This window comes from Paraburkholderia sp. 22098 (assembly GCF_052045935.1).
GTDB classification, from domain to species: domain Bacteria; phylum Pseudomonadota; class Gammaproteobacteria; order Burkholderiales; family Burkholderiaceae; genus Paraburkholderia; species Paraburkholderia caledonica.
Genome location: NZ_JBQEPV010000011.1, coordinates 114,429 through 171,303 on the forward strand (window position 1 = coordinate 114,429; position 56,875 = coordinate 171,303).

The 56,875-nt window shown below is 62.5% G+C and carries 50 protein-coding genes and 1 pseudogene (1 of these 51 running past the window's edge); 28 read left to right on the top strand and 23 right to left on the bottom strand.

Annotated features, from left to right (window positions below; all coding sequences use genetic code 11):
* Both tssB and ACTJLB_RS23005 read right to left on the bottom strand, forming a co-directional pair.
* A protein-coding gene (gene tssB, locus ACTJLB_RS23000; RefSeq protein ID WP_440784554.1) for a type VI secretion system contractile sheath small subunit crosses the window boundary here: on the bottom strand, positions 1-88 show its 5' portion. The gene continues 461 nt to the left of window position 1, outside the view; the window shows 88 of its 549 coding nt (coding positions 1-88); it begins with the start codon at positions 86-88; its stop codon lies off the left edge, out of view.
* Positions 89-124: 36 nt separating this feature from the next.
* Positions 125-817, bottom strand: coding sequence for a tetratricopeptide repeat protein (locus tag ACTJLB_RS23005; protein WP_440784556.1), 693 nt, complete (start codon positions 815-817; stop codon positions 125-127).
* Positions 818-1,189: 372 nt separating this feature from the next.
* On the opposite strand from ACTJLB_RS23005, the gene tssJ reads away from it, so the two are divergent.
* From tssJ to icmH, 3 genes are all read left to right on the top strand, one after another.
* Positions 1,190-1,816: a type VI secretion system lipoprotein TssJ gene (gene tssJ / locus ACTJLB_RS23010; RefSeq protein ID WP_020070377.1), complete on the top strand. Its 627-nt coding sequence runs from the start codon at positions 1,190-1,192 to the stop codon at positions 1,814-1,816.
* A gap of 121 nt (positions 1,817-1,937) precedes the next feature.
* Positions 1,938-3,284, top strand: a complete 1,347-nt coding sequence (gene tssK, locus ACTJLB_RS23015; RefSeq protein ID WP_020070376.1) for a type VI secretion system baseplate subunit TssK — start codon at positions 1,938-1,940, stop codon at positions 3,282-3,284.
* Positions 3,281-4,060, top strand: coding sequence for a type IVB secretion system protein IcmH/DotU (icmH, locus tag ACTJLB_RS23020; protein WP_020070375.1), 780 nt, complete (start codon positions 3,281-3,283; stop codon positions 4,058-4,060). Before tssK ends, icmH begins: the two co-directional genes overlap by 4 nt.
* Before the next feature lie 75 nt (positions 4,061-4,135).
* Here the strand turns inward: icmH and zwf are convergent, their stop codons facing one another.
* From zwf to ACTJLB_RS23045, 5 genes are all read right to left on the bottom strand, one after another.
* Positions 4,136-5,617, bottom strand: a complete 1,482-nt coding sequence (gene zwf, locus ACTJLB_RS23025; protein ID WP_020070374.1) for a glucose-6-phosphate dehydrogenase — start codon at positions 5,615-5,617, stop codon at positions 4,136-4,138.
* 397 nt (positions 5,618-6,014) lie between these two features.
* Complete coding sequence (gene lhpI / locus ACTJLB_RS23030; protein WP_440784558.1) at positions 6,015-6,950, bottom strand: bifunctional Delta(1)-pyrroline-2-carboxylate/Delta(1)-piperideine-2-carboxylate reductase; 936 nt, start codon at positions 6,948-6,950, stop codon at positions 6,015-6,017.
* Between the two features lie 187 nt (positions 6,951-7,137).
* Positions 7,138-7,401, bottom strand: a complete 264-nt coding sequence (locus tag ACTJLB_RS23035) for a hypothetical protein (RefSeq protein ID WP_440784560.1) — start codon at positions 7,399-7,401, stop codon at positions 7,138-7,140.
* Positions 7,402-7,554: 153 nt separating this feature from the next.
* Entirely contained in the window at positions 7,555-8,187 is a 633-nt protein-coding gene (locus ACTJLB_RS23040; protein WP_440784562.1) for a C39 family peptidase, read from the bottom strand.
* Between the two features lie 48 nt (positions 8,188-8,235).
* Positions 8,236-9,576: an NAD(P)/FAD-dependent oxidoreductase gene (locus tag ACTJLB_RS23045; RefSeq protein ID WP_408166082.1), complete on the bottom strand. Its 1,341-nt coding sequence runs from the start codon at positions 9,574-9,576 to the stop codon at positions 8,236-8,238.
* Between the two features lie 260 nt (positions 9,577-9,836).
* On the opposite strand from ACTJLB_RS23045, the gene ACTJLB_RS23050 reads away from it, so the two are divergent.
* The 3 genes from ACTJLB_RS23050 to ACTJLB_RS23060 all read left to right on the top strand — a co-directional run bounded on the left by ACTJLB_RS23050 (position 9,837) and on the right by ACTJLB_RS23060 (position 12,567).
* Positions 9,837-10,091 (top strand): helix-turn-helix domain-containing protein, encoded by a 255-nt coding sequence (locus ACTJLB_RS23050; protein ID WP_440784563.1) that lies wholly within the window; start codon positions 9,837-9,839, stop codon positions 10,089-10,091.
* A 2-nt stretch (positions 10,092-10,093) separates the two neighbouring features.
* Positions 10,094-11,434, top strand: a complete 1,341-nt coding sequence (locus tag ACTJLB_RS23055; protein WP_440784564.1) for a type II toxin-antitoxin system HipA family toxin — start codon at positions 10,094-10,096, stop codon at positions 11,432-11,434.
* Between the two features lie 278 nt (positions 11,435-11,712).
* Positions 11,713-12,567, top strand: coding sequence for a helix-turn-helix domain-containing protein (locus ACTJLB_RS23060; protein ID WP_020070367.1), 855 nt, complete (start codon positions 11,713-11,715; stop codon positions 12,565-12,567).
* A 27-nt stretch (positions 12,568-12,594) separates the two neighbouring features.
* Here ACTJLB_RS23060 and ACTJLB_RS23065 read toward each other — a convergent pair whose 3' ends face one another.
* Positions 12,595-14,445 carry an ATP-binding response regulator gene (locus ACTJLB_RS23065; protein WP_204523461.1) on the bottom strand — a complete coding sequence of 617 codons (1,851 nt, stop codon included), beginning with the start codon at positions 14,443-14,445 and terminating at the stop codon, positions 12,595-12,597.
* Positions 14,415-14,957, bottom strand: coding sequence for a molybdopterin-dependent oxidoreductase (locus ACTJLB_RS23070; RefSeq protein ID WP_440784565.1), 543 nt, complete (start codon positions 14,955-14,957; stop codon positions 14,415-14,417). The genes ACTJLB_RS23065 and ACTJLB_RS23070 overlap by 31 nt, the downstream gene beginning before the upstream one ends.
* 220 nt (positions 14,958-15,177) lie before the next feature.
* On the opposite strand from ACTJLB_RS23070, the gene ACTJLB_RS23075 reads away from it, so the two are divergent.
* Complete coding sequence (locus ACTJLB_RS23075) at positions 15,178-16,131, top strand: phosphoribosyltransferase (RefSeq protein WP_440784566.1); 954 nt, start codon at positions 15,178-15,180, stop codon at positions 16,129-16,131.
* A gap of 13 nt (positions 16,132-16,144) precedes the next feature.
* On the opposite strand, the gene ACTJLB_RS23080 is transcribed toward ACTJLB_RS23075, so the two are convergent.
* Complete coding sequence (locus ACTJLB_RS23080; protein WP_440784567.1) at positions 16,145-17,839, bottom strand: ATP-binding domain-containing protein; 1,695 nt, start codon at positions 17,837-17,839, stop codon at positions 16,145-16,147.
* A gap of 191 nt (positions 17,840-18,030) precedes the next feature.
* On the opposite strand from ACTJLB_RS23080, the gene ACTJLB_RS23085 reads away from it, so the two are divergent.
* Together ACTJLB_RS23085 and ACTJLB_RS23090 are read left to right on the top strand one after the other, a co-directional pair.
* Entirely contained in the window at positions 18,031-18,657 is a 627-nt protein-coding gene (locus ACTJLB_RS23085; protein ID WP_131317578.1) for a glutathione S-transferase family protein, read from the top strand.
* A 156-nt stretch (positions 18,658-18,813) separates the two neighbouring features.
* Complete coding sequence (locus ACTJLB_RS23090; RefSeq protein ID WP_440784615.1) at positions 18,814-19,425, top strand: Fur family transcriptional regulator; 612 nt, start codon at positions 18,814-18,816, stop codon at positions 19,423-19,425.
* A 61-nt stretch (positions 19,426-19,486) separates the two neighbouring features.
* Here ACTJLB_RS23090 and ACTJLB_RS23095 read toward each other — a convergent pair whose 3' ends face one another.
* Together ACTJLB_RS23095 and ACTJLB_RS23100 are read right to left on the bottom strand one after the other, a co-directional pair.
* Positions 19,487-20,008: a response regulator gene (locus tag ACTJLB_RS23095; protein WP_020070360.1), complete on the bottom strand. Its 522-nt coding sequence runs from the start codon at positions 20,006-20,008 to the stop codon at positions 19,487-19,489.
* A gap of 315 nt (positions 20,009-20,323) precedes the next feature.
* On the bottom strand, positions 20,324-21,127 hold the full coding sequence (locus tag ACTJLB_RS23100) for a TetR/AcrR family transcriptional regulator (RefSeq protein ID WP_440784568.1): 804 nt from the start codon (positions 21,125-21,127) through the stop codon (positions 20,324-20,326).
* A gap of 74 nt (positions 21,128-21,201) precedes the next feature.
* Between ACTJLB_RS23100 and ACTJLB_RS23105 the strand changes: the two genes are divergently transcribed.
* The 3 genes from ACTJLB_RS23105 (at position 21,202) to ACTJLB_RS23115 (ending at position 25,318) form a co-directional block, all read left to right on the top strand.
* Positions 21,202-22,785, top strand: coding sequence for an MDR family MFS transporter (locus tag ACTJLB_RS23105; protein WP_440784569.1), 1,584 nt, complete (start codon positions 21,202-21,204; stop codon positions 22,783-22,785).
* 351 nt (positions 22,786-23,136) lie between these two features.
* Positions 23,137-24,186, top strand: a complete 1,050-nt coding sequence (locus ACTJLB_RS23110; protein WP_440784570.1) for a hypothetical protein — start codon at positions 23,137-23,139, stop codon at positions 24,184-24,186.
* 58 nt (positions 24,187-24,244) lie between these two features.
* Positions 24,245-25,318, top strand: coding sequence for a TAXI family TRAP transporter solute-binding subunit (locus tag ACTJLB_RS23115; protein ID WP_020070356.1), 1,074 nt, complete (start codon positions 24,245-24,247; stop codon positions 25,316-25,318).
* Between the two features lie 52 nt (positions 25,319-25,370).
* On the opposite strand, the gene ACTJLB_RS23120 is transcribed toward ACTJLB_RS23115, so the two are convergent.
* On the bottom strand, positions 25,371-26,813 hold the full coding sequence (locus tag ACTJLB_RS23120) for a PLP-dependent aminotransferase family protein (RefSeq protein ID WP_440784571.1): 1,443 nt from the start codon (positions 26,811-26,813) through the stop codon (positions 25,371-25,373).
* Between the two features lie 114 nt (positions 26,814-26,927).
* Between ACTJLB_RS23120 and ACTJLB_RS23125 the strand changes: the two genes are divergently transcribed.
* From ACTJLB_RS23125 to ACTJLB_RS23155, 7 genes are all read left to right on the top strand, one after another.
* Positions 26,928-27,815 carry a DMT family transporter gene (locus ACTJLB_RS23125; protein ID WP_020070354.1) on the top strand — a complete coding sequence of 296 codons (888 nt, stop codon included), beginning with the start codon at positions 26,928-26,930 and terminating at the stop codon, positions 27,813-27,815.
* A gap of 127 nt (positions 27,816-27,942) precedes the next feature.
* Positions 27,943-28,551, top strand: coding sequence for an N-acetyltransferase family protein (locus ACTJLB_RS23130; RefSeq protein WP_440784572.1), 609 nt, complete (start codon positions 27,943-27,945; stop codon positions 28,549-28,551).
* Between the two features lie 59 nt (positions 28,552-28,610).
* Positions 28,611-29,468, top strand: coding sequence for a MerR family transcriptional regulator (locus ACTJLB_RS23135; RefSeq protein ID WP_310071465.1), 858 nt, complete (start codon positions 28,611-28,613; stop codon positions 29,466-29,468).
* A 159-nt stretch (positions 29,469-29,627) separates the two neighbouring features.
* Complete coding sequence (locus ACTJLB_RS23140) at positions 29,628-31,223, top strand: flavin-containing monooxygenase (protein ID WP_440784573.1); 1,596 nt, start codon at positions 29,628-29,630, stop codon at positions 31,221-31,223.
* Between the two features lie 49 nt (positions 31,224-31,272).
* Complete coding sequence (locus ACTJLB_RS23145; protein WP_440784574.1) at positions 31,273-32,181, top strand: SDR family NAD(P)-dependent oxidoreductase; 909 nt, start codon at positions 31,273-31,275, stop codon at positions 32,179-32,181.
* A gap of 70 nt (positions 32,182-32,251) precedes the next feature.
* Positions 32,252-33,133: a metal-dependent hydrolase gene (locus ACTJLB_RS23150; RefSeq protein ID WP_204523449.1), complete on the top strand. Its 882-nt coding sequence runs from the start codon at positions 32,252-32,254 to the stop codon at positions 33,131-33,133.
* The gene (locus ACTJLB_RS23155; protein WP_440784575.1) at positions 33,130-34,068 is read left to right on the top strand and encodes an alpha/beta fold hydrolase; all 939 of its coding nucleotides are present in this window, start codon (positions 33,130-33,132) and stop codon (positions 34,066-34,068) included. Before ACTJLB_RS23150 ends, ACTJLB_RS23155 begins: the two co-directional genes overlap by 4 nt.
* On the opposite strand, the gene ACTJLB_RS23160 is transcribed toward ACTJLB_RS23155, so the two are convergent.
* A complete protein-coding gene (locus ACTJLB_RS23160) occupies positions 34,043-34,597 on the bottom strand; it encodes a putative glycolipid-binding domain-containing protein (protein ID WP_027804992.1) in 555 nt (184 codons plus the stop codon). The two genes, ACTJLB_RS23155 and ACTJLB_RS23160, sit on opposite strands and share 26 nt — an antisense overlap.
* Before the next feature lie 214 nt (positions 34,598-34,811).
* On the opposite strand from ACTJLB_RS23160, the gene ACTJLB_RS23165 reads away from it, so the two are divergent.
* The 3 genes and pseudogenes from ACTJLB_RS23165 to ACTJLB_RS23175 all read left to right on the top strand — a co-directional run.
* Positions 34,812-35,708: an urea transporter gene (locus ACTJLB_RS23165; protein WP_440784576.1), complete on the top strand. Its 897-nt coding sequence runs from the start codon at positions 34,812-34,814 to the stop codon at positions 35,706-35,708.
* Between the two features lie 54 nt (positions 35,709-35,762).
* A complete protein-coding gene (locus ACTJLB_RS23170; RefSeq protein WP_440784577.1) occupies positions 35,763-36,539 on the top strand; it encodes a class II aldolase/adducin family protein in 777 nt (258 codons plus the stop codon).
* Positions 36,540-36,643: 104 nt separating this feature from the next.
* Positions 36,644-36,844: pseudogene (locus ACTJLB_RS23175) on the top strand (4-oxalocrotonate tautomerase); the annotation flags it as partial.
* Positions 36,845-36,954: 110 nt separating this feature from the next.
* Here ACTJLB_RS23175 and ACTJLB_RS23180 read toward each other — a convergent pair.
* The 7 genes from ACTJLB_RS23180 to garD form a co-directional block, all read right to left on the bottom strand.
* Positions 36,955-38,160, bottom strand: coding sequence for a porin (locus tag ACTJLB_RS23180; protein WP_020070343.1), 1,206 nt, complete (start codon positions 38,158-38,160; stop codon positions 36,955-36,957).
* Between the two features lie 79 nt (positions 38,161-38,239).
* Positions 38,240-39,592, bottom strand: a complete 1,353-nt coding sequence (locus tag ACTJLB_RS23185; protein WP_020070342.1) for a TRAP transporter large permease — start codon at positions 39,590-39,592, stop codon at positions 38,240-38,242.
* A gap of 7 nt (positions 39,593-39,599) precedes the next feature.
* Positions 39,600-40,070 (bottom strand): TRAP transporter small permease, encoded by a 471-nt coding sequence (locus ACTJLB_RS23190; RefSeq protein WP_408131178.1) that lies wholly within the window; start codon positions 40,068-40,070, stop codon positions 39,600-39,602.
* A 153-nt stretch (positions 40,071-40,223) separates the two neighbouring features.
* On the bottom strand, positions 40,224-41,216 hold the full coding sequence (locus ACTJLB_RS23195) for a TRAP transporter substrate-binding protein (protein WP_020070340.1): 993 nt from the start codon (positions 41,214-41,216) through the stop codon (positions 40,224-40,226).
* A 647-nt stretch (positions 41,217-41,863) separates the two neighbouring features.
* Complete coding sequence (locus ACTJLB_RS23200) at positions 41,864-42,817, bottom strand: SMP-30/gluconolactonase/LRE family protein (RefSeq protein WP_440784578.1); 954 nt, start codon at positions 42,815-42,817, stop codon at positions 41,864-41,866.
* A complete protein-coding gene (locus ACTJLB_RS23205; RefSeq protein ID WP_440784579.1) occupies positions 42,814-43,656 on the bottom strand; it encodes an NAD-dependent epimerase/dehydratase family protein in 843 nt (280 codons plus the stop codon). Before ACTJLB_RS23205 ends, ACTJLB_RS23200 begins: the two co-directional genes overlap by 4 nt.
* Positions 43,657-43,781: 125 nt before the next feature.
* A complete protein-coding gene (garD, locus tag ACTJLB_RS23210) occupies positions 43,782-45,371 on the bottom strand; it encodes a galactarate dehydratase (RefSeq protein WP_440784580.1) in 1,590 nt (529 codons plus the stop codon).
* Between the two features lie 233 nt (positions 45,372-45,604).
* On the opposite strand from garD, the gene kdgD reads away from it, so the two are divergent.
* The 3 genes from kdgD (at position 45,605) to ACTJLB_RS23225 (ending at position 48,962) form a co-directional block, all read left to right on the top strand.
* Complete coding sequence (gene kdgD / locus ACTJLB_RS23215; protein ID WP_440784581.1) at positions 45,605-46,522, top strand: 5-dehydro-4-deoxyglucarate dehydratase; 918 nt, start codon at positions 45,605-45,607, stop codon at positions 46,520-46,522.
* Positions 46,523-46,705: 183 nt separating this feature from the next.
* Positions 46,706-48,055: an MFS transporter gene (locus ACTJLB_RS23220; RefSeq protein ID WP_408413751.1), complete on the top strand. Its 1,350-nt coding sequence runs from the start codon at positions 46,706-46,708 to the stop codon at positions 48,053-48,055.
* Between the two features lie 163 nt (positions 48,056-48,218).
* Positions 48,219-48,962, top strand: a complete 744-nt coding sequence (locus tag ACTJLB_RS23225; RefSeq protein ID WP_020070333.1) for a FadR/GntR family transcriptional regulator — start codon at positions 48,219-48,221, stop codon at positions 48,960-48,962.
* 118 nt (positions 48,963-49,080) lie between these two features.
* Here the strand turns inward: ACTJLB_RS23225 and ACTJLB_RS23230 are convergent, their stop codons facing one another.
* Entirely contained in the window at positions 49,081-50,688 is a 1,608-nt protein-coding gene (locus ACTJLB_RS23230) for an aldehyde dehydrogenase (NADP(+)) (RefSeq protein ID WP_440784582.1), read from the bottom strand.
* Positions 50,689-50,910: 222 nt separating this feature from the next.
* Between ACTJLB_RS23230 and garL the strand changes: the two genes are divergently transcribed.
* The 3 genes from garL to ACTJLB_RS23245 all read left to right on the top strand — a co-directional run bounded on the left by garL (position 50,911) and on the right by ACTJLB_RS23245 (position 54,895).
* Entirely contained in the window at positions 50,911-51,717 is an 807-nt protein-coding gene (garL, locus tag ACTJLB_RS23235) for a 2-dehydro-3-deoxyglucarate aldolase (protein WP_408193277.1), read from the top strand.
* 46 nt (positions 51,718-51,763) lie between these two features.
* Positions 51,764-52,675, top strand: a complete 912-nt coding sequence (locus ACTJLB_RS23240) for a 2-hydroxy-3-oxopropionate reductase (RefSeq protein WP_408487168.1) — start codon at positions 51,764-51,766, stop codon at positions 52,673-52,675.
* A gap of 306 nt (positions 52,676-52,981) precedes the next feature.
* Positions 52,982-54,895 carry a glycoside hydrolase family 28 protein gene (locus ACTJLB_RS23245; RefSeq protein WP_440784616.1) on the top strand — a complete coding sequence of 638 codons (1,914 nt, stop codon included), beginning with the start codon at positions 52,982-52,984 and terminating at the stop codon, positions 54,893-54,895.
* An 85-nt stretch (positions 54,896-54,980) separates the two neighbouring features.
* On the opposite strand, the gene ilvD is transcribed toward ACTJLB_RS23245, so the two are convergent.
* On the bottom strand, positions 54,981-56,840 hold the full coding sequence (ilvD, locus tag ACTJLB_RS23250; RefSeq protein WP_408487103.1) for a dihydroxy-acid dehydratase: 1,860 nt from the start codon (positions 56,838-56,840) through the stop codon (positions 54,981-54,983).
* Between the last annotated feature and the right edge of the window lie 35 nt (positions 56,841-56,875).

The window sequence follows — 56,875 nt, forward strand, 5'->3', positions numbered from 1 at the left end:
CATCGCCGCGCTCGACCTCATAGGTCAGCTGCACGCGGGGCGGCCGCACTTTTTGCAAGCGTTTTTGTATGCTTTCTTTCTTCGCCATCGTCGGCTCCCGAATGCTGATGGTGAGACGTGGAGATCAGCGCAGCGCGCTGAACGGATCTGACGCGCCGCCGCTTTGCGCGGCCTTGGCGGGCGCTGCGGGTGCCGCGGGGGCAGGCGCCGCCGGAGCCGCCGGCGTGGCAGCCGGAGCCGGAGCCGCAGCCGTGGTGCTCGCATCAGGCGCCTCTACTGTCTTGCTCTTCGCGACGCGGCGAATCACGCGCTTTTTCTTTGCAGTCGTCTTGTCGCTCGGGTCAGGCGGGAACAACGTGGCTTCGCCCAGCGTGTCGCGCAACTGCTTGGCGAGCGCTTGCGCGTCCGACTTGGCGTCGCCCGCGAGCGACGCGTCCTGACGCAATTCACCGAGCGATTGAGTGGCGACGCGAAGACCTGCCACGGCCAGTACGCTCTTTGCCTGACGGTCGGTCTGGTCGCGCTGCAGCGCCTCTTGCGCGGCGACGATAGCCTGACCGTAATGACCTTGCGCAAACTGGATCTGCGCAATGCGCGACCACGGTTCTTCGCGCGTCGGATCTGATTTTGAAAGCTGCTGATAAAGCGCGATAGCACGATCCTGATCGCCGCCTTTCGCTACAGTATCTGCGTCCGCGAGCTGCTTATTAAAAGCCTCCGGTGTAGTCGCCGTGTTGTTGCCTTGTGTCGCGCAACCGGCGATCACGCCGCATGCCAACACTACCCCAGATAGTTTTACTAACAGACGGTCATTCATCGTTTTTCACCGACGTGCGATTTTTTAATTCAAGGAGAAACCGGAGTTTTGCTTTGCTTCAAGTGCGCGGGTATAGTACAGGCCAATTTTCGATAATTCAACTTTCATGTGAAGAAGCATTGCACGAAAAAAATACGCATGGATCCTTAAAACCAGGCACGCAGAAATTGTTTCCTGGTGCAATAGGGGCAGTCGGGTAAACGGGAAATTTTGCCACTCACCGGGCGCAAAGCCAATGTATGCGCGGCATTACATGCAAGCAGCATCGCGAGGCAGTAAACGGCAGAAAGCGGCATTAGTTGGTGAAGTTCTGCAGAAATTATTTTGTTATCGATGTTTAGACGGGGGACGGCGGCCAGCCGGTCGAAGTATATGAATTCGCGTCTTGTTCGCCATGCATCGCTATTGATTGCAAACGCCGCCTTGTGCGCCGCGCTAGGGGGTTGTGCCGCAGGCGTTACCGTGCTGGGAGCCGCTGCCAACGCGGCTTTGCAGGCGAGCGGCCTCGGCAAGCCTGATTTGCCGGACGCGCAAAAACCGCCGCGCAATGTCGGCCTCACGTTATATGCGGCGCCCAATCTGAATGCCGCAAATGACAAGCGGCCATTTGCGCTGGTGGTGCGGCTTTACACATTGAAAGATCCCACTTCATTCCAGCAGGCGCCATTCGACGCATTTACTGACCCAGCGAAGGAAAAGACCATACTCGGCGGCGATCTGCTGGGCGTGCGTGAAGTGACGCTGATCCCGGGCCAACGTTACGTTGTTACCGAAAAGGTATCGCGTGAAGCGCAAGCCTTCGGTATCGTCGCTCTATTCCGCGATCCGGCCATGCAGCGTTGGAAATTCGCCTTCGACCCGGCGAAGTCGGAGAAATCCGGCATAATGATCGGCCTGCATAACTGCGCAATGACGGTGACCAACGGCACGGTGATCCCGCCAGAACAGGGATTGCCCGCGCAGCCGCTGAATATGCTTTCCGCTGTTAGCTGTGGTTAAAACCTGCCGCGAAAGATGCGGAAGCAGTGAGATTTAACATTTTCAAGAGAATTAACAATGCGGCGCCCGAATAGGCTTATTGCGGCCGCGCCGCACGCTGAACCCATATAACAGGTTTGAGATGAGTTATTCCGCAAAAGTGCTCTGGGGGGAAGGCCTGTTTCTGAGGCCGCAGCATTTTCAGCGTCAGGACGCCTATCACGAGGCGCGCCTGTTCGAGTCCATTCAGGCTATCCAGCCGTACAACTGGGGCGTGCGTTCCGCGCGCTTCGACCGTGATGCACTTGGCAGCAACGTGCTGCGTGTCAGCGAGCTTTCGCTGGTGTTCCCCGACGGCGCACTGTATTCGGCGCCGCAAGCGGACGACCTGCCGCCGCCCATCGCGTTGGACACGCTGCCCGACGGTATCAACGAATTTACGTTTTATCTTGCGCTGCATCCGTTGCGCGAGACGGGCGCCAACTATTCGCACGACAACAACGCGGGCTTCGTCGCGCGCTACGTCAGTGAGCAGACTCCCGTCGCCGATCATTTCACCGACGCGGCCGAAGCCGACATCACCTTCCTCAAGACGAGTGTCAAGCTCATCGCGCACAGCGAGCCGCGCGATCAACTGCTTTCGGTGCCGCTCGTGCGCGTGCGCCGCACAGCCACGTCGGGCTTTGAAATCGACGACAGCTTCGTGCCGCCGTGCCTCGCAATCGACGCTTCGCCGGTTCTGCATCAACGGCTGCGTCAGCTGATCGACGCGTTGCAGGCCAAGGTCAACGCGCTATACGGCTTTCACCGCGAACCGACCAAGAACATTATCGAGTTCCGTTCCGGCGACATTGCTTCGTTCTGGCTGCTGCACACGGCGAGCGCGGCGTTCGCGTCGCTCGCTCATCTGTATCAGCATTCGGCGCTGCATCCGGAGCGGCTGTTTCAGGAGTTGCTGCGCCTCGCCGGCCAGTTGATGACGTTTTCGAAGGGCTACGCGCTGTCCGATCTGCCGGCTTATCGTCACGACGATCCGGGCCCCGGCTTTGCCCGGCTCGATATGATCCTGCGCGATCTGCTGGAAACCGTGATCTCCACACGCTACTTCGCGATCGCGCTCGAAGAAGTGCGTCCGTCGTTCCATGCAGGGCGGCTGGACTCGGGCAAGATCGACGACAAGACGCTCTTTTATATTGCGGTATCCGCCGACATGCCCACCGCCGAACTGGTCGAAGCGGTACCGGCACGCTTCAAGGTCGGCGCGCCAGACGACGTCGACAAGCTCGTGCTCTCGGCCATGCCGGGCGTGCGGCTCGTCTACACACCACAGGTGCCGCCCGCTATACCGGTGCGGCCGGGCGCGTGCTATTTCTCCTTCGAGCCGCGCGGCGCACTGTATGAGCGCATGTTGCAAGCGCAATCCGCAATGATCTATGCGCCCTCGGGCATCAACGATCTTCAACTTGAACTGATCGCGGTTACATCATGAGCTACGCGCCTTCACTCTTCGGCGGCAGCACGCCTGCCGCGACGCCCGCCCCGGCGACCGAGCCGAGCTATCAGGTCCGTTCGCTACTCGACCTGCTGTACGACGGCTTCTTCATGCTGTTCCTGTTGAAGAACGGCCGTGAGCCTGGCGAAGCGCACGAATTCAGCCAGCGCATTCAGCAGTTTCTCGGCGACTTCGAGCGCGGCGCGAAAAAGCTCAATGCCTCCGCCGAAGATGTCTACGCGTCGAAGTTTGCGTTCTGTGCGGCGATAGACGAGTCGGTGTTGTCGTCCACGTTCAAGATTCGCACGGAATGGGAGCGGCGGCCGCTGCAGCTCGTGCTGTTCGGCGAGCAGCTCGCGGGCGAAAAATTCTTCCAGTATCTCGAGGAATGCCGCGCGCAAGGCGCGGCTCGTTTGCAATCGCTCGAGGTGTTCCACATGTGCCTGCTGCTCGGCTTTCAAGGCAAGTATCTGCTTGAAGGGCCGGAGAAGCTTGCGTATTTGACCGCGCGTATCGGCGACGAAATCGCGCACATGAAGGGTAAGCGTGCGCCGTTCGCACCGCATTGGCCGTTGCCCGATCAGGTCGCGCACCGTCTGAAGCGCGAAGTGCCGTTGTGGTCGATCGGCGCGGTGTTCGCGCTGGTCGGACTGCTCGCCTATCTCGGGCTGAACACGTATCTGCGCGATCAGACATTGCGCACATTGGCGCCCTATTCGCAGGTGGTCAAGCTGGGGCCGCAATCGGCCACGCTGACTATTTCGTTGCCCTGAAGTCAGTTCGCTACAAGTAAAACGGCCCGCATTGATTCAGCGGGCCGTTTTTCATCGTGCGACAGAAAAGACCGCTTACTGCGACTCCTCCGCCCACACCGCATTCTCGCGCGCCATCAGTGCCGTCGACGCAGCCGGCCCGAACGTACCCGCAGTGTAGTTACGCGGCCGCTCGCCCGACTTGGCCCAGCCTTCGAGAATCGGCTCGGCCCATGCCCACGCAGCTTCCAGTTCGTCGCGGCGCATGAAGTGCGTGAGGCGTCCGCGAATCACGTCGATCAGCAGACGCTCGTAGGCTTCCGCGCGACGCTCAGTGAACGCCTGCTGCAAGTCGAGGTTCAAATTTACCGGCAGCATGTGCATGCCGCTGCCAGGTTCCTTCGCGAGCATTTGCAACTGGATCGACTCTTCGGGCTGCAACTGGATCACGAGACGGTTGCCGTAGTTGCGTCCACCGCTCGGAATAATCGAGAACGGCAGTTCGGAGAATTCAATGACGATCTCCGATACCTTTTTCTGCATGCGTTTGCCGGTACGCAGGAAGAACGGCACGTTGGCCCAGCGCCAGTTGTTGATATGCGCGCGCAAAGCGACGAACGTCTCCGCACGGCTTCCGGCCGGTACGTTGTCTTCCTGCAGATAGCCCTTCACCGCCTCGCCGTCTACCGCACCCGCCGTGTACTGGCCGCGCACGGTATCGCGGGCGATGTCCTCGGGCGTCATGGGCCGCAACGAGCGCAGCACCTTCAGCTTTTCGTCGCGGACCGCGTCCGGGTCGAGCGACACGGGCGGCTCCATTGCGACGATGCACAACAGTTGCAGCAAGTGGTTCTGCACCATGTCGCGCAGCGCGCCGGTTTTGTCGTAGAAGCCTGCGCGGCTGCCCACGCCGACTGTTTCGGCCACCGTGATCTGCACGCGTTTGATGTACGGCGCCTGCCACAGCGGGCCGAAAATCGGATTGCCGAAGCGCAGCACCATCAGGTTCTGCACGGTTTCCTTGCCGAGGTAGTGGTCGATCCGGTAGATCTGCGCTTCGCTGAAATGCTTGCCGACCGCCGTGTTGATCTCCTGCGCGGACGCCAGATCGTGGCCGAGCGGCTTTTCGAGCACGACGCGTGAGTTGCCGTCTACGAGGCCCGCGCCCGAGAGGTTCTCGCAAATGTTCATGAACAGATCGGGCGACGTCGCGAGATAAAACACGCGGCGTACGCCTTCGCGCGACGCTTCCTTCAGCCGCTGATAGTCTTCGGGCGAGTCCACGTCCATGCGCACGTATTCGAATAGCGCGAGAAATTTGTCCCACGCGGCGGCATCGAATGCTTTCTTTTCGATGAAGGGCTTGGCCTTCTGCTCCATGAACTCGTTGATGTACTCATCGCGCGACCACGGCTTGCGCCCGATCGTCAGGATGCGCGTTTCCGGCGGCAGGTTGCAGTGCAGATGCGCCATGTAAAGCGCGGGGAGCAGCTTGCGAAACGACAGATCGCCAGTGCCGCCGAAGATGATCATGTCGAGCGGAAGGTCGGGAGTCGCAGAAGCGTGTTGGGTCGTCATAGCGCGGTCGCAGCGTCGTGAGAAAGAAAGCGTTGCCAGGAGCCAACGGGCCGTTTGGGTCGTTCGAGCCGTTCGAGCCGTTTAAGCCGAGGCCTGGGGCAAAGGCAGAAAAAGTGGACAGGCGGCCTCGCGGCGCGCTGACCGGCACAATTTTCTGGCAGACGCCTATGGTGCAACGTTTTGGGATTGTTTGCACGGCAACATGCGCCGCACATTGGCGCAATATGCCAACGGGGCTCGGCAAGCCACTGTTTTGATGGGATTTCTTAGGCGGGATGCGATTAGCGTTGCCGGGCCTGAGTAGGTTGCGGCGGCAGCTGGTCCGCCTTGGCTACAGGGCAACGGCCGTTCGCGTCCTCTGTGCAGAATGCGCGGCGCCCACCTCGCCGTGCCTGGCTCAGCCGCCGCCCAAAGCCTGGCGCGCGACCCGGCACGCCGCCAGATCCCAAGCGGCACAGCCGACGCTTTTGAAAACGATCGGCGTTCGGGCCGGCAGCGGCATTGAGTTATCCAGCACGGCCGCGATACCCCGAACGTCGCCCCAATCCACGCCTGCCTGGATGAAATCGCCGGCTTCGTGTTTTGCTCCGGCTTCGTCGTCGACAAAAAGTGCGCTGTCCGCGATCGTCCGGGCGCCGATTTCGACCATTTCGGGCGTAAAGGCGCCGACGCCGATCACGAGGCGGCTTGCACGCGGCGCTTCCTGATAGACGGGTTGCCGGCTCGTGGTCAGCGCAATGACCGTGTCGACCGACTCGGGCAGCGCTGCATCCGGATCCGCAAGCGGCTGGACTTCGAATGCCTTGCTGCGATGCGCGGCGCAAAACGCTTCGGCGCGAGCCGGCGCACTGCCCTTCACCCACACACGCGCGTCCGGGTACAGCTCGCCTATCGCTTCCAGATGATTCAGCGCCTGCGTGCCGGTGCCGATCAGCACGAATTCGCGGGGCGCGGCCGCGGCAAATGTCCGGACGCCAAGCATCGACATCGCCGCGGTACGGCGGCCCGTGACCGTGGGGCCGTCGAGGATGAACAGCGTTTCGCCCGTATCGGCGTCGAATGCCATCACCTGGCCGTGGATCGTGGGCAAGCCGCGCGACCCGTTGCCGGGACACACGTTGACGAGCTTGTGGATTGCAAGATCCGGCGAGGTTGCCGGCATCGACAGCAAAATGCCGCCTTGATTCAGCGGCACGACAAGCCGCTCGGGACTCGCTATGCGCTGCTGCGCGTACTCGATGCTCGCGCTCTTCAACGCGTCGACAAGTGCGGCATACGGTGTGAGCCGCGCGGTCGCGGCGGCGTCGAAAATCTGCGTGGTCGGACGGGTCATGAGCGGATGTCTGGTCGCAGTGGAGACAGGCGATTCTACGACGCCGCGCCGCCTTCAGAGCGCGCAATGAGTTCTCTCATGAAGACTATGGCGCTGATGGTAGCCATGACCGCGCCGCAACTCCGCGCGTGCTCCCCCCGCGCGCGTCCCGCGTGTCCCGCTCGCTCACAGCGGACTCACTGCCAACTCACTGAGCAGCGCCCGAATTCCCGCTGCCGTCGCCGGACTTTTTGCCGCCTTTGAACATCGCGCGGCACGGCGGGCTCAGTTCGTCGATGTGCTGCTTCATGCAGGCCGTAATTTTCGCTTTGTTAGGAATGTCCGCGGCGCAAAAGTGCATCGCGTCGCCGCGACAAGCCTTGGCCTGTTCGTCCTGTGTCGCGGCATTTGCGGCGGTAACGGCGCTGATGGCGAAAAAGCTCGCGGCGAGCAAGGCGTGGAGTCTGGTCATAACGGGTCCTGTATCGCAATGTCGATACAACGCGTGGCAGCAGAAAACGGGCCCGATCAACTGTGGGCTGTGCGGTTGCCCCGGTTGTGCACGCTGCGCGTGCCGTTTTGCCTTGCCGCGCTCGCTGTACAGCCTTTGCCTCAAGCCTTCGCCTTAGCCCTCGCTCACACTAAGCACCATCCCGCGGCCGGCGTAAAAGCGCGTCATTGTCGCGAACGGCAGATAAACGTCGGCCTGTTGCGGCCCGATCCCCGAAGGATTGTGGAACCACACGCCGTTCGCGTCGCGTCCGTGCAGCAGAATCAGATGTCCGCCCCGGCGCTCGTTAGGCCGTTCCGGATAGCGGATCTCAGGGCTGACGGAGACAACGGCGAGCGTCCGCGAATTCAGACGCGAGGCGATTTCTTCGAGCGTCGCCTCTGACAGTACGTCGACGCGCACCCCGAACGCCTGCTGCACCCACGCCGCGAACGGGTGATAAATAAGACCGTCGACGCCGCCGTCGTCCCGGAGTCGATACACGCCGCGCGCGAGCGCTTCGTCGAGCAGCGCGGCGCGCGTTGGGTGTTCGATACGCCAATAGTCGAGTGCCGATTCGAGGCACGTCAGACCGCACAGGCGTTTGGCCCAGAAGCGGTAGCGCTCCGGGTCCGAGAAGCCGCTCTTCTGCCAGCGGGGATCGTCGCAAGGATCGCCGTTCTGCTCGACGATATGGCGAACCCATTCGGGGCTGCCCCATTGGGTGTGATACGGCACGCCGGCGTGGCGCAAAGTCGGTTCGTTCATGCTGACGCGATCAATGAAAAGTGTGGGACGCGAAGACGGCAGACGCGCTTACAACATGCTGCGGGGCCGCTGCATGGTGCCGTCGAAAAAACGCTGCAGGCGAAACGCCGACAGATCCAGCGACGCCTGTCCGCCGTCGTTCATTTCCGCAAGCAGCTTGCCGACGATAGGTCCCATCGCGAAACCATGGCCGCAAAAGCCGGTGGCAATCGTAAGACCGCTGACCTGCGGCGGGGCGTCGATCACCGGAATCCCGTCGGGCAGCACGTCGATCAGACCCGCCCACGACTCGACCACCTGCGCGTCCTTCAACGCGGGAAACAGCGCGCGCAGTTTGGCAAGCGCGCGAGGCGCGTGGCTCACGTTAGGCTGCGGATGCGGGTCGCGCGGATGCAGCACGCGCTCGCTCTGCGGCACGCTGCCTGGCAGCCGGTCGCGCAAGTCCCGCAAGCAGGCGCCGTTCAGATGAAAGCTGAACTTCTCGCGCTGACTCCACAGTTCGGGCAGAAACCATTTCAGCGCGCGGAAATGGCCGAGCGTCATGTCGACGTCGACCTGCATGTCGTCGGCGAGATTGATCGCGCCGTTCGCGCGTTGCCGCACGCCCAGACCATGTCCCCAGAACGTGGACGCGGTGACGGGCGGCAACGGATTCGTGCGCATGCAAGTGCCGCGCACCGCCTGCTGCGGCAATTCCAGGCCCAGTGTTTTCAGAAGACGCCAGCTGCTCGCGCCGGCCGCGCAAATGAAACGCGACGTGCGGATGGTTCCGCGCTCTGTGACGACGCCGGCAATCGCGCCGCCCGCGCGCTCCACGCCGAGCACGCCGCAGCCTTCAAAAAATAGCGCGCCCGCTTCCCGCGCCCGCGCCGCGAATGCGGCTGCGGCGCGGCGCGGCTCGGCCTGACCGTCGCTCGGCGTATAGAGACCGCCGAGCGCCGGGCCTTGCATGCCGGTCACCACCGAATCGATCTGCTTCCGATCGAGCGTACGCGTGTCGAGCCCGTGTTCCCGCGCGACGTCCATCCATTGCTGGAAGGAGGTCCAGTCCTCCTCGCTGCTCGCCACATAAAGGCAGCCGCCCTGACGCCATTCGAGGTCGAAGTTCAACTCGCGCTCGAGCGTTTCCCACAACGGTATGCTCGCCATCATCAGCGGGACTTCGGCGGATTCGCGACCCTGCTGGCGCACGAAACCCCAGGCTCGGGACGACTGCTGGCCGGCGATGCGCGACTTGTCGAGTACGGCCACGGACAACCCGCGCCGCGCAAGATAGTAGGCCGCTGCGCAACCCATGATGCCGGCACCGGCAATGACTACGTCGGCGTGCTTGGGAAACGGTTGGTCGGCGACGCTGAAGCCGGCGTGCAGCGGATAAGTCGTGGTCATCGGGCGAGTGGTTTTAAGTGCGAGCGTAATCTTCGCAGGCGAGCCGATTGTCCGCAATGGTGATGGCGCCCGGAGCCCTGCGCGACCCGCTCGTCAATCGCGTGATCCGCGGAGTTCAGTGAGGATGCGGTTTATCTGCGAGACGAATAATTTGCAAATATCCGTCTCACAGATATTTTGCGTTTATTCACCACACGAATATTTGCCAGATATTCGCATGGCGAATAAAATGCGTTTATTCGTTCGACGGATATTTTGCCATGCTCCATCTCATCGCCACACCAGACCAGATTGCCCAACTGCTGGCTGCAAGCCGCCGGCAAGCGGGTCTTACGCAGGCCGAAGCCGCCGCACGAGTGGGCGTGAGCCAAAGCCGCATTTCGGCGTGGGAGACCGACGCGGCCGCGCTGACCGTCGCCCAGCTGCTATCGCTGTGCGGTGCTTATGGGCTGCAGCTACAGCTGCGCGACAAAAAGCAGCCGGCCTCCGCGCCGACGCTTTCCACCGAATGGTAAGCATGGCCCGCCCTACTCATTCACGCGCGCTTTCCGTCTGGGCGAACGGCGAACGCGTCGGCGTGTGGCGCCTTCCGGCCCGCGGTCCGATGGAATTTTCCTACGACGCCACATGGATCGGCTCGCCCGCCGGCCGGCCGCTGTCGCTCTCGCTGCCTTTCATGCCCGGCAACATCGCGCACAAAGGGCCGCGGGTGCTCAACTACTTCGACAACCTGCTGCCCGACAGCGACATCATCAGAAAGCGTATCGCTCAGCGCTACCGGACCGAGACGCTGGACGCGTTCGACCTGCTGCAGGCTATTGGCCGCGACTGCGTGGGCGCCGTCCAGTTGCTGCCCGAAGACGATGCGCCGGTGGGCGTAGACCGCATCGAGGGCACGCCGCTGACCGACGCCGAGATCGAGACCACGCTGACGCGCACCGTCAGCGCACCCGCGCTCGGCGCGACAGACGAAATCGACGATTTCCGCATTTCGCTTGCCGGCGCACAGGAGAAAACTGCGCTGCTGTGGCACGACGAACAATGGAAACGGCCGCACGGCGCGACGCCCACCACCCATATCTTCAAGCTGCCGCTCGGACTCGTCGGCAACAAGCTGGCGGATCTGAGCACGTCGGTCGAAAACGAATGGTTGTGCCTGCGCATACTGCGCGCTTACGGCTTGCCGGTAGCGAACACGGAAATCGTGACGTTCGGCAAGCAACGCGTGCTGAGCGTCGAGCGTTTCGACCGGCAACTGCATTCGAGCGGGCAATGGCTGCTGCGCCTGCCTCAGGAGGACTTTTGCCAGGTCTACGGCGTGCCTTCGCACCTCAAGTACGAGAACGAAGGCGGTCCTGGCGTGCTGGATCTGGCGCGCGTGCTGCAGCAGTCGGTCACGGCCGCGCAAGACATCGAGACGCTGCTCGCGAGCCAGATTCTCTTCTGGATGCTCGCCGCGCCGGACGGCCACGCGAAAAACTTCAGTATTCGCCTGCTGGCGGGCGGCCAATACCGGCTGACGCCGCTCTACGACGTCATGTCCATCTGGCCGGTGGAGGGCAACGGGCCTAACCAATGGTCGTGGTTCAAGGCACGCCTCGCAATGGGCATGTGGTCGCGCAGTAAGCACGACGCTTTTCGCGACGTGCAGCGGCGCCACTTCAACACGATGGCACTCAAGTGCTCGTATGGCGCGAGCGCGGAACCGCTGATCGAGCGCCTGATCGGGCAGACGCCCAACGTGATAGAACAGGTTTCTGCGGAATTGCCCGAACGATTCCCGGGCAAGGTCGCCGAGCGGATCTTCAAAGGCCTGCGGAATTCCGCTACGAAACTTGCGAAGATGCCGGCGGCTTGACGTCGCTTTGCGCTTGGTGGATACGGCCCGGTTTCGCCGGTAAAATGCATTTTATGCGCTACGCATAGCGGGTGCGCGAGTATGACCGTTAAATCTGTCGAATTTCCGGCTTTCCCTGACAGAAACAGCGGCGCCTTTACAAAAACCCTGACCGCGGTGTTTTACGGTACATTTGCTGTCCCCCGCGTACTGCTTTGCCTTGTGTCCATGATGCACGGCCGCGCTACGCCTGCCGTATCGCCCCCACAGCCCTTTAAGACGGCGGATTTTCACGCAGTATGACCAACGAAACACACTCACCAGACTCCATCGCAGTCGCCGAGCGCGTGCGCGAGTTGATGAGCCGGCATGGAATCGGCAAGCGACAGCAAACCACAGAACTTTGCCGCATCCTCGATCTGAGTTTTTCGCAGGGGCACCGCAAGCTGCGCGGCAACAGCCCGTGGACCCTGTCGCAAATCAAGAAGGTCGCCGAGGTGTACGGCGAGCCCGCCGCGCAACTGTTCGGCGCCCAATCGCTCGACCCGGGCATGGTCGGCGCGATTGCGCAGGAGGCTGTGTTCTGCATCGGCGCAATCGAGTTGCCCTGCACCGCCTGGGTCGGCGCCGCGCTCGAACCGGGCAGCCGGCCGGAATTCGTCGCGTACTCCAAGCTCGGCCAGTGGCGCGTCGCGCGTCACGACGGCACGCTCTACCAAAGCGCGTATGAAGTCCACAAGATCGAGATTTATCCGCGCCGTGCGGAAACGGACAAGCCGACCATCGCCGTTGTCGACGACGATCAGGCGAGCGCCGACAATCTGCGAGATTATCTCGAGCGCAGCGGTTTCACCGCAGTGGCGATTTACGGCCTTTCGGCTTTTGCCGAACAGTTGCAAACCCAGGTGTTCGACGGCATCGTGATCGACTGGCTGTTCGGCTCGCAGACATCGGCGGCCGCGATTCGCGCGGTACGCGCGTCGGAAAATCCCGATGCGCCGATCTTCGTGCTGACGGGCGAATTGCTGACCGGCAAGGCGAGCGAATCGGAGATCAGCCAGGTGATCCGCAACTACGACGTCGCCTGCTACGAAAAGCCGGCGCGCATGGCGATTCTGGTAGCCGATCTGTCCAAGCGGCTGAACCGGCCTTGAGCGGGTCGTGAAACGCGCAGCGCTGTCCTAGACGGTATGCCGGGAAGCCAGCGCGCGCTGCAACGCGTTGCGCAGATCACCGTAATGTATCGGCTTTAATAACGCCTCGAAGAACGGCAGCGCGCCGTTCTCTGTCTCACCGCCGTGCTTCGCGCCGGCCTCCGGCGCATAAGCGCTGACCACGATCACCGGCACTTCCGACGACGGCCCGCCGCGCGCGGCCAGATCCGCGAGAAACGCGTAGCCGTCGCGTTCGGGCATGTGCAGATCGAGCAGCACGACATCGCAACGATGCGCATCGAGCCACGCGAGAGCATCGTCCGCATTGGCGACCGCGTGCGCGTCGAACTCCATATGCGCGACCATTTCACCGAGCGACTCGCGCATCAGCCGGTTATCGTCGACGATCAGCACGCTGGGCCGCGCGCCGCCAGGCTCGGCCCGCGCGGTGACGCCGGGCGCCTGAGCAGACGCGACCGGCGTAACAGGAATGGTCACGGTGAACGTGGTGCCCTCGCCCACCATGCTCGACACTTCAACGCTGCCGCCGAACAGCCTCACCAGACCCTGAACGATTGCGAGTCCCATGCCCGCGCCTTCAAAGCGGCGCGTACGCGAACTGTCCAGCTGCGTGAATTCTTCGAAGATCAGTGGAATCTGTGCCTGCGGCACGCCCGGCCCCGTGTCGCTCACTATGAAGCTCAGCAGCGCCGGCCGCTGCATCAGCTTCACGCGCACCGTGCCGGTTTCCGTATAACGGATGGCGTTGGTAACGAGGTTATTGACGATCTGGCGAATCCGGTGCGGGTCCGAATCGACGAGCCCGCTCACGCCGCTCGCCTCGCTCTCGAGCGTGAGGCCGCGCGCGGCGGCGGACATGGCATGTTCGTCGACAATCGACGCCAGCAGCTCGCGCGGCTCGAAATGCTCGTGACGCAGCTCGAGCTTGCCCGCGCCGAGGCGCGCGTAATCGGTCAGGTCCTTCATCTGCGCTTCGAGATGCCGCGCTGCGGTTTCGAGCCGCTGAATCACCTTGCGGTCGGCTTCCGAGTGATAGTTGAAACCAAGCAACTCGATCGACGACACAATCGCGTGCAACGGCGTGCGCAGCTCGTGACTGATCATGCCGAGAAACGCGTCTTTTGCGAGGCTCGCCTCGCGCGCCGCACGGCTCGCCTGGTGCTCGGCTTCGAGCGCCGCGTGCTGCTGATGCATGAGGCGCGTGCGGCGCCGGCCGTTCACCACGAGCAGCAGCGTAGCCGCGGCGGACAGCAGCAGCAGGATCATGCCGCCTGCAAAAAGCAGCCGGCGCTTGTCGATGTAATCGCGGTTCATCGCTTCGCGGTCGGCGACATCGGCGAAACGGCGGCTCAGCGCGAGATCGTTCACTTCGTTCCAGTGCTGGCGCAATTGGGCGACGATCCGGTTGACTCCGCTGCGATCGTTGGGCAGTGACGCGACCTGAGGCGCCAGGTCGGTCAGCATGCGATCGAGCGCATGGATTTCGTCGAGTTGCCGTTGCACCAGTGCGACTTGCGTCGTGAGCCTCAGCGTGGAGCCTTCCATGACGTGCAGTTTCGATTGCAGCAACTGGTAGCGCAACGTGAGCCGCTGATAGTCGTCATCGACGCCGGCCTGGTAGAGCAACAACTGGTTCTCGAAGCGTGCGTAGGCGATTTGCAGTTGCGCCGCGTCCCAATAGAAGCCGTCGTACGAGCCTGTGAGGGACTCGGTCGTGCCCGGATTGAGCAGGTTCGCGTAGAGCAGATAGCCGATCGCGCCGGCCGGCGCGGCGAGCGCAGTGAGCCAGATCAGCACATATAAAACCCGGCGCCACGGACGGCGCGTTACTTGACTATGAGTGCCTTGATCTGCCATACGAATTTCGAATCGCCCGAGGCGCCCGCGAGTTCATCGGGGAACGCGTCGCGCGGATAGATGAGGAACAGGGGCCCGAAGTCGCTGATCTTCAGGCGCCGGCCGTTCATGCTGTACGCCACAACCACGCCGTAGCGGTCGCAATCCGACACTGGGACCGTGTAGGTGTAGTCGTCGAGCGTGCGGATTTCAACCTGCGTGCCGTACGCACCAACCGTCTTCAGAATATCCGCGAGCAGCGGTCCTGTGAAGGTGGAGCGCGGCGTCCACGTCGTGGCGGTGGTGATCGAGTGGGCCGGCAGCGCAAGCAGCTGCGCCTCGGCGAAGCGATATGAACGGTGCGCCGCGTCGTTCGTCTTGCCGATTTTGCCGGAGACGTCGAGCGAGAGCGCCGCCGCGTCGGTCTGTGCCTGCACGCTCCAGGCGGTCAGCGCGAACATCAACACCATCGCCCACCGCACGCGTGCGTGCGCGCCAAACCTGCGTTGCAGTCTTGCAGTTACTTTGGTCATCTGCTCTTTTATTCCGTGGTCTGTTGTTTTTCTTGCGGCGCATCGCCCCGCGTTTGCCGTCACACGCGCCACCCCGACGCGCGATCGCTGAACGGCATGCATAATATCGTCAAAATTCTTTGCAGGAAAAAACGAAGGCCCACCGCCGCGCTATCTGCCGACGCGCGTCGCGCTTCAGGCGGCGGTTTTCCCACACGCGTTGCGCGACCTCACGAGCGTTATGAACAAGCCGGTTTTGCCCCTCACCTATGAGCAACTCGACCACTGGATCGAATCGCTGCAACCCGCGTTGCTCGCCGAAGGTTTTGCGATGGCAATCGGCATTCTGCGAGGCGGCGCTCCACTCGCACTGATGGTTTCGCATTCGGCCGGCGCGCCGGTTGCGTTTCTGCGCTATGACCGCGCGTCGCGCACTGTGGCGTGGGACTCGACGCTGTCCATCCCGCCGGCCGGCTCGAAGGTCCTGCTGTGCGAAGACATTGCGGGCCGCGGCTTTACGCTGGTGGATTGCGTTGCGTTCCTCAAACAGCATGGCCTCGATGTGAAGACGCTGACGGGCGCCGTCGACGACCTGAGCCGCACGCAGCCGGACTATGCAATCGACGCCCGCGGCTACTTCGCGCTATTCCCGTGGGAACGCCAAGCCTACACCGAGCGCTATCGCGACGACTGGGCACGCGTCGAAGCGGGCGATGCGCCGGCAATGGCAGACGATCACCACTACGCGACTTATGCGATCGACCTCGACGGCATTCTGCTGCCCGACGTGCCGCTTGCGCGTTACGACGAAGATCTCGCGGCGGCACTGCTCGAACGCGATGCACTGCTGCCGTTCGAAGTGCTGCCGGGCATCGACCTCAAACGCGTTCGCACGATCATTACGGGCCGGCCTGAAATGGACCGCGCGCGCACGCAGGCGTGGCTGGAGCGGCACGGCTTCGGCCATATGCAACTGGTGATGCGCACGCCCGGCACGCACGACGAGAGCCCGGCCGGTGCAGCCGCTCACAAAGCAGCTGCGGCACTCGCGGGCGGCGTCACGCATTTCGTGGAAAGCGATCCGGTGCAGGCTTTGCTGATTGCGCAGCAGGCGCCGCTATTGCGCGTGATCTGGTGGGACGCCCAGACGCACACTGGCATGCTGGTCGGCGCGCGCGCGTGGACGTCGGAGTGAGGGTGAGCGCGCGTCAGACTTCGCGCGCTTCCTTGTTCTCCTTTCTCTCCTTGCCGTCGCGCAAATGCAGATACTGGGCTGCGCGCTGCGAAGCGACGATGATGAGCTTCATTGTTGCCCGCGTGGCGCCGACAAACAGTTTGCGTGCGATACGTTCGTCGAATGCATTGAAGTCGACTTCAGTAAGAATCACGCAAGGCGCCGCCTGCCCCTTGAAACGGTAGATCGATTCGAACAGAACGTCGCCGTCGCGATATTCTGGATTGCCAAACAAATCGTATTTCCCGGTAAAACTGCGCAGCCGATGCGGGCCGAGATGATCCTGCGCGGTCATCGCCGAGCCTTCGCGTCCGCGAAACGACAGCACCGCGATGTCCTGCTTGCGAAAGCCAAGCGACAGCGCCTGGGTGATCGCGCGCTTGGTTGCCTCGATGCTGCCCTCGGCGGCGTTCGCTTCGTCGTAGACCGACAGCGAAATGTCGGAGCCGTCGAATGGACTACCCGACGCGAGCGCCGCCGCAACAGGCACCGCAGCGCCGACCACGTCACGCACATAGTCGAGAATGTCGCGCGGGCTTCGGTAGTTGGTGGTCTCTTTCAGCGTGGTCCAGCCGGGCAGCGCCACCGGTTCGCGCATATAGAGATTCTGCAGCGGATCTTCGAGCCACCACCACGCGCCGCCCGGGCGTAGCAGGCGTTCGAGTGCGGCGACCCACGGCTCCTGAAAATCCTGGCCTTCGTCGACGATCAGCACGTCGAATTGCCAGCGCGCGTCGATCGGCGTTTCCGCAAACATCGCTTCGAGTTGATCGAACACCTGGCCTGACTCGAAATCGGGCTCGCGGCCCGCATCGCGCGCAATCCAGTCGCACAGTTGATGATAGTTAGCGACCTTCGCCTCGGGCGGCGCCACGAGCGAGATATGGTCGGCCAACGGCCGGTTGAAGCACACATATAACGGACGTTGGCCGCGCGCGACGGCGTCTTTCATTACCTGCACCGCCAGTTGCGTCTTGCCCGAGCCGGCCGTGCCGATCACGCGCAGGCGAAACGGCGAGAATTCGAGCCGCCGCGCCCACGTCGCAAGACCGCCCGCGAGGCGCGTGACGAGCGTGCCCGCCTGGCCGACGAGAGCGCTTGCGTCCGGGGTGAGCGCGAGTTCGTCGGCGAGAAAGTGGTGGATTTTCGACGCGCACGGCAGGCGCGGCTCATCGGCCGGCAGCGCTTCGCGAATCACTGCGGCGAGCCGGTCGCGGCGCGTCGCGTCGACGATCCGTGCGGGATTCACGCCTGCAATCGCGGCGTCCTTCACGATATGGTCGGGGCAATACAGCAATTCTTCGATGAAATAGGTGCCCGCGCCGAACGCGGCGGTAAAGCGCCGGTGCAACCCTTCGATGGTATGCGCGAGCGCAATCGCCACGTTGCGCTCGGTCTGCAGATAAACCTTGACGAGCCCCTTCGGGGTTTCGCGCAGGAAGCCCGTTTTTTGTTCGACGATCATTACGCGCCCGGCCGGACTGACGATCACAAAATCGGCCTCGCCGAAGACAGAAAAGTTCTGGTTGAGCCGCGTCCAGTGCACGCCGTGATAGACCGTGTAATCGTCGGGGAGCGCCTGTTCCAGCAATGCGAGCGTTTCCCGCTCGCGCGACGCCGCGCCGGTGGCGGCGAGGCTCTTCCAGTCGTCGGGGACAATGCGGGCCATGCGGTGCCTCGTCGTATTTCGGTGCGCTCATTGTACGCAACGCATCGAGCAGCCGGCGCTCCGGCGTTCCGTTGAGAGATGGCCGCATCGCCGCGCACGCATCCAAACGTATGCGCATCGTGTATCGTTACTGGTTGAACGCCGAGCGCGATGCACGGCTTGCCAACTGTCGACAAAAAAGGATTAACCGGATGATTACGATCTGGGGACGCACGAATTCAGTCAACGTGCAAAAAGTCTTGTGGTGCTGCGATGAACTGGTGCTGCCGTACGAGCGCATCGACGCGGGCATGCAATTCGGCCGCAACAACGAGCCGGCGTACCTTTCAATGAACCCGACCGGCAAGATTCCCACGCTGGTCGACGACGACTTCGAACTGTGGGAATCGAATTCGATACTGCGTTATCTCGCGCTGCAGTACGGCGCGGGCAGTCCGCTGTATCCCGCCGAACCGCGGCTACGTGCGAGCATCGACCGCTGGCTGGACTGGTCGCTGTCCACCTTGCAACCGGCCGAGCGGCCGGTGTTCTGGACGCTCGTGCGCACGCCACCCGAACAGCGCGACGCGGCCAGACTCGCCGAAGACATCCGCAATGTCACCGCGCTGTGGCAAATGCTCGACACGCATCTGCAGGGACGCTTCTTCCTTGAAAGCGACAAGTTTACGCTCGCCGATATCGTGATCGGCGCGTATGCAAAACGCTGGTTCGGCCTGGACGGCGTGGAGCGTCCGCCGTTGCCCAACCTGGAGCGCTGGTATTCGCGCATTGCGACCCGCCCGGGCTTCAAGAAATACGTCGACTTCCCGCTCACGTGAACCAGGGCGGCCAGCGGTGTGCAATCCGCGGAGCCGTGGGGCCGGTCGCCGTCGCCGGGCATGCGCGGCATAACCGTGTCCGGCGCGGCGACTCACGCCGACGCGGCAACAGGTTGGCAACAGGCGCTGGCCATGGTTGACCTTTATAATCGACGCATGAAGAACGCCAAGCCCGCCGCCGCTACCGCCGCAAACCCAGCCAGTCCAGCGCGCACGGAGAAAACCGCAGCCTCCGCGGATGCCGTTGCGCAAGCGCCGGGGCACACGCACGGCGACTCGCCCGAAGCCGCGCTGACTCTCGCGGAAGAGTATTGCCGCGAACGCGGCGAGAAGCTCACGCCGATTCGCCGCAAAGTGCTCGAATTGCTGCTGAACTCGGGACGCGCGACCAAGGCGTACTCACTGCTCGACGACATGCGCCAGATTCATCCGGGCTCTGCGCCTCCAACGGTTTATCGTGCGCTCGACTTTCTGCTGTCGGCAGGTCTCGTGCATCGGATCGAATCGATTAATGCATTTACGGTGTGCCACGATCTGACGCAATGCCAGCACGGCATTCTGGTGGTTTGTCAGCAGTGCGGCAACGTCACCGAACTGCATCAGCCGAAGCTGCGTCAGGCGCTCGTCGCGCAAATCGAAGATGCGGGTTACCGGATCGCAAGCGACGAAATCGAATTGAAGGGATTGTGCTCCGCATGTCAGGCGGCTGAGGCGGCCGCGGCGGCTGCGCCGAAGACGGGATCGACGGCGCCCGTTGCGGCTAAATAGCGGCAATGTGTTGCGCTTGCGGCGCAAAGCCTTTCACGCTTCGCGCCGCGTTGTGACCTGCTCAACGGGCCCCGCGTGCACCGATGGCGTCGTGCAGCAGAGTCACCAGTTCTTCCGGTAACGCCGGTTTGGTCATGAAGTGCTGGAAGCCTTCGCCGATACTTCGCAAACGGTAGGCGTCGTCGGTATGTCCCGTCAGCGCCACCGCTACCGAAGGCGCGTGATCGCCGCGAATCTCGTGATCACGCAGCCGCTGGATCAGATAGAAGCCGTCCATGGCGGGCAATTCGAGGTCGCATACCACCGCATCCGGCAGCAGCCGGACGGCCGCTTCGACGCCCTCTTCGGCATCCGCCACGGCAACGACGTTTGCCCCTTCCGCTTCCAGCAACAAGGTCAGCGATTCCCGGCTGTCCGGGTCGTCTTCTACGAGCACGATCGTGGCCTGATCGAGTCTCAATGCACCGTTCATTTTATGTTGTTGCTCTAAAAATCCGGTCAGGCCGTCAGGCTTGGCCAATGTGTCGCCCTGCTGGGAGGGTTGCTTGCCGCCGATTTGCGCGGCCGCGAAATTGCTGTTCATGGTTCCGACTCGAATTCATGTGCCGAGTTGCAAAAAAGGCCCACGATTGTAGACATGGCCCCCTGCAACGCGCGCACAGTAACGCGCCAAAATTGCACGCCAATGAAAAAACGGCTCCCGGCGTCCGGGGCCGACACCCGATTCGCCGCGGCGGCATTGGCGATTGATTGCTTTCTTGCCGCCGCGGCGTCTTTTCGTCATTCCTGCCGATTTCTTCTGCGATGCCCGCAGCCCCGTTGCCCGGCGTTCGCATTTACCCCACTGGTAGCACGTTATGTGCCGCGCATCGCAAGACATGCAGCAAGTGTTGCATGGTTAACCAATTTTCCTCGGACTAATGCCCTGCACGAGAAGCGCCACCGCGTGGCAGGCAATCTCGTCGCCGCCAATCAGGCGACGTTTGGGATCGCGGCGCCACAGCTTCGACGTGGCCAGCGGCAATAGTGTCAGCCCGAGCAGCGTGACGAACATCAGCGATGGCTCGAGCGCCGGATTCAAACGCCCTTCCTTCTGCCATCGCTCAATGGTGGCCAGCGACGTCTTCTGATTCGCGTCGCCGAAACGCTCCTGCATGCGCTGACGCAGCAGGCCGCTGTCGCTGATGACTTCGCGCACCCACAGCGATGGAAACCACGGTCGCTCGACCGCAGCCTGCACCATGCGCTGTGCGAGCTGCGTGATCGCCGCGACGGGATCGTCGGCATGCTCCTGGAACGGCACGCCGAGACTCGCGCGCAACGGGCCGAAGCGCTCTTCGATGAGCACGTCGAGCAGTTGCTCACGCGTCTTGAAGTAGTAATGCATCATGGCCGGCGTAAAGCCCGCCTCGCGGGCAATCTCGCCGAGCGTCGTATCGACGATGCCTTGCCGCGCGAAAAGCTCGAGCGCCGCGTCGAGCAGACGAGTGCGCTGCTCCGCTCCGCGCGAAGCGCCCGGCGGTCTGCCAGGCCGTCTTGAAGATGCGCCTTCTGACGCGGTTTTTGCCGGGGCGCCTGTTGCAGGATCTGCGGCAACCGCCGCCGTTTGCCCCGCGCGCTTGCGTAGTTTCGCCGCAGACCCGCTACCGCCGGAAGCCTTCGCGCCGCTCGTCTTCTTACCAACTGATGGAGTTCTTGCCATTGCACTCGTTTGACGGGCGATAGAATGTCGCATATATTAATCTTCGAGTTAATTAATTTCAAGGCGCTAATGCCATGCAACAGCCCACACAACAAGCCGTGCTCGCCCGGCCGCAGCGATTGCTGAACGACGGCCCGCAGGCCGCTGTGACTCGACACGAGCCGGCTTCGGACCATTCGGTTGAACGAGCCGCCGACCATCCGCCGATTCGCCTTCTGTTCCCCGCGCTGTTGCTGGTCATGCTGCTCGCCGCGCTTGATCAGACGATAGTGTCGACCGCCCTCCCGACGATTGTCGGCGAACTGGGTGGACTCAATAACCTGTCGTGGGTCGTCACAGCCTATCTGCTCAGCTCGACGATCGTCGTGCCGCTGTACGGCAAGTTCGGCGATCAGTTCGGCCGCAAGATTGTGCTCCAGACGGCGATCGTGCTCTTTCTCGTCGGTTCCGCGCTGTGCGGCATAGCGCAAGACATGACCCAGTTGATCGTGCTGCGGGCATTGCAAGGGCTCGGCGGCGGCGGTCTGCTCGTCGTGACAATGGCCGCAATCGCCGACGTCATTCCACCCGCGCAACGTGGCCGCTATCAAGGCGTGTTCGGCGGGGTATTCGGTCTCGCGACGGTAGTCGGTCCGCTGCTCGGCGGCTTTCTTGTCGAGCACCTTACGTGGCGCTGGATTTTCTATATCAACCTGCCGCTCGGCATCGTCTCGCTGGCTGTGATCGGCGCGGTCTTCAAGCCGCGTCTCCATCACGTCAAGCACACCATCGACTATATGGGCGCTGCGTTTCTTGCAGGCGCACTCACCTGCATCATTCTGTTCACGAGCCAGGGCGGCACGATCTTGCCGTGGTCGTCGCCGCAATTGTGGATCACGCTCGGCATGGGGCTCGTCGCGATTTGGGGTTTCATCCACGAAGAACGCAGCGCAGCTGAACCGATCATGCCGCTCGAACTTTTCAGGCAGCGCACGTTTTTACTGAGCAGTCTGATCGGCTTCATCGTGGGCGTGTCGATGTTCGGCTCCGTCACGTTTTTGCCTCTCTATCTGCAAGTGGTCAAAGGCTCCACGCCGACGGAAGCCGGCATGCAGATGCTGCCGATGATGGGCGGCCTCTTCGTCATGTCGATGGTGACAGGTCGTCTGATCAGCAAAATTGGCCGTTATCGCATGTTCCCTATTGCGGGCACCTTGCTGGTCGCGATCGCCATGATGCTGCTCGCGCGCCTGCAGATCGACACGCCGATTCATGTGATGTATCTCGACATGGGCGTGCTCGGCTGCGGTCTCGGCATGGTGATGCAAGTGCTCATTCTCGCCGTGCAGAACACCGTCGAATTCAAGCATATGGGTGTGGCCACATCGGGCGCCACGTTGTTTCGCTCGATTGGCGGATCGATCGGTGTGGCCGCGTTCGGTGCCGTGTTCTCCAACGGCCTTGCCGCAAGGCTTGAAAAGCTTATCCCGCCGGACACGGAATTGCCGCACGCACTCGGACCCGCCGCGATCCGCCATTTGCCTGACGCATTGCGCGCCGACTATCTACAGGCATTTGCCGGTGCGTTGCATACCGTGTATCTCTCCGCGGCGTGTGTCGTATTGCTCGCATTCGTGCTCGCGTGGCTGTTGAAGGACCATCCGTTGCGTGAGCATTGAACCATCGCGCATCGGTCGGGCGCGTCATGGAAATATTGATTGCATGCGCCCGAAATTCGTCTGCGAAATGCGCGCCCTACCATAAAAAGAATCGCGCGCGTTCGTCCTCATGATGTGCACGATCATTCGTCCTACCTGGTAATGTGCGGTAGCGCACACAACATAGGGTCGATCGTCCATTGACGTCCGCTTCGAAACGCCACATATTGAAAACGACGGCGCGCAGGCCTCGCTTGCCCGCTCGGACTCTCTGGCGCATGTAGATCGTGGTTTCCGCGGACACTCATACCGCTTCAAGCGCGATCGGAAGCATGCCGTAACGGCATTGTTTTCCTCAGTTGGAGCCATAGCATGTCCACTCAGACCTTAGCCGGCGATCGCTTTCCGACGCCATGCAAACAATGCGGCGGAGCCCTCTACCGGCGAGTGGATCATTGCCCGTATTGCGGCTCGGTTCATCCGCTCGATGCCGACGCACGCGCACCTGTGCGCAGCGCGCTGCACGAGAGTCGAGCCAGCACGCTGAGCATGTCGATGTTGAACGACGGTTTCGGCGCGCCGGCGCTCAACGAGCCCGACTTCCCCGGCGGCGCATTGCATGCCGGCCTCAACCTCGCTCCGGCAGGCGCGCTTCAGGCGTCGTCATCGTCGCTGCTTTCGCCCGAGACGCCGCTGTTGCCCGTTGCCGATCCTGCCGAACTGCCGCATCGCGCGGGTCTGCAAATGCGCCACGCGGTACTCGCGACCGCGACCATTGTCGCCGCGGGCCTGGCGTATGTCGGCTACGCGCTATTCAACGACAGCCGCGACCTGCATTCCGGCAACGGCGAGCAATCCGCAGAAACCGCCCGCGACGCCAGAACGACGACGGGGACCATCGCGCGATACTCGCCCGATCAGGCAGCCGACTCGCGCATCGCTGCGATGCCGGGCAAATCCACTGGCACAGAAGGCGTGCGAAACACCGTACAGGCAATACCGGCCACTGTACCGATCGCAGTGGTTTCAGCGAAAACGGCCACACCGCAATTCCACGACGGCGCGCAAGCACTGCGGGCGGCCCGCACCGCATTGCGCGCCAACGATCTGAGCGCGGCGCAAGCAGCCCTGGTCGCAGCGCAATCGCTGCAACCCGAGAGCGGCGACGCGCAAAGTCTTGCCGCCGAATTGAAGCCGTTGACCGCGCGCCGCGACGCCGCGTTGCTGGCGGCGCAGATGTGCGCCGATCATCAAACATGGCCGTGCGCACGAGAGCATGCGAACGAGGCGCTGGCGCTAGACACCGGAAACGACACGGCAAAGACGATCCTCGAGCGTGTGATTCGCGAAACCGGCTGGGCACCGCTCAGTACCCAGACAACGAGCAATGCCAGGCTGCCGCGGCAGCCGGCCGTCCAATAGTTCGGATACCGAATCTAATGGCTGGGAAATTGCCAACCCGACCCGATAGGTGCAGACCATGCTAAAGAGATTTCTGACGGGATGGCTGGGAGCGATGCTGCTGATCACGTCTTCGCTGCTGAGTGCCGAACCCGCGCACTACAAGATCGTCACGGGCCCCGAACGCGGCACCTACATTCAGATCGGTCAGGACCTGTCGAAATGGGTCGCGCAGCCGGCGGGCATCGACCTCGCCGTGGTCGCGTCGAAGGGGTCTGCCGAGAACGTGCAGCGCATGCGCTTCGAGCCGGGCGTGAAGCTCGCGCTGGTGCAGTCCGACGTGTATCAGGCCTACATCGACATGGCCAACTCGGGCAATCCCGACGCCGGTACCGCGATTCGCCCGCTGCGCCTCATCATGCCGCTCTACGACGAAGAGATCAACGTCGTGGTGCGCGCGGATTCGCCGCTCAAAAGTCTAGGCGACATCAGGGACAAGACCATCAGCGTCGGCCTGCTCGGCAGCGGGACCGCGCAATCGGCGACTACCCTGTATCGCCTTATGTTCGGTCAGCCTATTCCCGAACAGAACATCCAGCACCTGAGCAACGAAGATGCACTGGCCGCATTGATCGTCAAGAAAGTGGACGTTGCGATCATCGTGGTCGGCCAGCCTGCAAAACTGTTCAACGATATGAACCCCGAACTGCTGCAGCAGATCCGTCTGCTGAAAGCCGAGCCCACGGCACCCGAAACCGTGCGTGCGAAGCAGACCTATTTCCCCGCCACGATCCGCGCGAGCAGCTATCCGAACTGGTTGAAAGAAGACGTGCCGACGCTTACGGTCAAGGCCTTCCTCGTCACCTATGACTACGGTCTGCGCGATACCGTCGGCAACCTGAATCATTTTGCCGACTCGCTATGCGCGAACTTCGACAATCTGCAGGAGCATGGGCATCCGAAATGGAAGCAGGTCAAGCTGGAATTGCCCAGCCTCGTGCGCGGTTGGAAATATTACCCGCCTGTAGAGAAGCATTTACGCGCCTGCCTTGCGAACCGGAGTGCAGGCATCAACGCGGCCGCGGCTCAGGTCTCGGAAAAACCGCGTAGCAACTGTACGAATCAGGAGCGCCTGCTTCTGCTGTGCAAGTAGTAATGCATGCGAATGCGGAGCGCCAACGCATCTGTGAGCGCTCCTGCCGCGATTACGCCCGCTTGCGCTCGCCGGATGCGGCAGCGCTCTCCATCGCGCGCTGTAAGGCCTCATACACTTTCGGCCGGTTGCATTGCGAGACGTTAAAGCGCAGGTAACCGGTCGCCGATTGCGAGACGCTGAATACATTGCCCGGGGCGAACACGACATCTGCGCCTAGCGCATGGCGCGCGATGTCGGCGGCGTCGAGCGAATCGGGCAAACGCGCCCACACGAACATGCCTGCACGCGGCTGCGTCCATACGTCGAGGCCCGCGTAGTTGAGGCGGCGCATGGTTTCGCCCATCGCGTCCGCGAGCTTCGCGCGCATCGACTCGAGATGACGCCGGTAAGTACCGTCCACCAGCAACCGATGCACGACGCTCGCCGTGAGTTGCCCATTGCCGAACGACGTGGCGAGCTTCAGGTCGATCAGCGGCTCGATCCATTCGGCGCGCGCGGCGATGTAGCCGCAACGCGCAGCCGCGGAAAGCGTCTTCGAAAAGCTGCCGATCGACACCACGCGCGTGAGCCCGTCGAACGCGGCAAGCCGCGGCGCGGGTTCGTCTTCGAAGTCCGCGAAGATATCGTCCTCGACGACAATCAGTCCGTGTTCGCCGGCGAGCTTGAGCAGCCGATGCGCGACCGCCGGCGCGAGCGTCGCGCCGGTCGGGTTATGAATCGCGGAGTTAGTCACATAGAGCCGCGGACGATGCTCGACCAGCGCCCGCTCGAAGGCCGCGTGGTCCGGACCCGACGGCGTATAAGGCACGCCGACGATGCGCGCGCGATGCGCCCGCAACAGCGCCTGGAAGTTGAAATAGCACGGGTCGTCGATCAGAACCGTGTCCCCCGGTTCGAGCAGAAAACGGCACACCAGGTCGAGCGCGTGCGTGCCGCCGTCGGTGAGGACGATCTGTTCGGGCGGCGCTTCCACGCCGTGCTGCGCAAGTCGCCAGGCAAGCTGCTGACGCAGCGCGGGCAGGCCATACGGGTTCGCATAGTCAGCGAGCGGCGACTGCGGATCGCGCGCTATGGCCCGCAACGCGCGACGCACGCCGTCCTCGGGCAGCCAGGAGGCCGGCATCCAGCCGCAACCCGGCTTCAGCACCTTGGAGCCGGGTTGTAACGACTGGCGAGTGAGCCATAACGGATCGACCTCGCGATCGAGGCGCGGCCCGAGATCGGCGAGCGCGAGCGGCGGCGCATGGCCCGACACGAAAAATCCCGAGCCGCGCCGGGCCACGATCGCGCCTTCGGCAACGAGCCGGTCATACGCCTCCACCACCGTCGACTTCGACACACCGAGCGTTTCGGTCATGACGCGGATCGACGGCACGCGCGCGCCGGGCATCAGCGAGCGACTCGCAATGCGTTCGCGCAGATTGTCCATGACGATGCCTACACGCGTTCCTTGCGATTTCTCAAGTGCTCGCATCTGCCCACCTTGCTCCATCTGTACTGCTCCTTCGTCGGTACAGTTTGCAGGAATTGTACTGATCCGTAGCTTAACCTTTTCGCGATGAAAGCGGATGCTATACGCTTCATTCCAATACGCATGGACCTCTAGATGGACAAGACAACGAATGGCTGGCTGAGCGGGCTCATAGGCGTGCTGATTTTCAGCGGCTCGCTGCCGGCCACGCGCATCGCCGTGCAAGGGCTCGATCCGGTGTTCCTGACGGTGGCGCGCGCGACCATCGCGGGCACGCTCGGTCTGTTGCTGCTGCTCGTGTTCCGCGAGGCGCGTCCCGCGCGGCGCGATATGGTTCCGCTCGTAATCGTCGCGCTCGGCGTGGTGGTCGGTTTTCCGCTTCTGACCGCGCTTGCGCTGCGCCACGTGAGTTCCGCGCACGCGATCGTATTCGTCGGACTGCTGCCGCTTGCAACCGCGATCTTCGGCGTGCTGCGCGGCGGCGAACGTCCGCAAGCAGCCTTCTGGTTCTTCTCGGCGCTCGGCAGCGGCGCGGTGGTCGCGTTTGCGATGCGCCACGGTCTCGATGCGTCTCCGGTGGGCGACGCGTTGATGCTCGCCGCAATCGTCGTGTGCGGGCTGGGCTATGCGGAAGGCGCGCGGCTATCGCGGCATCTCGGCGGCTGGCAGGTTATTTCGTGGGCGCTGGTGCTGTCGCTTCCGCTGATGTTGCCGCTCGCATGGTGGACCCGCCCGGCTTCTTTCGAGGGCGTCAGCCACGCAGCGCTTTGGGGGCTCGCGTATGTGTCGCTGTTCAGCATGCTGATCGGCTTTGTATTCTGGTATCGCGGCCTCGCACTTGGCGGCATCGCAGGAGTCGGACAGTTGCAACTGCTGCAGCCGTTTTTCGGGCTGGTGCTTGCAGGTCTGTTGTTGCACGAACAGGTGCCGCCTTCGATGATCGCGGTCACCGTCGCAGTGGTGGCGTGCGTGGCCGGCGCCCGGCACTTCTCCAAAGCGACGCCGGCGCGCCGCACGGCCTGACCTGGCGCCGAGTCCTCACGCAACGATTTTTGTCCGGCTTCAAATTTGCGCGTGCGGCGGGCATAGTCAAACGTATCCTCAGAAGAAGAGACACGACAGGCCGGACCCGGCCGCACCAGGACCACGTATGACCACAGCCCGCCCCGCATCCGGCGCCCCGGACGCAACCGCTGCAACCGCCGCAACCGCCGAGTCGCCCGGCAGCGACCCGCTTATCCGCGACGCAACCGAAGCCGACCTGCCCGCCATTCAGGCCATTTACGCGCACCATGTGTTGACCGGCGTCGCGTCGTTCGAAGAAGTGCCGCCTTCCGTGGACGAACTGCGCATGCGGCTCGCGTCGGTGCGCAGCCATGGACTGCCGTACATGGTCGCCGAGATTGGCGGAGAGGTCGCGGGCTACTGCTATGCGACGCCGTACCGTCCTCGCGCGGCGTACAGAAACACCATCGAAGATTCGATCTATGTGAGCGACGCCTATCGCGGACGAGGCCTCGGCCGTGTGCTGCTACAGGCGCTGATCGACCGATGCGAAACCGGGCCATGGCGCCAGATGGTCGCCGTGATCGCGGACGGCGGCAGTGGCGGATCACTGTCGCTGCATAAGCAGTTGGGTTTCGAGTTGACCGGCACGTTGAGGGCAGTCGGTTTCAAACATGGCAGATGGCTCGACACCACGCTGATGCAGCGGACTTTGGGTGCGGGCGCTTCGACGCCGCCTGACTACGAAACCTGAAGCTGCAACCCGAGCGTCGTGCTGGTCCGCCTCCATACAGCGGGGGTAAAATTCCGGGCATGCCTAACACGCCGCCCGCCACGCCGCCCTCCACCTCGCCGCCGTCCTCGTCCGGCGCCTCGGACACGTCCGCAGGCGCCGCGCCGCGCAACGAGTACACCGTCGACGAACTCGCGCGCGTCAGCGACACAACTGTGCGAAACGTGCGGGCGTATCAGGACCGCGGCCTTCTCGCGCCACCGGAAAAGCGCGGCAGAGTGGGCGTGTATAACGACGCTCACGTGTCGCGTCTGAAGCTGATCAATCATCTGCTCTCTCGCGGCTACACGCTCGCGAACATCCAGGATCTGATCAAGGCCGTGGACGAAGGCCACGATCTTCGCTCCATTCTGGGCCTCGAAACCGCGATCGGCGGTCGCTGGTCGCGCGAACATCCAAAGAAGTATTCGTTGGTCGAACTGCTGCAAATGTTCGGCGACAAAGCGTCGCCGAGCGCGCTCGCGAAAGCGGTCGATCTCGGCCTGCTGGAGCGCGAGGGCCTGTCGTTCGTGTCGGGCAGCCCCACTGCACTCGCCGCTGGCGCCACGCTCGCGAAAGAAGGCATTCCGCTGGCCGATCTCCTCGACGCCGTCGGCGTCGCACGGCCGCATTTCAGCGCGATCGCCCACGCACTGGTCGATCTGGTGGTTCGCCAACTGGACCGCTACGATCCGGACGCGCTGCCGCCGCCCGCCGACGTGCCGGCCCTCGTGGATGCGATCTGGCGCGTGCGGCCGCTCGCTATGGTGCTCGTCGAGAGCGAGATGAATCGAGCGCTTGAAGAGGCCTCCGGCGACTACCTCGGCGATCGCGTCGCGGCCATCATGGAAAAGAAACTGGCGCGCTCCGCCAGCCAACCGAAGCGGCCAAAGAAATAAGCCGATGCGCCGGTCGGCGCTTCGTCAGCAATGGCCTGAGTCCCCGCCTTTCCAACCTAGAGTTTCGCGTCTAGACGTGCTCTTGCGTCGTCCGTGCTTCCGCCCTATCGTTACATCAATCAATGTAACAGTTATCAGCGTAAGAAGGAGGCGATCCGGATGAACGCACGCACGCCACACGACGCCGCACGCCACGGCGCGCTCGCGCCTGTCGAGACGGACATCGCCATTATCGGGACCGGCTTTGCGGGGCTGGGCATGGCGATCCGCTTGCGGCAATCCGGCTTCACCGACTTTATGGTTGCGGAAAAGGCCGAGGCGGTCGGCGGCACATGGCGCGACAACCATTACCCGGGCTGTGCATGCGACGTGCAATCGCATGTCTATTCATTTTCGTTCGCACCGAACCCGCGCTGGACCCGCATGTTCGCGCGTCAGCCGGAAATCCGCGCATATCTCGAGGAATGCACGCGACGCTTCGGCGTGGAGCGTCATCTGCGCTTTGGCCATGAACTCGTGAGCGCAATCTACGACGACACGCACCACCGCTGGCAACTGCGGTTCGCCAACGGGCAACAGTGGTCCGCGCGCGTACTTATCCCTGCGATGGGCGGCCTGTCGCGCGCGGCGATACCCGACATTCCCGGCATTGAACGATTCAAGGGAAAGGCATTTCACTCGCAGCACTGGGATCACGCCTATCCGCTCGAAGGCAAGCGCGTCGCCGTGATCGGCACCGGCGCCAGTGCGATCCAGTTCGTGCCGCAAATCGCATCTCGCGTCGCGCATCTCGATGTGTTCCAGCGTACGCCGCCGTGGATCATGCCGAAGGCCGACCGCGCGGTGCGACCGTTCGAGCAGTGGCTTTTCAGGCACGTGCCCTTCACGCAAAAGATCATGCGTTCGGCGCTCTACTGCATGCTCGAATCGCGCGCGCTCGGATTCGCGATCCATCCCTCGCTAATGAAGACCGCGCAGAAAGTCGCCGAGCGGCATTTACGTCGCCAGGTGCCCGACCCGGAATTGCGCGCGACGCTCACGCCGAATTACACAATGGGCTGCAAGCGCATTCTGATCTCGAACGACTACTTACCCGCGTTATCGCGGGCGAACGTAACGGTGACGACGAGTGCTATCGAGCGCATCGACGAAGACGCGGTCATCACGAGTGACGGCGTGCGTCATCCGGTCGACTGTCTGATCTTCGGCACCGGCTTCCAGGTCGCCGATCCGTTCGCGCGAGGTGTGGTGCGGGGACGCGACGGCGTGGATATCGTCGATACGTGGCGTGACGGCGCGCATGCCTATCTCGGCACGGCATTGCCTGGTTATCCCAACTTTTTCATGATCGTGGGTCCGAACACGGGACTCGGCCATAACTCGATGGTGTTCATGATCGAGTCGCAAGTCGAGTACATTTTGCGCGCACTGAAAACCATGCGCAGTGAGCGAGCCGAGGCGATTGAAGTGCGCCCGCAAGTGGAGCGTGCGTACAACGAAAAGATCCAGCACAAACTCGGCCGCGCAATCTGGTCGACGGGCGGCTGCAAGAGCTGGTATCTCGATCCGAGAACCGGCAGGAACACCACGCTGTGGCCGGGGTTCGCGTACAAATTCCGCCAGGCCACCAGCATCTTCAGTATGGACGATTACTTCGCTTTCACGTCAGCGCCCGGGACAACGATCGCGCACACTGCCTCGCCGCACAGCGTGCACGGCAGCGCGCAGGCTGCCGCGTCGGCTGACGTCACCTGAAACACACATAACGACAACGCACATTCAGAGAGGACGGGAGATAAAACCAATGAAGCATTTCAACGATAAGGTCGCTGCGATCACAGGCGCGGGTTCCGGCATGGGCCGCTCGCTCGCGATCCGGCTCGCGCGAGAAGGCTGCCACCTGGCCCTTGCCGATCGCAACGCGACGAGCCTCGAGGAGACCGCTCGACTTGCGCAAGCCGCCGCGCCACATATCGTCGGCGCGCCGCTGCTGATCACCACCGCTGTGTTCGATGTCTCCGACCGAGCCGCAATGTTCGCGTGGGCTGCGGAAACCGTCGAGCAGCATCGGCGCGTGAACCTCGTGTTCAACAACGCGGGCGTCGCTCTGTCCAGTACGATTGAAGGTATGGAATACGCGGATCTGGAGTGGATCGTCGGCATCAACTTCTGGGGCGTCGTGCATGGCACCAAGGCGTTTCTGCCGCATTTGAAGGCGTCGGGCGAAGGCCATATCGTCAACACGTCGAGTGTATTCGGCCTTTTCGCTCAGCCTGGCATGAGCGGCTACAACGCGACGAAGTTCGCGGTCCGCGGCTTCACCGAGGCACTGCGCCAGGAACTCGATCTGATGAAATGCGGCGTGTCGGCTACCTGCGTGCATCCGGGCGGCATCCGTACAGGCATCGCGCAGTCGAGCCGCATTGCGCCCAACATGGTCGGCTTCATGCTGGAGAACGAGCAGCAAGGCAAGGACGATTTCGAGAAGTTCTTCATCACCAGCGCCGACGAAGCCGCCCGTACGATTCTCGACGGCGTGCGCAGGAATAAGCGGCGCGTGCTGATCGGCCGCGATGCACGCGCCGCCGACTGGCTCGCGCGCACGTTGCCTGCCGCTTACCAGGCGCTTGTCGTGCTGCAAACGCGGCGCATGAAGCGCAGTGCGGAGAAACGCGCCCGGCGCGCGGCGCAACTTGCCGGCAGGCGCGCTTGATGGTGCGCGCCCGATGGTATGCGCCTGACAGCACGATCCAGACGCTCATAGAATCACGAGGAGAAAGGCCATGATGCCCGTTCGCCGCGACTTACGCTTCAACCTCCCGCAGGACCGTGCATGCGACTGGCACGCGCAAGGCTCGCATGTGACACACTTCTTCAACGCGCTTTCGCTGCTCTTTCCAGCCGGCGAGCGCTTCTTCATGGACAGCGTGCGCAACTATCGCGATCAGATTGACGACCCGGTGCTGAAAAAGCAGGTACTCGGTTTTATCGGCCAGGAAGCGATGCATACGCGCGAGCACGTCGAATACAACGATCTGCTGGAACAAGCCGGTTTGCCCGCGCATAAGCTCGACAAACGGCTATGGGCGATTCTCAACTTCGGCCGCAAGGTGCTGCCGCATTCGTATCAATTGGCCGTCACCGTGTGCCTCGAACATTACACGGCCATGCTCGCGGGCTTGCTGCTCGAGGACGCGTCACGCATCGAAGGTTCGGTCGACGGTTACGCCCAAATGTGGACGTGGCACGCGCTCGAAGAAACCGAGCACAAAGCCGTTTCCTACGACGTGTGGAATACGGTACTCAAGCCTGGACTCGGGCGTTATCTGTTACGTACAGGCGTTATGCTCGGCACCACGATCACCTTCTGGCTGATCGTGTTCGACTTTCATGTCCGTCTGCTGATTGCAGACCGCAAACGCGGCGGTCATCTTCGCGGCATGTGGCGCGTCGTGAAATACCTGTACGGCCCGCGTCATGGCGTCTTTCCGCGTATAGCCGCTGAATGGCTGAGCTTTTTCCGGCCCGGCTTTCATCCGTGGGATCACGACAATCGCGCTCAACTTGCGCGTATCGACGGCCTGGTAGCAGCGGTGGACGCCTCCAACGCGGCCGCCCCGAATTCGCGTAGAGCAGCACGGCGCGGCGCGCAGGCGGCCGCGTGATACGCGACACGTTGCCGGTGGATGCCGGCGACGTGCGGCTTGCGGCCTACGTGAGCGGCCCGCGTGACGCGCCGCCGATCGTGCTGGTGCACGGCTATCCGGACTCGGCCGCCGTATGGGAACGGGTGCGCGTGCAACTCGAATCGCGCTACCGCGTCATAAGCTACGACGTGCGCGGCGCCGGCGCATCGCAAGCGCCGGCCGCACGCGACGGATACCGTATTGAACGACTCGCCGTCGATCTCTGCGCAGTCGTGAACGCCACCTGCGGCCAGCAGCCCTTTCATCTGGTCGGCCACGACTGGGGGTCGATTCAAAGCTGGGAAGCCGTAACCGACCCGCAGTTCAAAGGACGCATCAGGTCGTTTACCTCTATCTCGGGCCCGTGCCTCGATTACGCTTCGGTCGCGTTGCGCAGCGCGCGTGCCACTCACAAAAAACGTAGGATGGCGAAGCAATCGCCGCGCTTCAGCATTCGTCAATTGCTCAGATCCTGGTACATCTTCTTTTTTCATTTGCCATGGCTCCCTGAACTGGTCTGGCGCCTGGGCGGAGTGCGCATGTGGCCGCTGTGGCTACGAATCACGGAACGCGTTGACGCGTCGCGTGACCCAACGCAGATGCGTAACGCGATCAACGGACTGAACCTCTATCGCGCGAATTTCATCGACAAACTCCTGCATCCGCGCGCGCGCCACGTGCACGTGCCCGTTCAGTTCATCGTGCCGTTGCATGACCGCTATGTCGGGCCCGAATTGTCGGTGGGCCAGGAAGCCTGGCTGGGACCCTATGACCGCGTCGAACTCGACGCAGGTCATTGGGTGGTGCTGCGCGAGTCGCAACTAGTTGCGGCACACATAGAACGCTTCGTGGCGCGACATCTGGCAGAGCCGGGTGGCCCAGTCGCGCTCAACGCTCGCGCGGCAGGCGAGTGAATAGCGTCGGATAGTCAATGACAAGGCCGTCGTCGTCGACTTTCATATTCGCTGTGAAGTCGCGGAATATGCCTTCATAGCGGTACTCGCGATTCAATTCGATGCACGAATACGCCTGCTCGACACGCGTGACCTGCAAGTCCGGTGTGGAAATGTACGCGACCTGTATAGGTCGACGCTCACCTTGCGTGAGTTGCAGCCGGCGAATCGGCAACGTATTCGTGAACGGCGTGGCGGCAATGTCGATATCAATGCATCCTTCAATCGCGCTCAACAGAAGGCCGTGCCCATCGCGCCAGTTGCCCTCGCCGTCGCCGTGCAGTTCCAGTTCTCCGCCGCCCACGATCTTCAGCCATGCGTAACGCGTGCGCCATTGCGCATCGCAGCGCACTTTGTAGTGCAACCCGTAAGCCTTGCCGTAGCGCTGCCCGACCACGACGCTTTCCACTTCGAAGCCGTCGTCGCGTGCGTCGAACGACAGGTGTTCGATTCCCTCGGCCTCTTGCGATGCCCACCGTACTTCCCGCATCAGATCGCCTCCTATGATGAAACGCGCAGCAAGCGCGTCGCGCTTCATATCGTAGCGCGAACGCGAGGCGCTCGCCGATGTGCGTGCCTACCGCCACATCGTGCGGATGCTTTGCAAATAGCCACTATCAATGCGCGGGCATGCACACAGCCGCGCGAGTGCCCTATCCTCGCGTTTCGCAACTGTTCGCCGCCGGCGCGCCATTCGATTTCAGATGCGCGCCGCCGAACGCTCATCGACCGATACCATGCATGCCGCCGCGACCGAAGCGCATTCCGCCGCCTTGCGCACCCTGCTGCGCAGCTTTGGGCAGATCGTGCTCCAGGCAAACGCATTCACAGGGACATGCCTCGTTGCCGGCTGGATGCTTTGCGACCCGCGCCTTGCCTGTGCTGCCTTGATCGGTGCAGTCGCGGCCAACGTGAGCGCGATGCTGGCCGCTCACTCCCACGACGACCTGCGCGCTGGCCTGTACGGCTTTAACGGCGCATTGGCGGGACTCGCCGCGTTCAGCTTCATCGCCGACAATGCGACGGCGGCCGCCGTCGCCATTCTCGCAGCCACGGGAACGGCATGGCTTCACGAACCGTGGTCACGATGGCTGCGCGCGCGCCAATTGAGCTACTTCTCCAGCCCGTGCCTGATCGTCACGTGGCTCTGGATGCCGATCGCAGCAAGCGGCCCCGAGCCGGCGCGTCTCGCAGCAACGCCTACGCTCGACCCGGCGCAGTTCGGCGGCGGCGTGCTCGCCAGTCTCGCGCAAACCGGCTTCGCCTCGGGCGCAATGGCCGGTGCATTCGTGTTGCTCGGGATCGCGGCGGCATCGGCACGGCATGCGCTGTACGCGTTGATGGGCGCGGCGCTCGCAAGCAGCCTGCATGTTCTGCTGGGCGCGGGGGCGAGCTCGTTCGACGCAGGCCTGCTAGGATTCAACGGCGCCCTTACCGCGATCGCGCTGACCGATTGCGGTGTCTTGTGGATGCTCGGCGGCGTGGCGATCTCAGTGGCTTTGCAAGCGGCGGCGGCTCACGTCGGCTTCGCCGCGCTAAGCGCGCCTTTCGTCGCCGCAACGTGGAGCGTGCAATGGCTGAGGCAGCGTGCTGTTCGCTGAGACTCCGCCTGTCAGGCAAGATCGGGGAATACCAGACAACCTCAGGAGAGATGTATGTCTTTCATCCACACACCCGCAGGCCGCATTGAGCAATCCGGGCCGACTTCGCAAGCCGAGCAGCAAACTCGCGTCGACCTGGCCGCCGCGTACCGCCTCGTCGCGCTCAACGGTTGGGACGACCTGATCTATACGCACATCTCCGCGAGCGTTCCGGACGAGCCGGGCCACTTTCTGATCAATCCATTCGGTCTCGCGTTCGACGAGGTGCGCGCGTCGAATCTCGTGAAGATCGACATCGACGGCAATATTGTCGGTGCGAGCGAACATGTGGTGAACGTAACCGGCTTTGCCATTCACGCCGCCGTGCATGCGGCGCGCGCAGACGCGTTCTGCGTCATGCATTTGCACAGTACGACAGGCGTGGCCGTGTCGGCACAGCCTGCGGGTTTGCTGCCCGCGTCACAACACGCGCTGCGTTTTTATCGTCAGCTCGCTTATCACGACTATGACGGCCTCGCCTTTGCACCGGCCGAGAGCCGGCGCCTCGTGGAGCATCTGGCGGACAAGCCGGCCATGCTGCTGCGCAATCACGGCCCGCTGACCGTGGGCCGCACCGTCGCCGAAGCGTATGTGCTGATGGCCACGTTGCTTAAAGCGTGCGAGATCCAGTTGCAGGCGCAAGCATGCGGCGCCCCGCTTGTCGTGCCTGACGACGCGGTCGCCACGCGCACAGCCGAGCAACTCTATGACGGCGGCGCAGTTGAAGGAACACTGGAATGGCCTGCGTTGCTGCGCAAGCTGGACCGGCTCGACCCGACTTATCGCGACTGACGGGCGACTGACGGGCAATTAGTACCTGAATTACCCTGACCATACCGCGCAATGACTACCGCAATTGCTTACGCGGCGCGTGATATCAATTAGATTCTCAACGGAGCCGAACCATGCCCACGTTTCGTATCGAACTGTTCGAAGGCCGCTCGCTGGAACAGAAACGCCAATTCGTCGAAGCAATCACGAAAGCGACTTGCGAATCGCTCGGAGTCGAGCCGAATTCGGTCGACATTATTCTCACCGACGTGAAGCGCGAAAATTGGGCAACAGGAGGACGCTTGTGGTCCGACAGCGGAAGCTGAATTGAAACGCTGCGCGCGTGGTGCGCGCAGCGGTTTTATTGCTCAGCGACGCATGAATTAAATGCGTAGCTGTGGCGGCGTAACAACACGCCGCCGCTACCCTGAAGCCATTAGAAGCGGTGAATGATGCCCACGCCGCCTGCAACCTGGCTGCGCGACGAAGACGGCGCGCTGTTCTGACCGTCGCCGATATTGGCCGTCGCGTTGATGATGCTCACGCCGTTGTTGCCGATCGTCTGGCCGTTCGCACGCTGATACGCTTCCACCGCATACAGACCCGTACGCTTGGAGAGGCTGTAGTACTGCGACAGGTTGAACTGGTTATAGCTAGCTGCGCTCGAGATGCCATTCGATTGCGTCGCACGCGTGTAGCTGTAGCCGGCTGCCAGATCCAGTGCACCGATCGGCTTGAAGTGCACCACTGCGCCACCCGTGTTAAACGTCGCCTGATGACGGAAACCTGAGTTCACACCCGGAATGTATTGCACGTTCGAGTACGAGAACGACACGTCCCATTGCGAGTTGAACGTGTAGCCGCCGGTGACTGCAACGCGCTGCTGAGCCTGCGCCGTGCGGTAACCGTTGGTGATGCCGGAAAGACCCGGGCCGGTCGTCGCGCCGTTGTTCGACGTAGTCGAGTCCGGGCCCCACAGACCGCCGCCAGGCGTCGAGTTGTTGATGCGCTGGAAGCCTGCTGCGATACCGAACGGACCGTTCAGGTACTGCACCGCGGCGCTCCACGTCGAGCCGGCGTTGAAGCTGCCCGGCACGCCGCCCAGCGAGTACGAACCGCTTACCGTCAGACCATACATGTTCGGCGACGTGTACACGAGGGAGTTATTCGCGCGATAGATCGTATCCAGCGAATCGAGATCGCCCGGGTGCGCGCCGTAAGCGCCCGTCAGCCACGTAGTCGGGCTATACGGCGACAGCAGCGTGTAGTACGACGTGTACTGACGGCCGGCCGTCAGCGTACCGTACGTGGGATTCGTCACACCGATCCATGCCTGGCGGCTGAAGCCGAGGCCGTTCACGCTCTGCGCGCCGGTTGCGCTGTTAAAGCCCTGCTCCAACTGGAAAATGGCCTTCGTGCCGCCGCCAAGATCCTCGCTACCCTTCAGGCCGAAGCGGCTACCCGCCCAGATGCCGTTGTTCATCTTGACAACCGAGCGGCCGCCCGAAGTCGAGCCGAGCGTCGTCGAGCTGCTTTGGTAGCCGATCCCCGTGTCGACGATACCGTACAACGTCACGCTGCTCTGAGCGTGTGCGCCAAGGGCGAACAGGCCAAGGGCGGAGGTTGCTAGTGCCTTTTTCATTTATGCTCCTCTTTAAAAAATTGTTCTTGACTACCGGTCATTGTCTGAACCGCGCAACCGGTGAATCGGGGATTTCAGGTCAGAAAACCGGGTGTCCGTTTATCACGCTCGGCAACCACGTGGAGAACATCGGCACGTAGGTCACAATATTGATGGCGCTGAAGATAGCGAGGTAATACGGCCAAGCCACCTTGGTAGTTTCCCCAATCGACACATTGCCGATCGCGCAACCAATGAACTGCACCGAGCCGATCGGCGGGTGAACGAGGCCCAATGCGCAGTTCAACAGGATCATGATGCCGAACTGCACGGGACCGACACCGCTATGCATCGCCATCGGCAGGAACAGCGGCGTAGTGATCAGAATGTGCGCCGCCATGTCCACGAATGTGCCGAGGAATACCTGAATGATGTTGATATAGAGCAGCATCAACCAGGGAATGCTCGTCGCGCCGTCCAGCATGTGCTCGATCGCATCGGGGATCTCCAGATATGCCATCTGGTAGCGCAGCATGTTCGAGACGCCGATCAGCAGCAGAACGACGCCTGTGGTCTTCGCGGCCTTCGACAATGCGAAGGAGAGCTTCTTCAGCGTCATCGAGCGATACACCACGACCGTCAGCACCAGCGAATAAGCCACTGCAATAGCAGCGGCTTCCGTCGCTGTTGCAATGCCCTTCGCCACGCAGACCAGAATGATCGCGATCACCATCAGGCCGGGCAATGCGCCGAGGAAGGTCCGCGCGACCGCCATCCAGCCCGGGAAACGCTGCAGTGCGGTCGAGCCATCGGGACGGCGCGGGTAGCCGTAGCGTACGGCTTGCCAGTACGCGGCGATCAGCACGAAGCCCATCACCCACAACACGGGCAGCAGCCCCGAGAACAGCAGATCGCCGATCGACACGCCGCTCATCGGCACACCGTTCAGCGTGCCCGTAATGCCCTGTGCCGCGAACGCGTAGATGATCATGTTCGTCGACGTCGGCATCAGCGCGCCCGCGAGCGACGAATGCGTCGTGACGTTGACCGCGTAAGCGGCGCTGTAACCCTCGCGCTTCATCAGCGGAATCACGACGCCGCCCATTGCCGACGTGTCCGCCGTGGGCGAACCCGAGACGCCGCCGAACAGCGTACATGCGACGACGTTCGCCATGCCGAGGCCGCCGCGGAAATGGCCGACCGTTGCCTGCGCAAAACGCAGGATGCGATCGGCAATGCCCCCGTGCAACATCAGTTCGCCCGAGAAGATGAAGAACGGCACCGCGAGGAACGAGAACGCGTTCATCCCCGAGATCATCGACTGCATCGCGGTGGCGGCCGGCAGCCCTTCATACAGATACGTGAGCACACACGACAGCCCCAGCGCGAACGAAACAGGAACGCCGAGCACCAGAAAGACGATAAAGCTAATAGAGAGGAGTGCAAGTTCCATGATTGTTCTATTTGTGTTTCTTTGCGAAAAGCGTCAGAAGGTTCTCGAATGAGAACAACGCGATGCAGACGCTCGCAATGACCGGGATCAGGTAGCGGAGCGCTTCGGGCAAACCGAGAATTGGAATCTTGTCGTGCAGCGTGGTCTCGGCCATCTGCAGCGAGCCGAAGAAAATCGCCACGGCGAGCGCGATGAGACACAGATGCTGGAACGTGTGCGCGGCGAGCTGACCTTTCTCCGGCAGACTCTTCACCAGCGAATCGAGCCCGATATGGCCGCCTTCGCGGACCTTCAGCGCTGCGCCGAACATCGCGATCACGATCACCAGCAACAGTGCGATCGGCTCGACGAAATCGGGAGCGTCGCTAAACACGTAGCGCATGACGACGCTGTAGATCACCAGCAGACTCAGCCCTGCGAGACTGAGCGAGGCGATAACAGCGAGCGCGCGAAAGATAAAATCGTTTGGGCGTTTCATGAATCTCTTGACCCCATTCTTGCCTACGACGGACCGTTTTTACTCGTTAGTCGTGCTACTTTCCGTCACCCGTTGCGCAATCGCGCAGACAGCGGAAAGCCTCGCAGTACTTCTGCAAGGCTTTTCCGCTGTCGCGAAAGCGCGGTGCGAGCGTTACTTGATTGCCTGGATCTCGTCCACGAGCTGCTTCATTTGCGGCGTCTTCTCGTACTTCGCCCAAACCGGCTGCATCACCTTCACGAAAGCCGCGCGGTCGATCTGCGACGATGCGACGATCTGCGCGCCGCCCTTCGTCACCGTCTTGCTCGCGTCGTTCTCACGCGCGGTCCACAGCTTCTGGTAGTAAGGCACCGAGTCGGCCGCGGCCTTCTTGATGATTTCCTGCTCCTGCGGCGACAACGTGTCCCACACCTTCTTCGAGAAGACGAGAACTTCCGGCGTCATGGAATGCTGGGTTTCCGAATAGACCGGCGCGACTTCGAAGTGCTTGGTCTCTTCGTAAGAAGGCAGGTTGTTTTCCGCTGCGTCGACGAGGCCGGTCTTCAGGCCCGTATAGACTTCGGCAAACGGCATCGGCGTCGGCGTACCACCCATTGCCCTGATTTCGTCGACCATCAGATCGGACGGCTGCACGCGCACTTTCAGACCCTTCATGTCGGCCGGCGTGCGGATAGGCTTTTTCGTGTAGATGGAACGGGCACCGCTTTCATAGAAAGTCAGCGCGATCATGCCCTTCGCCTTGAAGGCGTCCAGGATCTTCTGGCCTTCCGGGCCGTACATCACCTTGCGGAAATGGTCGATGTCGCGGAACAGGAACGGCAGCGACGGAATCATCGATTCAGGCACGATTTCGTTGAATGCCGCACCGTTTGCACGCGCCATGTCGAGTGCGCCGATGCGCACCTGATCGATTGTGTCGTTCTCCGAACCAAGTGCGCTATTGCCGAACACCTTCACGGAATCCTTGCCGCCGGTTGCCGTCTTGATCTGCTCACCCATGTACTTCACGGCCATATTGGTCGGGTAAGTGTCGCCGTGCACGTCCGACACGCGGAACACGCGCGCTTGCGCCGACATGGCGCCAAAGGCCAGCACCGATGCAGCGACAATCAACGAAACACGGGAAGAGGCGAACTTCTTGTTCATCATGACATTCCTTGAAAAATAGACACCCAATCGATGCGAAGGGCTGCTGACGGCTGGCCAAACGCGAACGGCCGGCTGCAAACGGACGGTCCCGGATGTGACATGGTTTGGCTGGGTCTCCCGGTGCGGCGCTCGCGGTCTCCTAAGGTGGCAAATGCTTTGCCGTGCTGTCCGTGCAACGTCCCCGGCACAATGATCAGCACTCCTGTCGGACAACTCGACTTCTTGTACTTCTGCTGCGTCGGCGCACTTTCACGCGAGCGATTGCGCGCGCCAAAGCCGCCATTCATCGCGTTGCAATCTCGAAAAGCGCAGAAAGCTGTCTGTTTGCGCTTATACGTTGTACGACGACATACGAAGTCTATAAAACGCAGTTTGAGTTGTACAGACGGTATTTACCCGAGGAAACAACAGTTCGGCAGGGATGACCTGAATCGGGCACGGGCGAGCCCCGGCGAGGCGGTGCGCCCGATTGCGCGAATAAGTGGAGAACGCACGCAGAACGACGGACATTATTCGGAATAACCGAAAAACGTCGCGTCCGCACGACAATGTTGTATGACGAGTGATGAATTTAATCGTTGCGAAGAGTGGGCGCCGACCGGGCTACCAGGCCAGCGCCCTACGCGAGAACAGTGCGCAGCGACTTAGAGATCGCCGGCGAATTCGGGCTCAGGCAAGCCGCTCACGCCGGGACGTACCGCGAAAAGATGGCCATCATGTTCGCTCGCGCCCGCGCCCGGACGAATCGACGTGACGAAAAGCGTGTCGAGATCGCGTCCGCCGAACGCGCACATGGCCGGCTTGATTGCAGGCACGGCAATCTGCCGGTCGAGTTTGCCTTGCGGCGTAAAGCGCAATAGCGCGCCGGCGTCGTTCGCGCAGATCCAGTAGCAGCCGTCGGCATCCACAGCGGCGCCATCGGGCCGGCCAACATAGTGGTTCAGATCCGCGAAGACGCGGCGGTTGTTCGGCTCACCCGTTTCGACTTCGTAGTCGAAAGTCCATATCTGCCTGCGCAGCGGATGCGAGTCGGACAGATACATGGTCTTGCCATCCGGCGACCAGCCCAGACCGTTTTGCGTAATGAGTCCGTCGACAACCGGCGCCGAGAGCACGCCCTGCGTGTCGAACCGGTAGAGCGCACCGGCTGGATTGGCCAAAGACATGTCCTGCACCATCGTGCCGGCCCAGAAGCGGCCTTGCCGGTCGCAGCGGCCGTCGTTGAAACGCATGTCGTCAAAGGGGAAGACGGGCGCCGCGAGCTTGCGTCCTGTTACTTCGACGGGCTCGCTAGCGCGCACGGCTTGCGCCGCGGCATCGGTCGAACTTCCGCTCAAGGTCACCGCAAACAAGGCAGTCTCGCAGCCTGCGAGTACCGTGCCGCGACGGTCGAACGCGATGCACGCGACCTTCTCCGGCAACAGCCATTCAGAGCGCTCGCCCGTCTCCACCACGAGGCGCACGATTTTTTGCGCTGGAATGTCCACCCAGTAAAGCGCCTGTTCGGCAACACGCCAGACCGGACTTTCGCCGACGAGAGCCGGCGCCTGCCCCGCCGCCTCGACTCGCTCGACGCGCGGATTGGTCGACGCGCTCATCGTTTTGGCTCCATCGGTCCGGCCAGGACGAATGCGCCGCCCTGGAAGCGTTGCGTAGGATCGTCGAGATCGGCGGTCGGAGCCGCGACGGGGAAGAGATGTTCGAACTGGACCGAACTGTCCTGCGGACGAAAGCCGAGGAACGCCGCCTTTGTGTTATCGACCCACTTCGTGCGATTGTCCGAGACGCCGTACACGATCGCATGGCCGACGCGATTGGTGAACAGCGAACAGCGCACCAGCTCGATGAAGTCGCGATAGCTCAGATACGTGACGAGCATGCGCGGGTTCTTCGGTTGCTCGAACGACGAGCCGATCCGCAGACACACCGTCTCCAGGCCAAAGCGGTCGAAGTAATAGCGCGACAGCGATTCGCCGAAGCATTTGGTCACGCCGTAGAGGCTGTCGGGACGCAACGGCGCGTCGATATCCACCACTTCGGTCACTGGATGGAAGCCCACCGCGTGATTCGAGCTCGCGTACACGACGCGCTTCACACCCTGTTTCTGCGCAGCCGAATACAGGTTGTAGAGTCCGCGAATATTCGCTTCGAGCAGATCTTCGAAAGGCGCCTCGACGGAAATGCCGCCGAGATGGATCACCGCATCCACGCCTTCGAGCAGCGCGTGAACCGCGGCTTCGTCTGCGAGGTCGACGATCGCCGCTTCTTCGTGGTCAGCCACTTCGCCGAGCGGCGCGATGTCGGTTACGCGCACGACGTCGGCCCACGCCGCGAGTGCGCCGCGCAATTGCGTGCCGAGATTGCCGGCGGCACCGGTGAGCAGAAGGCGCCGAAAAGATTTTTGTGCAGCCGCGCGGTCAGAATTCGAGTCAGTCATGTCTTTTGTATTTATGAGTAGCCACTGTCAGTGAAGCAATAAAGGCGAATAGAGCCAGTCATGCAACGAGCCGTCAAGCCCAATGTAAAACGAGCCGCGAAATCGCGGCCCGCTAAATCCGGCGATCAGGTCACCGGCGCCGGATTGAAGAGCGCCAGCGCATTGTGCAGCTTGAGCTTCTCCGCACAGGTCTTCTTGCGGCCGCTCGCAACGTCGAGCATGAAGCGGAACAGCTCCCAGCCCACCTCTTCGATCGTTGCTGAGCCTGTTGCAATCGTGCCCGCGTTGATGTCCATCAGGTCATGCCAGCGGCGCGCCAGATCCGAGCGCGTGGCGACCTTGATGACGGGGACTTCCGCGAGACTATACGGCGTGCCGCGGCCAGTCGTGAAGACGTGCAGGTTGATGCCGGCCGCAAGCTGAAGCGTGCCGCAGATAAAGTCGCTCGCCGGCGTGGCCGCGTAGATCAGGCCTTTCTGACGCACTTTCTCGCCCGGCGACAACACGCCGGAAATCGGCGAGTTACCCGATTTGATGATGGAGCCCATCGCCTTTTCGACGATGTTGGAGAGGCCGCCCTTCTTGTTGCCCGGCGTGGTGTTCGCGCTGCGGTCGGCGCCGCCGCGCTTCAGATAATCGTCGTACCACTGCATCTCGCGAATGATCGCCTGAGCGACGTCCGCGTTCGCCGCGCGCGCCGTCAGTTGATCGACGCCGTCGCGTACTTCGGTGACTTCGGAGAACATGACCGTGGCGCCGGCGCGCACCAGCAGGTCAGTCGCAAAGCCGACGGCCGGATTCGCAGTGAGACCGGAGAACGCGTCGCTGCCGCCGCACTGCACGCCGACGACCAGATCGGCCGCCGGGCAGGTTTCGCGACGCCGGTTGTTCAGCCGCTTCAGGTGACCTTCGGCCGTTCTCATGATCGACTCGACCATCGACTGAAAGCCGACGTGCGCCTCGTCCTGCAGCACGACGACATCGCCGTTCTCGTCGGCGCCGAGATCGCCGATATCCGCGATTTCGCTCGGGTTCTGCGCCGCGGCGATCGGGATCGTGCCCGGCGGCATCAAACGCTCCGGCTGCAACTTCTCGCAACCGAGGCTCACCATCATCACCTCGCCGCCGAAGTTCGGATTAAGCGCGATATTGCGGACCGTGCGGATCGGCACCATTGCGTCCGGCGCGTCGATCGCCACGCCGCAGCCGTAGGTGTGGCCGAGACCCACCACGTCGTCGACATTCGGATATTTCGGCAGCAGTTCGGACTTGATGCGCACCACCGCGTGCTCGACGACGTCGGCGACGCACTGCACGGTCGTGGTGATCGCCAGGATGTTGCGCGAGCCCACCGAACCGTCGGCGTTCCGGTAGCCCTCGAACGTGTAGCCCTCGAGCGGCGGCATTTCCGGCGCCTTGATGGTGGCGATCGGCAGGTCTTCGAGCCCCGGCGGGCTCGGCATGCGGATCACGTGTTCGTTGATCCAGCTTCCCCTGGGCAGCGCTTTGAGCGCATAGCCGATCACCACGTTATAGCGGATGACTTCGTCGCCTTCGGCCAGATCCGCAAGCGCGACCTTGTGACCTTGCGGGACGCGCTCGCGCAGCACGAGGCCGTCGGGAAAAACCGCGCCCTCGCCCAGGCCGCCGTCGTTGACGACGATCGCGACATTGTCATTGGGGTGAACGCGAATGTAGAGGGGTGAGAGTTCCATTGCATCGATCCTTATGGCGATTTACGCCTTCTGCGGCAGCAATTCATACGTCATCCTACAACATACATGTTTGCCCGCATGTTCCGTATTTACCCTATGACCAGCATTATGCCGCGAAAACTCCGTTGAGTTAGCCGAATTGTTGTTGTACGATGACGTATAAGAAATCTTCATTTCTATCGATCGACGGTTCAACCGATCTCAACCTTTAGCGACGCCCGGATACATACATCATGACTACACCGCAGGAACTCAAGCAGATCGTCTCGCAAGGCCTCCTCTCCTTCCCTGTCACCGACTTTGACGAAAAGGGCGATTTCCGCGCCGACACTTACGCCGAGCGCCTGGAATGGCTGGCTCCGTATGGCGCGTCGGCATTGTTCGTGGCGGGCGGCACGGGCGAGTTCTTCTCGCTCACGCATGACGACTACTCGAACGTGGTGCGTACCGCGACTGAAGTGTGCAAGGGCAAGGTACCGATTCTGGCCGGCGCAGGCGGCCCGACGCGCGTCGCGATTGCGTACGCGAAGGAAGCCGAGCGCCATGGCGCGAACGGCATTCTTCTGATGCCGCATTATTTGACGGAAGCCTGTCAGGAAGGTATTGCCGCGCACGCCGAAGAGGTCTGCAAGTCCGTGCCGAACATGGGCGTGATCATCTACAACCGCGCGAATTCCAAGCTCAACGCCGACATGCTCGAAGGCCTCGCGGAGCGCTGCCCGAACCTGATCGGTTTCAAGGACGGCGTGGGTGAAATCGAAAACATGGTAACGATCCGCCGCCGTCTGGGCGACCGTTTCTCGTACCTCGGCGGCCTGCCGACCGCGGAAATCTACGCCGCGGCATACAAGGCGCTGGGCGTTCCGGTGTACTCGTCGGCAGTATTCAACTTCATTCCGAAGACGGCGATGGACTTCTACCGCGCTATCGCCGCGGACGACCACGCAACCGTCGGCAAGCTGATCGACGAGTTCTTCCTGCCGTACCTGAAGATCCGCAACCGCCGCGCCGGCTACGCGGTCAGCATCGTCAAGGCAGGTGCAAAGCTGGTTGGCCATAGCGCCGGCCCGGTGCGCGCACCGCTGACCGATCTGACCGAAGAAGAAATGGCGCAACTCGACGCGCTCATCAAGACGCTCGGCCCGCAGTAATGCTGCGCGCCTGACCGGCGGGTGAATTTCGCGCCGGTCAGGAAACAAGCGCCGCACAGGCGGCAGCGCAACAGCGCCCGGGGACAACACCGTCGCCGGGCGTTTTTTGCACATGCGTTTGGGAGCCGCCGCGCCGCTAAGGCCGGGCACCCGCCCCCTTGCATAAGAACTAAGGAGATGACCATGGACCTGAGCCGCACGGCAAGTTCCGCGAACGTTGCGAAGCGCACGAAAGTCCGCTACGCAATCCTGCTGCTTATCTTTGTGATCACCACGTTCAACTACGCGGACCGCGCGACGCTGTCGGTCACTGGCTCGGCAATGCGCGCCGAGTTCGGCTTCGACGCGATCCGGATGGGCTACATTTTCTCCGCGTTCAGTTGGGCGTACGTGCTTTCACAATTGCCGGCCGGCTGGCTGCTCGATCGCTTCGGCGCGCGGCGCGTGTACGCCGCGAGCATTTTCTTCTGGTCGCTCTTCACGCTGCTGCAAAGCTCGATCGGCCTGCTCGGCAGCGCGGCTGCCGCGGTCACCGGTCTCTTCCTGTTGCGTTTCGCGATGGGCGCGGCGGAATCGCCCGCCTTTCCCGCTAACGCCAAGGTGGTGGCAAGCTGGTTTCCGACCAAGGAACGCGGCACGGCATCGGCGATATTCAACTCGGCGCAGTACTTCGCGGCAGTCGTATTTACACCGTTGATGGCCTGGCTCACGCACGCGTTCGGCTGGCACATGGTCTACGTGGTGATGGGCGTCGCCGGCTTACTGCTCGCCCTCACCTGGCTCAAGGTGATGAAGCATCCCGCCGACCACCCGGGCGTCTCCGCTGCGGAACTCGAGTACATCGAACAGGGCGGCGGCGTGGTGAGCGGCAACCACACCGCGCGTCGTGAAAACGTCGAGAAGGCGGGCGGCTGGTCCCTCGTGCGTCAATTGCTGAGCAACCGGATGCTCGTCGGCGTCTATCTTGCGCAGTACTGCATCAACGTGCTGACGTACTTCTTCCTGACGTGGTTTCCGATCTACCTCGTGCAGGCGCGCGGCATGACGATCCTGCAAGCGGGCCTCGTGGCGTCGCTGCCCGCGATCTGCGGATTCTCGGGCGGCGTGCTCGGCGGCATCCTGTCCGATTCGCTGATCCGGCGCGGCCATTCGCTGACCGTCGCGCGCAAGGTGCCGATTGTCGGCGGCATGCTGCTGTCGGTGTCGATCATCGGCTGCAACTACGTGTCCACCGACTGGGTGGTCGTCGCGCTGATGTCGCTCGCGTTCTTCGGCAAGGGCATCGGCGCGCTCGGCTGGGCGGTGGTCGCCGATACATCGCCGAAGGAAGCGCTCGGTTTGTCCGGCGCGATCTTCAACATGTTCGGCAACGTGGCCGGCATCGTCACGCCGATCGTGATCGGCTATCTCGTGGCGAAGAGCGGCTCGTTCAATGGCGCGCTGGTGTTCGTCGGCGCAAATGCGCTGCTCACGGTGTTCAGCTACCTCGTGATCGTGAAGGACATCAAGCGCGTGGAATTGCGCCCGCGCTAAGCGCCGCGCCGAGTCGCCGCCCGGCAGCGCCGTACCGCGCGCCGCCGCTTACCCGCCGCGGCACGGCGCTAAATGATCCGGCCTTTCTATAATCAGTCGTCAGACGACGGTATAATGGATCGCACGAAGTCTCTGCAACTACCTGATTCAAGGGGCGTTTTCGATGGCTACACCACTGGCATCCGCGGCACCGCCACGACGCGCTCGTAATCTCGCCGAGCTCGTCGTCAATTACGTCACCGAGCAGATCGCGTCAAACGCCCTCAAGCCCGGCGACAAGCTGCCGACAGAATCGCAACTCATGGTCACGCTGAGCGTAAGCCGCACGGTTATCCGCGAAGCGATTTCGCGCCTGCAGGCGGGCAAGATCATTGAGACGCGTCACGGCATCGGCAGCTTCGTGCTCGAACCGCAGCGCGAAAAGCTCGGCATCGACATGGTGCCGGCCACCACGCTGCGCGACGTGCTGTCGATTCTCGAACTGCGCATCAGCCTCGAAACGGAATGTGCGGGCCTCGCCGCTCAACGCGCGAAGCCGGAAGACGTCGCTCGCATGCGCGCCGCGCTCGACGCGATCGAGGCGACGCGCCACAACGGACGCGACAGCGTCGACGCCGATTTGCAGTTTCATATCTCGGTGGCGCGCGCCACGGGCAACCGCTATTTCGTGGACATCCTCACGCAAATGGGCAGCGCGCTGATTCCGCGCAACCGGCTCGACTCGGCGGGCATTGCGCGCGCGGAGCCGGACGCGTACCTGTCGCTCGTCAACCTGGAGCACGAGAGCATTCTCGAGGCGATCAGCCGGCACGACGCCGAAGGTGCGCGCGCGGCCATGCGCATGCATCTGTCCAACAGCCGCGAACGGCTGCGCCGCGCGAACGAAATTTCAGAAAGCCATAGTTGACGGGTCGCTGAGCACTTGGCCGTTTCTCACGGCGAATATGCGGCGAATACGCAAAAAAATGGCCGGGGAGTCGCCTCCCCGGCCATTTTTCGTTTCAGCCGCAGTTCAAACGCAATGATCAGCTGCGCGTGATCTCGCCATCGCGGCGGCGCCACAGGTCGAGCGGATTGTCGTCAGCCAGCGCCTGCGGCAGCAGGTCGGCCGGGAAGTCCTGATAGCAGACCGGGCGCAGGAAACGCTCGATCGCGGTCGTGCCGACCGACGTCGCGCGGCTATCGGACGTAGCCGGGAACGGGCCGCCGTGAACCATCGCGTGACACACTTCGACGCCGGTCGGATAGCCGTTGACCAGAAGCCGGCCAGCCTTGCGCTCGAGAATCGGCACAAGCTTTCTGGCTGCGGGTACGTCGGCGCTGTCCATCTGGATCGTCGCGGTCAACTGACCGGCAAAGTGCTCGGCAACCTGCAGCAGTTCGTTTTCGTCCTTGCAACGCACGATCGTCGATGCCGGTCCGAACACCTCGTCTTCCAGCGCCGGCGTGGCGAGGAACGTTTTGGCGTCCGTCACGAACAATGCCGCGCGCGCCTGGTTCGGCCCCGTCACGTCGACGCCGCGCGCCACCGTCTCCACGCCCGGAATACCGGCCAGTTTGCTTTCGCCTTGCGTGTACGCCGAATGGATGCCCGATGTAAGCATGGTCTGCGCGGGCTTGCCGCCCAGCGCCTCGGACGCCACGGCGACGAAGTTCTTCAGCGCGTCGCTATCGACAGCGATTGCAAGGCCCGGGTTGGTACAGAACTGGCCGGCGCCGAGCACCAGCGAATCCACGAAACCGCGAGCGATGTTCTCGGTGCGCTGCGTGAGCGCGTTCGGCATCAGGAACACCGGGTTGATGCTGCTCATTTCCGCAAAGACCGGAATCGGCTCGGGACGCGCCGCCGCGACGCGCATCAGCGCCAGGCCGCCCGCGCGCGAACCAGTAAAGCCGACCGCCTTGATCGCCGGATGCGCGACCAGCGCCTCACCGACCGAATTGCCTGCACCGACGATCAGCGAGAACACGCCTTCGGGCAAATCCATTTCCTGTGCGACGCGTTGAATCACGCGGCCCACCATTTCCGACGTGCCGAGGTGGGCACGATGTGCCTTCACCACCACCGGGCAACCGGCCGCGAGCGCCGCAGCCGTATCGCCGCCCGCCACCGAGAACGCGAGCGGGAAGTTGCTTGCGCCGAACACGGCGACCGGGCCGATCGCAATTTTCTGCATGCGCAGGTCGGAACGCGGCAGCGGCTTGCGCTCAGGCAGCGGCGAGTCGAGCGTCGCGTCGAGCCACTGGCCCGAGCGAACGAATTGCGCGAACAGCTTCAACTGACCGGTCGTGCGGCCGCGCTCGCCTTCGAGGCGCGCTTTCGGCAAGCCCGACTCCTGCTGCGCACGCTCGACGAGCGCATCGCCGAGCGCAGTGATGCCGTCGGCGATACGCTCCAAAAATTCCGCGCGCACCGCGAGCGGCCGTTGACGGTACGGATCGAACGCTTTCTGCGCCAGTTCGCACGCAAGGCCGACGTCGCGAGCCGTGCCGCTGCCGAAAACCGGCTCGGCGATGTCCGAACCGGTGGCGGGATTGAATGCGTGCAGCGCCTCTTCGGCGCCGCGCACCGATTGACGGCCGATCAGCATTTCGCCGGTGATCCGACCGATGACTTCGCTGGAACTGGACATGTCTCTTCCTTTGGATTGAATGCTAAAGATATAAGTCATCCTACAACATAGCAGCGTTCTTGTGCAACCGGAACCGCCCTGCTTCGGCATGGATTCGGGTTAACGTGCCCGTTACAACGCCTTCCTCGGGTGCTAATCTGAAAAAGATATACGACGACCTATAACATGCGGTCAGCCATCGTCGGAACTAGCCCGATCCATTGCCGTTCGAGGAAAACGTTCATGCCAGCCGCGCCCTGCCAGCCTTATCAGTCCCTTCCCAATAGCTTCCGCCAGGCGGTACGCGGAGGCGAAACCCTGATTGGCTGCTGGGCCTCGCTCGCCAGCCCGATCGTCACGGAGTTGCTCGGCGTGATCGGATTCGACTGGATGCTGCTCGACGCCGAGCATGCACCCAACGACGTCCTCACGCTGATTCCGCAACTGATGGCGCTCAAGGACAGTCGCAGCGCGCCGGTGGTGCGCCCGCCAGGCAACGACAGCGTCGTTATCAAGCGGCTGCTCGACAGCGGTTTTTCCAACTTCCTCGTGCCGTTCGTCGATAGCGCCGACGACGCAGCGCGCGCGGTCGCTGCCACCCGCTATCCGCCACAGGGCATTCGCGGCGTTTCGGTGGGTCACCGCGGTAACCGCTACGCGACGGTACCCGACTATTTTGACATTGCCAACGACAACGTCTGCGTGATCGTGCAAATCGAGAGCCGCCAAGCGGTACAGGCCATCGACGAGATTCTTGCCGTTGACGGAGTCGACGGCGTTTTCGTCGGGCCGTCGGACCTTGCCGCGGGATACGGGCACCTGGGCAACGCCGGACATCCCGACGTGCAGCAGGCGATCGCGCATGTGTTCGAGCGCGCGCAGGCCGCCGGCAAGCCGAGCGGCATTCTTGCACCGGTGCAAGCCGACGCAGAGCGCTATCGTGATATGGGCTGCCGCATCATCGCCGTCTGCGCCGACCTCGGGCTCTTGAGGAACGCGGCGCAGACGGTCCACCAACACTTCATACAGAAACCGGCGGGCCAGAGCTGAACCGGGCGCTAAGCGCACAGTACCCGGCACAGGCGTGGCCGCCTTGATATCTCCGGAGCATTCCATGCAAAAAGCAGGCTTTATCGGACTCGGCATCATGGGCAAGCCCATGGCTGCCAATCTTCTCAAGAACGGCGTCACGCTCGCTGCCTTCACGCGCAGCGGCGTGCCCGACGATCTCACCCAAGCCGGCGCGCAGGCTTGCGACAGCCCCGCCGCCGTCGCCGCACAGGCGGACGTGATCTTCATCATGGTGCCGGACACGCCGGACGTCGAGCGCGTGCTGTTCGGCGAAAACGGGCTGGCGAGCGGCTTGCGCGCCGGACAGACAGTGGTCGACATGAGTTCGATTTCGCCGATGGCCACCCGCGACTTCGCCGCTCGCGTACGTGAAACCGGCGCGGACTATCTCGACGCTCCGGTGTCGGGTGGCGAAGTCGGTGCGAAGGCGGGTTCGCTCACCATCATGGTGGGCGGCGAGCAGGCCACCTTCGACAGCGTAAAGCCGTTGTTCGACATGATGGGCAAAAACGTCACGCTAATCGGCGCGGTCGGCGCCGGACAGGTATGCAAAGTCGCCAATCAGGTGATCGTGGCGGCCACTATCGAGGCAGTCGGCGAGGCGCTGCTCCTCGCGTCGAAAGCCGGCGTGGACCCGGCTCGCGTGCGAGAGGCCCTGATGGGCGGCTTCGCGTCGTCGCGCATTCTCGAAGTACACGGCGAGCGTATGACCAAACGCACGTTCGACCCCGGCTTCCGCATCGAACTGCATCAGAAAGATTTGAATCTCGCGCTTCAGACCGCGCAGACACTCGGTGTCTCGTTGCCGAATACGGCTACCTGTCAGGCACTTTTCAACGCATGCGTCGCGCACGGCGGCAAGGCGTGGGACCACTCCGCGATGGTGCGCGCGCTCGAAGTGCTCGCCAATCACGAGATCGGCCAGCAAACAACCTGATCCGCCACGCGTATCCAGTCGCGCCGCTTTCTCCGTTCAATCCGACGAACGGGCAAAGCGGCGCGTATTGCGTTTCAACTCATCGCAAGCAGACAAAATCCCTTCGTTTCTTTCATTTGTTAAGGATGACTGATGGAATTCAAGCGGTCGAGATGAACCGCGTACTTTCGAGCATCGACGACTATTTACAACGCCCTCAAGGGCATGGAGACATTCGTGGCAACTCAATATAAAAGCGGCAGCAAAGGGGCGACATCGGCAAACTCCGGTCGCGCCGAGCCGGCTTCGCCGGGGCGCCGGGCTTTCATGGTGTTCGCCGGGACCTCGGCGGGCGCAACGCTCGTCGGCGGCCTGTCCGCATGCGGCGGCTCGGGCAGTTCGGGCCTGACACCGGAAGATCCGATCTGGGGCAGTGCCGGCGCGGCGACGCAAATCATCGCGTCGCTCGCCGGCGTCACGCAGTCGATGTTCCCGTCGCGTGACTTTGTCGTCACGCAATACGGCGCACAGCCTTGCGCCGTTGTCGCCGCGACCAATCCGTACACGGGTTCTTCTTCTCCCGCGAGCCCCGGCTCGAACCAGACTCACGCGCCGTCGTCATTCGACTCGCGGCCCGCGTTTCTCGCTGCGATTCAGGCCTGCAACGCGGCTGGCGGCGGACGCGTCGTGGTGCCCTCCGGTACCTGGTATTGCGCCGGGCCGATCGTGCTGCTCAGCAACGTCAACTTTCACCTGAGCGCGAATTGCACGATCTATTTCAGCCCAAATCCGGCGGACTATGCGAAGGACGGCCCGGTAGACTGCGGTGCGAACGGCAAACTCTTTTACAGCCGCTGGCAGGCCAATGATTGCCTGAACTACGGCTCACCGGTGTACGCCCGCAATCAGACCAACATCGCGTTGACCGGCGAAGATGCAACCTCGGTTCTGAACGGCCAGGCCATGACGCCCTTCTCCGGTTCGGGCAACACTGCCACATGCTGGTGGACATTCAAGGGTTCGAATGGCGCCTACGGTTGCGTAAGCTCGTCAACGCCTTCGCAGGTATATCGGAATCCGAACAATGTGGACCTCCGGACCGCCGCACCAGGCATTTCCGACGCGCTCTACGCACAGCTGACGAGTCCGACGACGCCATGGCAACAGGATCAGAACTACTTGCCCGCTCTCTCGGAAGCCGGCGTTCCGATTGCAAAGCGCATCTTCGGCATCGGCCACTATCTGCGCCCGTGCATGGTCGAGTTCATTGGCTGCACGAATGTGTTGATGGAGAACTATTGCACCAATAACACGCCGTTCTGGCAGCATCATCCAACCGCTTGCAAGAACGTGGTGATTCGCGGCGTCACGACCAACAGTATCGGCCCGAATAACGACGGCTTCGATCCGGACGCGTGCAATAACGTGCTCTGCGACAACGTCACGTTCAATACGGGCGACGACTGCATCGCGATCAAGTCGGGCAAGGATCTCGACACGCAATACGGTCCCGCGCAGAACCATGTCATCCAGAACTGCACGATGAATAGCGGTCACGGCGGCATTACGCTCGGCAGTGAAATGGGCGGCGGCGTGCAGAACATTTACGCGCGCAATCTGCAAATGTTGAACCAGAACTGGGCGACCAATCCGCTGAACATCGCGATCCGCATCAAGACGAACATGAATCGCGGCGGCTTCGTGAAAAACTTCTATGTCGACAAGGTGACGCTGCCTAACGGCGTCGCACTGAAAGGCGGCGGCTACGGCAGCGCGCTGCTCGCGGGCAGCCCGATCAACGGCACGGTGCCGCTCGGCGTGGTCACCGCGAGCGCGGCGAATCCGTCAGCGGCTCAAGGCGGTCTCATCACATTCGACTGCGACTACCAGCCCGCCAACGACGCGATTCGGACTCGGCCTGCTGTCGTGCAGAACGTCAACATATCGAACGTGCAGGCGAGCAACGTGACCTTCGGCGGCGTCACCGGTTCGTGCTTCCAGGCGATCGTCGCACAAGGTCCGGTTGCGTTCGACTACAACGGACCCACGCCCGCGCCGACGATCCCGCCGATCACAGGCGTCACCATCTCGAACTGCAACCTGGGCACGGCGGTTTGCGCGGGACCGGCCACGTCGACCACGCCCGGGCCGATCTATGCGTACAACGTCAACGGCATCACGTTGAAGAACGTCGTCATCGGCTCGACGACGTACAACACGAATGTGACTGACCTGCGTTAGAAGGCGAGCGCGGCGGGCTTAAAAAAAAACCGCTCGGATGAGTGGTTTTTTTTAAAACGAAAACAACCCGCAGCCGCTATCGCAATCAGTCTTCCAGCAACGATAAATCGCGCACTGCGCCTTTGTCGGCCGACATGACCAGCTTCGCGTAGGCCTTCAGCGCCGCCGACACCTTGCGCGGACGCGGCTTGGCAGGCTTCCAGCCCTTCGCGTCCTGCTCGTCGCGGCGGCTTGCCAGTTCGGCGTCCGACAACAGCACGTTGATCGTACGGTTCGGAATATCGATGCGGATCTTGTCGCCATCGCGCACGAGGCCGATCGCGCCGCCTGCTGCCGCTTCCGGCGAGCAATGGCCGATCGACAGGCCCGAAGTGCCGCCGGAGAAGCGGCCGTCTGTCAGCAGCGCGCACGCTTTGCCAAGACCCTGCGACTTGATATAGCTCGTCGGATAAAGCATTTCCTGCATGCCCGGGCCGCCCTTCGGACCTTCGTAGCGCACGATCACGACGTCGCCCGCCTTGACCTTGCCCGCGAGAATATTTTCCACCGCTTCGTCCTGCGATTCGGTGACGTGAGCCGTGCCCTCGAACACCAGAATACTTTCGTCGACGCCGGCGGTCTTCACCACGCAGCCGTCGAGCGCGATGTTGCCCGTCAGCACCGCAAGGCCGCCTTCCTTCGAGAACGCGTGCTCGTAAGAGCGGATACAACCTTCGGCGCGGTCGAGATCGAGACTGGGCCAGCGCGTGTTCTGGCTGAACGCTACCTGCGTCGGAACGCCGGCCGGGCCCGCCATGTAGAAGGTCCTGACGGCCTCGTCCTCGGTGCGCACAATATCCCACTGATCCAGCGCGTCTTTCAGCGTGGGCGCGTGCACCGTGGGCACGTCCGTGTGCAGCTTGCCGGCGCGGTCCAGCTCGCCGAGAATCGCCATGATGCCGCCTGCGCGGTGCACGTCCTCAATGTGGTACTTGTTCGTATTGGGCGCCACTTTGCACAGCTGCGGCACGATGCGCGACAGACGGTCGATGTCCGTCATCGTGAAGTCGATCTCGGCTTCGCGCGCGATTGCCAGCAGGTGCAAGATCGTGTTGGTGGAACCGCCCATCGCGATATCGAGCGTCATGGCGTTTTCGAACGCCTTGAAGCCGACCGCACGGGGCAGCACGCTCGCCTCTTCCTGCTCGTAGTACTGGCGGGCCAGTTCCACGATGCGGCGGCCGGCGCGCTTGAAGAGCTGCTCGCGGTCCGCGTGTGTCGCGACCACGGTGCCGTTGCCGGGCAACGACAAGCCGAGCGCCTCGGTCAGGCAGTTCATCGAGTTAGCCGTGAACATACCCGAGCACGAGCCGCAGGTCGGGCAGGCGGAGCGTTCGACTTCGGCCACGTCGGCGTCGGAATAGGCTTTGTCGGCGGCAATCACCATCGCGTCAACGAGGTCGAGCTTCTTGAACTCGATCGTGCCGGTCTTCGGATTGGCGAGGCGCGTCTTGCCGGCTTCCATCGGGCCGCCCGACACGAAGATCACGGGAATGTTCAGGCGCATGGCGGCCATCAGCATGCCGGGCGTGATCTTGTCGCAGTTCGAGATGCACACCATCGCGTCGGCGCAGTGCGCATTGACCATGTATTCGACCGAATCCGCGATGATGTCGCGGCTCGGCAGCGAATACAGCATGCCGTCGTGGCCCATCGCAATGCCGTCATCGACGGCGATGGTGTTGAATTCCTTGGCTACGCCGCCTGCGGCTTCGATCTCGCGTGCGACGAGCTGGCCGAGGTCTTTCAGGTGCACGTGTCCGGGCACGAACTGGGTGAACGAATTGACCACCGCAATAATCGGCTTCGAGAAGTCTTCGTCTTTCATGCCGGTGGCGCGCCACAAGGAGCGCGCTCCAGCCATGTTGCGACCGGCGGTGGAGGTTTTGGAACGGTATGCGGGCATCGTGGTGGTTGAATGAATATCGCTTGAAAGAAGCG

Bases quoted from the DNA above. Each gene is read 5' to 3' on its own strand.
- ACTJLB_RS23045 (WP_408166082.1), bottom strand. From the start codon at position 9,576: ATGACCACGACTTATCCGCTGCACGCCGGCTTCAGCGTCGCCGACCAA.
- ACTJLB_RS23245 (WP_440784616.1), top strand. From the start codon at position 52,982: ATGGTGTTCGCCGGGACCTCGGCGGGCGCAACGCTCGTCGGCGGCCTG.
- ACTJLB_RS23065 (WP_204523461.1), bottom strand. From the start codon at position 14,445: ATGGCAGATCAAGGCACTCATAGTCAAGTAACGCGCCGTCCGTGGCGC.
- ACTJLB_RS23120 (WP_440784571.1), bottom strand. From the start codon at position 26,813: ATGGAGCAAGGTGGGCAGATGCGAGCACTTGAGAAATCGCAAGGAACG.
- ilvD (WP_408487103.1), bottom strand. From the start codon at position 56,840: ATGCCCGCATACCGTTCCAAAACCTCCACCGCCGGTCGCAACATGGCT.
- ACTJLB_RS23180 (WP_020070343.1), bottom strand. From the start codon at position 38,160: ATGAAAAAGGCACTAGCAACCTCCGCCCTTGGCCTGTTCGCCCTTGGC.
- garL (WP_408193277.1), top strand. From the start codon at position 50,911: ATGCCAGCCGCGCCCTGCCAGCCTTATCAGTCCCTTCCCAATAGCTTC.
- ACTJLB_RS23075 (WP_440784566.1), top strand. From the start codon at position 15,178: ATGAACAAGCCGGTTTTGCCCCTCACCTATGAGCAACTCGACCACTGG.
- ACTJLB_RS23100 (WP_440784568.1), bottom strand. From the start codon at position 21,127: ATGGCAAGAACTCCATCAGTTGGTAAGAAGACGAGCGGCGCGAAGGCT.
- ACTJLB_RS23230 (WP_440784582.1), bottom strand. From the start codon at position 50,688: ATGTCCAGTTCCAGCGAAGTCATCGGTCGGATCACCGGCGAAATGCTG.
- ACTJLB_RS23005 (WP_440784556.1), bottom strand. From the start codon at position 817: ATGAATGACCGTCTGTTAGTAAAACTATCTGGGGTAGTGTTGGCATGC.
- ACTJLB_RS23060 (WP_020070367.1), top strand. From the start codon at position 11,713: ATGACCAACGAAACACACTCACCAGACTCCATCGCAGTCGCCGAGCGC.
- ACTJLB_RS23145 (WP_440784574.1), top strand. From the start codon at position 31,273: ATGAAGCATTTCAACGATAAGGTCGCTGCGATCACAGGCGCGGGTTCC.
- ACTJLB_RS23050 (WP_440784563.1), top strand. From the start codon at position 9,837: ATGCTCCATCTCATCGCCACACCAGACCAGATTGCCCAACTGCTGGCT.
- ACTJLB_RS23085 (WP_131317578.1), top strand. From the start codon at position 18,031: ATGATTACGATCTGGGGACGCACGAATTCAGTCAACGTGCAAAAAGTC.
- zwf (WP_020070374.1), bottom strand. From the start codon at position 5,617: ATGACGACCCAACACGCTTCTGCGACTCCCGACCTTCCGCTCGACATG.
- ACTJLB_RS23220 (WP_408413751.1), top strand. From the start codon at position 46,706: ATGGACCTGAGCCGCACGGCAAGTTCCGCGAACGTTGCGAAGCGCACG.
- ACTJLB_RS23035 (WP_440784560.1), bottom strand. From the start codon at position 7,401: ATGACCAGACTCCACGCCTTGCTCGCCGCGAGCTTTTTCGCCATCAGC.
- ACTJLB_RS23160 (WP_027804992.1), bottom strand. From the start codon at position 34,597: ATGCGGGAAGTACGGTGGGCATCGCAAGAGGCCGAGGGAATCGAACAC.
- ACTJLB_RS23125 (WP_020070354.1), top strand. From the start codon at position 26,928: ATGGACAAGACAACGAATGGCTGGCTGAGCGGGCTCATAGGCGTGCTG.
- ACTJLB_RS23205 (WP_440784579.1), bottom strand. From the start codon at position 43,656: ATGACTGACTCGAATTCTGACCGCGCGGCTGCACAAAAATCTTTTCGG.
- garD (WP_440784580.1), bottom strand. From the start codon at position 45,371: ATGGAACTCTCACCCCTCTACATTCGCGTTCACCCCAATGACAATGTC.
- ACTJLB_RS23185 (WP_020070342.1), bottom strand. From the start codon at position 39,592: ATGGAACTTGCACTCCTCTCTATTAGCTTTATCGTCTTTCTGGTGCTC.
- ACTJLB_RS23110 (WP_440784570.1), top strand. From the start codon at position 23,137: ATGTCCACTCAGACCTTAGCCGGCGATCGCTTTCCGACGCCATGCAAA.
- ACTJLB_RS23040 (WP_440784562.1), bottom strand. From the start codon at position 8,187: ATGAACGAACCGACTTTGCGCCACGCCGGCGTGCCGTATCACACCCAA.
- ACTJLB_RS23115 (WP_020070356.1), top strand. From the start codon at position 24,245: ATGCTAAAGAGATTTCTGACGGGATGGCTGGGAGCGATGCTGCTGATC.
- ACTJLB_RS23135 (WP_310071465.1), top strand. From the start codon at position 28,611: ATGCCTAACACGCCGCCCGCCACGCCGCCCTCCACCTCGCCGCCGTCC.
- tssK (WP_020070376.1), top strand. From the start codon at position 1,938: ATGAGTTATTCCGCAAAAGTGCTCTGGGGGGAAGGCCTGTTTCTGAGG.
- ACTJLB_RS23190 (WP_408131178.1), bottom strand. From the start codon at position 40,070: ATGAAACGCCCAAACGATTTTATCTTTCGCGCGCTCGCTGTTATCGCC.
- ACTJLB_RS23165 (WP_440784576.1), top strand. From the start codon at position 34,812: ATGCGCGCCGCCGAACGCTCATCGACCGATACCATGCATGCCGCCGCG.
- ACTJLB_RS23080 (WP_440784567.1), bottom strand. From the start codon at position 17,839: ATGGCCCGCATTGTCCCCGACGACTGGAAGAGCCTCGCCGCCACCGGC.
- tssJ (WP_020070377.1), top strand. From the start codon at position 1,190: ATGAATTCGCGTCTTGTTCGCCATGCATCGCTATTGATTGCAAACGCC.
- ACTJLB_RS23140 (WP_440784573.1), top strand. From the start codon at position 29,628: ATGAACGCACGCACGCCACACGACGCCGCACGCCACGGCGCGCTCGCG.
- ACTJLB_RS23055 (WP_440784564.1), top strand. From the start codon at position 10,094: ATGGCCCGCCCTACTCATTCACGCGCGCTTTCCGTCTGGGCGAACGGC.
- ACTJLB_RS23200 (WP_440784578.1), bottom strand. From the start codon at position 42,817: ATGAGCGCGTCGACCAATCCGCGCGTCGAGCGAGTCGAGGCGGCGGGG.
- ACTJLB_RS23150 (WP_204523449.1), top strand. From the start codon at position 32,252: ATGATGCCCGTTCGCCGCGACTTACGCTTCAACCTCCCGCAGGACCGT.
- ACTJLB_RS23105 (WP_440784569.1), top strand. From the start codon at position 21,202: ATGCAACAGCCCACACAACAAGCCGTGCTCGCCCGGCCGCAGCGATTG.
- ACTJLB_RS23170 (WP_440784577.1), top strand. From the start codon at position 35,763: ATGTCTTTCATCCACACACCCGCAGGCCGCATTGAGCAATCCGGGCCG.
- icmH (WP_020070375.1), top strand. From the start codon at position 3,281: ATGAGCTACGCGCCTTCACTCTTCGGCGGCAGCACGCCTGCCGCGACG.
- ACTJLB_RS23130 (WP_440784572.1), top strand. From the start codon at position 27,943: ATGACCACAGCCCGCCCCGCATCCGGCGCCCCGGACGCAACCGCTGCA.
- kdgD (WP_440784581.1), top strand. From the start codon at position 45,605: ATGACTACACCGCAGGAACTCAAGCAGATCGTCTCGCAAGGCCTCCTC.
- ACTJLB_RS23225 (WP_020070333.1), top strand. From the start codon at position 48,219: ATGGCTACACCACTGGCATCCGCGGCACCGCCACGACGCGCTCGTAAT.
- ACTJLB_RS23095 (WP_020070360.1), bottom strand. From the start codon at position 20,008: ATGAACAGCAATTTCGCGGCCGCGCAAATCGGCGGCAAGCAACCCTCC.
- ACTJLB_RS23195 (WP_020070340.1), bottom strand. From the start codon at position 41,216: ATGAACAAGAAGTTCGCCTCTTCCCGTGTTTCGTTGATTGTCGCTGCA.
- lhpI (WP_440784558.1), bottom strand. From the start codon at position 6,950: ATGACCCGTCCGACCACGCAGATTTTCGACGCCGCCGCGACCGCGCGG.
- ACTJLB_RS23070 (WP_440784565.1), bottom strand. From the start codon at position 14,957: ATGACCAAAGTAACTGCAAGACTGCAACGCAGGTTTGGCGCGCACGCA.
- ACTJLB_RS23090 (WP_440784615.1), top strand. From the start codon at position 18,814: ATGAAGAACGCCAAGCCCGCCGCCGCTACCGCCGCAAACCCAGCCAGT.